Origin of the sequence: Paenibacillus turicensis (genome assembly GCF_050461185.1) — a bacterium.
GTDB lineage: Bacteria > Bacillota > Bacilli > Paenibacillales > Paenibacillaceae > Fontibacillus > Fontibacillus turicensis_A.
The window spans coordinates 57,672-115,342 of record NZ_JBCMOR010000012.1 but is presented as its reverse complement, the minus strand read 5'-3'; the positions used below and the strand labels follow the sequence as shown (position 1 = coordinate 115,342).

Here is a 57,671-nt window from a genome sequence, read left to right as displayed (position 1 = left end):
AGGTATAATCAGTTCCTGGTATAAGATCCTTTACGATATAAAAGTTTTTATCCCCAGAAACACTTACTAATAATTTTTTATCTGTATAAATTTCGTATGTTTCTACGTGTTCATTATCCTTTGCCTTATCCCATTGCAAATTAATAGCTGTATCCGATTGAATTACAGAATTAAGGTTCATAGGAGCAGAGGGCAATGAAGTTTTTTGTGAACGAGTTAAATAAAATGCATCTAAACCAAGTGCATATCCAGTACTTTCAGCATTTTTATCAACTACATTTAACCGAAGTGTATGGTTTACATCCCCATCTAAAGTAAATCGACCTAATGCTATTTTTGTTACCTCTTCATCGCTACTATAAAGATCTATAGTGCTTTCAACAGGATGATCATCAATTAAAACCTGAGCAATCCCCATATTTGGCCCCTTCAGCACTTGCAAATCAATCTGATAGTTTCCTTGTTCAGCATCAAAAGGAATCGCATACCAATCCCCTACTTCATCACTACTGTATTTCATATATGTGCCAGCACTTGAACTCGAATTTTCAATTAAATCAATCTTTTTTCCAGAGTGAGTTTCATTTCCAGAGTTAGTAAATTCAATTACCTTAACCCCAGATGTGGTTGTCATCTGGATCGTGTTACTATTCTCTGAGGAATCATCCTCATTTACAGCTCTAACTTTAATAGAATATGTAGTCGCAGGAGATAGCTTAGTTAAGGTATAAGCTGTGGTTGTGTTTGGAACAGTATCGATGATGGTATCGTTTACATATATCTCGTAAACCTTTAGTTTAATATCAGAAGACTTATCAGGATGGGACCATGAAATTGTAGCAGTGGTGTCAGAAGTAGTTTCAGGCTTGATCTTAAAATTAGATTGTGAAGTATCTTTATCTAATTTTGTGGTCACTGTTAAAACTTCACTAAAGCTAGAATAGGTACCATCCGATTCCTTTGCTCTAATTTTAAAACGGTATGTTGCATCTGCATCTAACGAAGTGGCAATGTATGAATCTTTCCCTCCTTCAATAGTTGCATATATTGAATCATTCATGTAAATTTCATAAGAAGTAGCAACATAATCAACTGGTGTTGTCCATCCCAATTGAACTGTAGAATTAGTGTACTCAGTTGAATGAAATCCTGAAGGAGCAGGTAACAGAACAACTTGATCTTGATTGTTCCCAGTTAAAGAAATCTCTTCATCGTTAGTCTGAGTTTTAATAACAGTTTGTGGTTCTTCTTTCTTAGTACTGTTTTCATCAGGTTTTGCAAATGTTGCTGTTGATGGAGTAGTTTGAAACAAGGTTAATACTAAAATCATTAAAAATATCAATCTCTTATTAAATGATTGCATAATAATCACCCTTTCTACATAATGTTTCCATACTATCAGCATATATAAAAAAGGGAAGAGGGATATTTTGTAATTAAATGTATTATTCTGTCGAATATTGAATTGTTTTTATTATTGTCACATTATAATTATCTTCATTTTAGATTTTATGTATATTAATGGATAACCACTAAATAAAAGGGAGCCTGTGTATGAGTTCATATTGGGAAAACAGATTCACAAATGAAGGAATGATCTGGGGAGAAAGCCCAAGTAACACCGTTTACCATGCTACAGAAATTTTCAAAAATAACGACGTTAAGCAAGTGCTGGTGCCCGGTTCTGGTTATGGGCGAAATACAAAAGCTTTGTCTTCCTCGTTCTCAGTAGAAGGGATTGATATTTCACAAAGTGCTATTGATTTAGCTGCACAATGGGACCCTAAAAGTACCTTTATCCAAGGTTCAGTATTAGATGAAGCACCTCTTCAAAACAAAAAATATGATGCGATCTTTTGCTTTGATGTATTGCATTTATTTCTAGAGCAAGATAGGGCTAAATTAATTCAAAACTGTTATAACCATCTAAGCTTTTCTGGAATAATGTATTTCACTTGCTTTTCTAATGAAGATCAGCACAATGGGGTTGGGAAAAGAATTGAAGAGGGTACATATGAATATGTAGCGGGGAAATATGCGCATTTTTTTACTGAAGAAGATTTATTGTCTCATTTCAGTAAATTTATAGTGATTGAGCTTGGCGCTACCACAGAAGTTTTGAGTTATAACGACCAACAATTTAAAGAGTATATTTTGAGATATATTGTAGTTCAAAAAACAGACAATGATCTATCATCAATCTAAAAAACGAGATTTTAATTCTTGAGTTGGCATAAAGCATACATCATCCTTACCAAACCAACGGTAACGGTTTTTTGCAATATAATTATATATAGGTTCTCGTATAAACCTTGGCACAATTATAAATCCATACAGTAATCGCCATGGAAAAGTTAACTGCTTAGCAATACGCAAGGCTGCCGTAGAACTTGTGTAAATACGTCCATTTTCGATAAGTATAACACTGCTAACATAGTTTTCACTCAGACCATTACTTTTTAGCAACTCCTTACCGATCTCTGATTGAAGGGAAGCAAAGTGAAAATCCCCCTGTGGGTCATGGGAAATAATAAATTGTATAGACCATTGACATAAATGACAAACCCCATCAAATAAAACAATTTTATTTTCCACTGTCTTCACCCTTCCCTATTATTTAAGCTCTATTTAAAAAAATACTTATTTAGAGGCTAACACACTCCCTGCTACTTAGCCCCTTACTTTATAGATTGTTAAGAACCGATTTCTGTGTTGAGCCTATTTAGATTGTTTAGATTGTCACTATCCCATAAAATAACCCAGCAACTTGTGTGCTGAAGTCTTTTTAATGCCTCATGTCTGCCATTTCCGTCATTAATAATAAGCTTCCCTTCAGTATGTTGAGCAATTAACGGTGGGTATTGCCATCCCTCTTGTAGCAGTCCAGATAGCTTTCCTACACGTAATTCCCACTCTTCTAAAGGATTATGGTACGTCATGCCTTCTTCAGGGCCACAGCATCTTTGGAGCATACCTAAAGGTAACTGGATTGGACCACGCCAATACCTTTTTTGTAGCTTTAATCCATCGGAAAAAGAAATATTATTACCTGACGTTTTCAAAAAAAGATGTACCCATTCCTCAATGCAACCTGCTTCAGAAAATGTTTTAGCTTCTTGTAATGTAAAATTCAAAGGTAACACACTTCCCACTTCCCTTCTAGTACGAATACAACTATGTTCGATTATAAATATGTCCTCTTTAGAATAGTTCTACAAATGGAGTGCATTACCTTTATTAGAAAATAGAAAAAGAGACATCCAAACTAAAGTTAGTTTGAAGGTCTCTTTATAGTCAATACGCTTAGCTAAGCGCTTTGTCAAACCATTGATTTTCTTCCAGCTGGTTGTGAATGACACTAGCAAAACTGTCCATACATTGGCAGATAAAATCTTTGCGGCAGACCGGACAAGGTTTCTTTTGCAAGCGGCTGATACTAGTAATTTTCCAATTCGGATAACGATCATAAAACATACGGCACTCTGTACCATCCACCATTTTTACAATAAATTCGTACAATCCGTCTTTTTCGTTGCTTCCGGCCATGGTTACATTCTCAACACTCGGTCTGTAAGACATCTCATCACCCATATCATCAAATTTCGTTCCTTTTAGTACTTAGACATATTAAATAATTTTTGTACTCATGTCAACTTGGATCAATTCACCATTTATTGTATATATTTAACATTAATCTTTAGGTTTAATCATATGAAAGAAATTTTCCAACTAATATAATATAATTGACAATAGTCTAATTAGACTATAGAATGTTTTTATTCTAATTGGACCACTTTGTTGATGTAAAGGAATGAGGATTAAATGATAAAATCTTTTTTAATGTTAGGTCAATCTAATATGGCAGGCCGTGGGTTCTTGCATGAAGTCGATCCTATTTATAATGAAAAAATAAAAATGCTCCGGAATGGACAGTGGCAGATGATGACTGAGCCGATTAATTATGATCGTCCAGTTTCTGGTATAAGCCTTGCGGCGTCTTTTGCCGATGCTTGGTCGAAAGCCAATCCTGATGAAGAAATTGGTTTGATTCCTTGTGCAGAAGGGGGCAGTTCATTGAATGACTGGCATCCCGAAGGTATCCTTTTTCAGCATGCTTTGTCCGAAGCCCGTTTTGCCATGCGGTCGAGTCAAATCTGCGGAATCTTATGGCATCAGGGTGAGAGCGACAGTTATCATTCGCTACATGAAACTTATTACGAGAAGTTAACCCTTATCATCGAGACCCTAAGAAACGAATTAAATCTTAATGAGGCGCCATTGATTATTGGCGGACTTGGTGATTTCCTTGGGAAAAGCGGTTTTGGACAACACGCAATAGAGTATCGACAGGTCAATGAACAATTGTTGCACTTCGCTTACGAACAGCAAAATTGTTATTTTGTAACGGCTATGGACTTGACACCGAATCCTGATGGCATTCATTTAGATGCAGCTTCTCAACGCAAATTTGGCTACCGCTATTTCGAGGCTTTCTCGAGAAAGTGTCATGTCCTTAATCCCATCCCAGGGGAGAAGCAGTCGCTTAAAGTGAGACTTGACTATTCAAAAACAGAACAAATATACCTTCATAGCATGGATTTGGCTTTGGGTAAAATCACGTACGCGGAATTCGAGGCGCAGATGGTGAAGGTGATGCAGCCTTGATCCCCTTACTCATCCTTGGCTTACTTATCCAAAACCCCGGTGCTCACGGCTATGAACTATTGGCCTTAATGGAAAAACGCCATTACAAATACATTGTAAACTTCACGAAAGGCTCGTTTTATTACAATCTGCAGCAACTTGAAGAAAAAGGTTGGATTGAACAAATTCAGCAGAATCCTTCATCAACCACTGGGCGTGAGATTCGGAATTTTAAAATTACCGGATCAGGTATGGCTGAATTCGAAAAATTAATGGTCAAATACGGCACCAAATCGGAATATGTGAACCTTCAATTTTACGGGGCACTGCTCTTTGCCAATGAATACGACAAAAACAAATTGCTGGAACTGATCCAATCGCAAATAGACCAGACTAAAGCTCGAATCGCCCTCCTTGATGAGTACCTGTCCAACACACAAAAACTTCCCGGCACAATTGATTACTACCGCCGGATGAACGAAAATTCCCGTTCTCATCACATCGTTAACTTAGAGTGGTTTGAACAATTGAAAGCAGAAATAGCGGGACCTATTGCATAAAGTCTCTTCTCTTGAAATAACAAAAAACACCTTCCTCGTTTGATATCATGGAAGTGACTAGCAACGATATAAACAAAGAAAGGTGTTTCAATCTAAGGTAAACCATGATTCCCTGTCTGACTATTCTCATTTTTCATCTGTTTTTCAAGCTTTGAAAATCGAGAATCTGCCAAGCAGGGGTCTCTATTTAATGCAATGTATGAACATGACCCCTACCTTTAAATAGCAAGAAAATCTATGAATTGGAAATGTCGTAACCCTCTGCTTCAAGACATACAATCGCCTTCTCAAAATTATGCTTTTTCACTAAAATATAATCAGTATTAAACGTTGATATTGCAAAAATACTTATTTCATTCTCTGCTAAAAGAATCAATCATTTTAATTTCCATAATAATCCCCCCAAAATCCCTAATTTTTATATAAATTTTTATGTTGTTGTGACAAGTAGCTGAAATAATATAAAAAAGTGCCCTCGCAGGCACTTAATTTAATTCCATACAATAAACGTTTACCGCAAACGATTCATTTCCAGGCATTACGCCTGATATTGTCTTTATAAACTTAAAGCCTAATGATTCATATAATCTAACAGCTGGTTCATTTCCAACTAAAACTTCCAATTCAATAGGACGATGTGCAATATGCTGCCTTATAAGGTCTAATTAAGATGTCCCCCATGTCTTTCCTCCCTAAACCTTATTAAATAATACAAGCATATTCTAACATAAAATAAAAGATATAAATCATGCTTATTTAGGCGTAATTTATTTAAATAGTTTAAAATAATTCAAAACAAATATTAACGTACATACGATACCTAGAATTAAAACTGCAATCGCTGAAAGCCGTTTATCTCTCCATATCCTAACTCCATTAGCAATATTAAAGATTCCCAATGCAAGCATATTAAGCATTAAATCCATATAAAAGAGGCCAGAAAGAACTGTAATAAGAGCAACAACCCATATGATACAAAACCAAAGTGGCATTTCTTTGAACAAACTTTTTAACATGATACACCCCTTATACTAAATGAAATGATCCTCACTTATATTAGCCAAGGAGGTAATTTACCTATGTTTTCGAATTTGTTCCAATATATCACAGTATAAATAGATTATGAACTAATAATTAAAGTCAGTTTGTCCCCACAACAAAAAAGCCCTTGATACACAAGGACTTTGCTCTTATGCGGTCGAGAGGACTCGAACCTCCACGGGTATACACCCACTACCCCCTCAAGATAGCGTGTCTGCCATTCCACCACGACCGCAGCTTATAAACTTAACTAACAATCACATTATATATGTGTGTTCAGCAAAAGTAAAGATAAGCATTCAGTAGCTTGTATAGCGTGACATCGACCCAAAATATCATTAATTAATCTAGGGGGATAGCTTGTTAACTGGGACTGCTGTTTATTGTTTGCCTTCTCTTTTGATTATAAATAAAACCACTAGTTGCACCAAGCACAGCCCCTAAAATTAAGCCAATACTGCCCAACCCAATTTTGTTCATTAGAATTGCTACCACAGCACCAACACCTGCGGACAGTAAATAGGCTATCGTTTTTTCTCCCATAAATAATAAAGCTAAAAATAAAGCTGGCAAAGTAAAGCTTAATATGTTGGTTAACTCAGTTGGCACAAAGCTTCCGATCAATACGCCCGCCATCGTCCCTAAAATCCATGAGCCATAACATGACATGGCAAAGAAAATATAATATGAAAACTGAAGCTTCCCTTCTTGTCTGACCTTACTTGCAATTAAAGCAAAAACCTCATCCGTCAAGCCCAACGCCGCAATAAGCTTCCCCTTCACACTCCATTCCTTCATATAAGGACCTAATGTCGTACCATATAATACATGACGTAAATTAACTAATAAAATCGTCACGATCATCGTAATTGGAGCTACAAGCGCGCTCGCCATACTCACCAGCATAAATTGACCCCCACCCGAGTAAATCCATATGCTACTGAAAATGGTCAAAATAGATGACAATCCACTTGCAACAGCAAGCACACCAAAGGTCATCGCCAGTGGAAAGTAAGCAACAATGACAGGAATCGCGTCTTTCAAACCTGCTAAGCCTGATAAACCTTCTACAACTTTTGAGCTTTTCAAATCACTCACCATCCTAACCAATTAAACAAATACTGCACACAACTATAGCTAATGATTCCTGCAAGGATCGTCAGCCATAAATTACGAAAATACCATGCCACAACAATTGTGGGAATAGCTCCCCATAAAATTGCATTATGCATAATTGGTATAAATTCATTTCCATTCATAAATAAAAGTGGTCCTAATAAAGCGCCAAGCACCGCAGGAGTGACATAATATAACCATTCCTTTGTTTTGGCTGACCACTGCATCTGACTTCCTAGCAAAATAGAACCTGCTCGCATCAGATAGGTTCCGATTCCAATGACAATTACGATCCAAAAATTAGACACCGTTAAACTCATCCATTCCTCTATGTTTTACGTTCCAATTATACCTATGTATATAATATGAATTATAACATAATGTGACTTGGGAAGTTAGTTTATATATGTAACTAGAAAGTGTTACATTTAAGAGCATAAATTAAGCACCCTATGCGGGTGCCAGACCAAATTGTTAAGACTTCAACAAAATTCCTTTTACAAACAATGAGACACTATGCTTGTAAAACTCCTCCTCGGTGACGAGTTGGGATTGATATTGTTGGTGAATCAGCTCGCTCATCTGAAATCCGTAGCACATCGAGAGAAAAGACATAGCAACAAGACGCTCATCCTGTATGGCTATAACTTTTTTCTCCTGCAAGCGTTTAAAGTATTCAGCCAGTAAGGAGTGCAACTTTACCGGCGGATCAGCTAACACTCTATCCAATTCCGGAAGCATTCCTTTGTCACGGATACCAATCAAAATAATGTCTGCATGTTTATGAAAAAACAAACGGTACTGATGGCTTACATTCAGCAGATCGACTTCCGGATTATCGGTCGCGTCCTCTTTTAACAGCTTCTCAAATTGCGGGATATCTGAATGTCTCTCTACAATGGCTTCCAATATGCCTTGCTTGCTTCCAAATTGCCGAAAAATCGTAGATTCATTCACTTTAGCTTCCGTTGCAATGGCTTTGGTGCTCACTCCCCGATAGCCCTTCTCTTTGATCAGCCTTGTTGCGGCTTCAATGATTCTGTCTGAAGTCTGCATTGTATTTCTCCTTTTGAATATGTTAATCCTATTCTACTACAAGTTTTATCGAATGTAATCTGGACTCGTCAGAGGGCAATAGCCATTGTTCGGTCTCGATTGCGTATATAGCACATAAGCATTGCGTGCAAGTACACGCTTGCATTTCTGTTTTTATTCTCTATAATAAAGACATAGTCAGTATGACTTACTCAAAATAACAGACATGCAAAGGAGTATTTTTATGAAGTATGGACGTATTATTCAAAAACCTCGCGTTAAATTTTTTGAAGTCGCAGATGATGTCTTTGCCGGTATTTCCCCATATCGCGGGATCAGTTGGGCCAATGCTGGGTTCATTAACAAGGGAGATGGGCTTGTGTATGACACATTCTTTGATTTGTTCCATGCAAGGGAAATGCGGGAAGCTTTTAAGGAAATAAGCAACGGCGGCTCTCCAGCATATGTCGTGAACTCGCACTATAACAGCGATCATGCTTGGGGGAACAAAGTGTTTGAAGATGCTTGCATTATTATGCACAAGGAAGCGGACAGAGAGCGTCAGACCGAAAATATCGCCTGGATGGACAGCGTTATTAGAAGAGGGAAGGATTCTACAGAATCAACTTCCGGCGAGCGTTTTTTTGCTGCTGAATTTGAAGGTTTTGACCTGGAAGGAGTAGAATGGGTGCTCCCCAATATTGAGATAAAGGACGATATTAATATCCGTCTTGGTGATACAGAAGTAATGATTTACAACGTAGCCCCAGCTCATTCTGACAGTGACTTACTGCTGTGGATGCCCAAAGAAAAAGTGCTGTTTGCAGGCGATGTCGTGTTTAATGGTTGTACAGCATATAGCGAAGAGGGAACCCTCAATTGGATTAAAGTGCTTGATCGCATTATTGATGAAATTAAACCTGAAATCGTTGTTCCAGGACATGGTGCCATCTGCGGCCTAGACTTCGTGAAGGAGCAAAGAGACTACCTCCTGAACCTAATCAGCGAGTTCAATAAGCATTACAATGATGGAATTGATTCCTTGTCCCTAACCAAGCAAATTGATATTTCTCATTTCCTTCATTGGATTCAGCCAGAACGCTTGTATGTTACAGTAGACATCCTGTTAAAAAGTAAACGAGGATTGCCACCCCTTCCAATTTGGAACGAGGTGCCTGCTAAGTTAGAAGACATGAAAGCTTTTTTGACCGGAAAATATGGTAATCAAATCAAGCCATGGGACCCTATGAGTGTTTGGAAAGAATAGCTATCTTATAAAACAATAAGCATTCGGGCAATACTTTCACATCTTAATTTAACTTCTTCTTTTAACACCATCCAAGTCTATCGGCAAAAATAGAAAACACAAAAAAAGCAAAGAACCTAAATAATTAAGTTCTTTGCTTTAATATCGTATTCTTATGCGGTCGAGAGGACTCGAACCTCCACGGGTATACACCCACTACCCCCTCAAGATAGCGTGTCTGCCATTCCACCACGACCGCGTATATAAGATGACCCGTAGGGGAATCGAACCCCTGTTACCTCCGTGAAAGGGAGGTGTCTTAACCGCTTGACCAACGGGCCACAACTTTGTCGACTTTTTGAGCCGACAACAAAATTGATTATATCAAAATAATATAATAGTAGCAATACCTTTTTTTATTTTATTCAATAACACGTCATACGCGCCTCTTATAATCTTAAATTGCCTTTATAATCATTAGAATCCTACAATCCCTATAAAAGCTTCGCCATATAATATTCATCCACATATTTTCGATCTACGAGCATGGCTTTTTCTCTAATCCCCTCTTGCTTAAAACCAAATTTCTCATAAAGGGAAATCGCAGCTTTGTTGTGCGTCATCACAGTCAATTCGAGTCTAGTAATTTTACTGCTTTTTGCCCATTTCAATAAATACTCCATTAAACCAGCACCAACCCCTTGCCTTTGATGCTTGTCCAACACTCCGATCACGACATAAGCGGTATGGCTTATACGATTTGCGTTTCCACGTTCTGCACTAATATATCCGGCTAACCCCTTACGAGTGCGAGCTGCTAATAACAATGATCCCGTATTATGAAAATGCTCAATCATTTCTTTCACGATAGACATTTGTTTGGGTCTTTCCCCATACTCATACAGCATAAAGCTATTTTCTTTGTCCAGCTGTAATTGGAGATTGAGCAGGGCGGGAGCATCTTGCACTTCGATTCCAGTAATTAGCATGGGTATACCCCTCTTCATAGATGACTTCTTATTACATGTATACCACATCTTCACATAAATAAAAACTGCTACATTATCCACAGATAACATAACAGTTTATAATAACGATGTATTCAACGGAGAGAGAGGGATTCGAACCCTCGCACCGCTCACGCAGTCTAACCCCTTAGCAGAGGGTCCCCTTATAGCCACTTGGGTATCTCTCCAAAAGAAATGGCTCCCCGAACAGGACTCGAACCTGTGACAACTCGATTAACAGTCGAGTGCTCTACCAACTGAGCTATCAGGGAACAATAAAAAATATTATCAAGTTGAATATTAATTTATCACGATTGTGCACTAAAGTCAAGATAGATCTGCACCTAAAATTTAACTAATTTTCACTAGTCTACAATTAAGCTTGAATTACACTTATCCATCATAAATTTTGCCGCGAAATAAGCAAAACAAAAAGAACCATCATCCTTGTAAAAGTGATTTTGGTTCTTATGTTTATTTTTATTTAATTGCTGTTGCTTTGTTTTTGTTACCTTACTTCTTAGATCTACAAATGCAAACGGGCTACGGCTTAGCTCAGGATTTCGATATCCTTCTCGCTCTCGTTTTTGCCGTTGCTTTTTGGCTTTTGACACCGCCATAGGAACAACTCCTTTAATATTATATTCTTATTTAAATCATAGTTGATTTCGTATTCAATTAGCTTGTGAATTAAATCAGACTACAGCTTTATTATATCAAATTTCCTCATAGTATGTGCAAGCCTTCCCCCCCAATTATTAGCAACCTCCAACAATTGGGGGAAATAAGGTCAAAACAACTTTATCTTAACGGAACAAACGCAAACACCAGCTTCGTCTCCATACATAAATCAAGCGATATTAGCTTAAAATCTAGCGTATAAAAGATTTGCTTTTTACCAAAATGATCCATGTGCTCAAGCTCATTTATAACGGGTTTGAGGGTATCCTTTGCATAAGTCACTTGAATACTTAAATCATCCCTCCTCAGCACCACATTACCATCAACCAATTGCGGCTTAACTGCACAAATAAATCGTTCTGTGACTTGCTCTGGCATAGCAGTAAAGCAGTATTTATCTGTTAGCTCTAAGTATGGTTTTTCTGTTTTAAGCGTTTTATGCCACTTGAAGCAGCGTCGCAAGCTTTGCAAATGAACATCGTCATAAGCACAAGCGAGCTCTAATTCTAATTCATTTGTTCTCTCTCCTAGCTGCAGATGCGTAACGGTTGCGCGGTGCTTGGCTCCTGCTGATTGATAACGACCATTTATAATCGGAACCGAATGCCCAAAGCTTCCATTACAAGGAATTTGATAACGCTGCTCGCCAAAGTAATCTGCCGTATACAAGCCGCTTCCTAAATCCGCTAGCCATGTCTGCCCTTCTCCATAAAGGATAAAATGCCCAACATCATTATGGTTATGGGGTTCGTTATTATGCCCTCCTTTTGCCGCAAATACATAGCTTTCTTGGGAGTTTACGTGTCTTGAAATGAGCCACTGCGCATCTGGAAGCCAATAGTCTTTTGCAGACCATTTACTCTCCTTAACCTGATTGTGAGCCCGAAACTGCGACTGAGCATTCGTATCGACATCCAACTCAAACCAGACTAAATTACGGATAGCAGGTCCCCATCTCCCACAATGATCATCTGTAAAAGGCTTCATTAGCTCTAAAGGCGCTAATTCTACTCCTTCCACATTGGAATATAAATAATGTCCTAGACCCATAAATACCCCACTAGTTGCTAATGCATCAGAGAAATTCACAACATTTCTCCCGTCTAAAAACGCCTTTTGCTGAAAAGAAGCAATTTGCTTCACCTTATCACATTTTAATAAATCGATTTCTCCTAATGTCCGTTGCTTTAACAAGTCAGCAAAATACACATAATAACCAAAGCCATATTCCCAGTATCCATAACCCTCCATGCAAACCCCATCATCATGATACCCTGACAAAAAGCATTCTAATGCCGGTAATACTCTTTCCAATACTGCCGTAAGCTTAGCTGGTTCATTTTCTAGCATGTATAAAGCTGCAATCCCAACTGATCCCCCACATACACTAGACCAATTATGCGTAGCCTGCTCCCAACCAAAATAACGACTCCCATCTATAAAGCTATTTAGCACACGAGTGAACACCTCGCCTTGTATCCGCTTACAAATTAATCTAGGCAACCAGCTTTCATGTAGACGTAAAATCTCCGTTAACGCAAACGCTGTCTCAGCCGCAAACAAATCAATCGTTGGCATTGGTTTCTCAGGTTGGTTCGTTAGATGTGCAGGTAAACACCATGTATACTCATTGCAAATGGAAAAAATAATATCACATAATCTAGCTTTATAATCCTCTTGTTCTGGAAATAACCAAGCTGCAATCGCTAATGTCGTCAGTCTTTTTCTACGTTCAAAATAAATCTTATCATAACCTTGCCTGTCACCCGTCTCAGCAAATAAAGTAAATAAGGAATACGTAAGCTCTGGAATGGACTGATTTGTGCAAAAGTATTCTGCTTGTGCCTGTATGTCCTTTATCATTGGCTTAAGAGCCGCAGACGCTAACACACGTTGTCTAGATTGCTCTGGATCTCCCCCTGGAAACAACGATTCTTGAGTACTCAAGGTACTCTCTTGCTCTAGGATCTGCCTCAATTGCCTACTTTCCATTAGAATCCGCCTCCATCGTATCTACACCTTTATTCTCTTATTACTCAAATGTGCTCTCATCTCTCATCTCTCATCTCTCATCTCTCATCTATATTCTATGTGTAGCTAAAGCCCCTCTATATAAGCTAATTCCCCTCTACATTTGCCACAGCGATAGCGGTTAATATCGACACGTCGTTTGCGCAAATAAGTCATCCCACATGACTTACATCTTAATTGATATCGAAAAGGTAGCGATTGCTTACGTTTTACAAGTGGCAAAGCTTTGCAATACCGACTTCCTTGTACACGCTCTAACAGTGACTTAAATTCTGCATCTCTGTGCTGATATCCTCTTCCGGCTAGATGCAAATGATAGTGACACAATTCATGCTTAATAATTTTTTCAACCTCTTCAAGGCCAAAGTTAGTAAGCTGATGGGGATTAATTTCAATATGATGACTTTTTAAAAAATACCGCCCACCTGTAGATCTTAAACGGGAATTGAATGTAGCTTGATGTTTAAATGGTAGACCAAAAAAGCTTAAAGATATTTCTTCTACCCACTGCTGTAGCTGCTCATTATTCAAATCTCATCACCACCATGACCTTTCATTATTCCTTTTCATCATTCTCTTCATCCTTCCTTTTAATCTTATCCTTCATCGTTCTTCCACATCTATTATCATCATCTTCTTGTGATCATCTTCCTATAAATGTTTTGCAATCATATCTATCTTCTCTGCTTAATTTTCTTTCATTGTCTGTGCTATTCTATTGCATTGTAACTTGCTCGTAGGCTACACTGTCAAGTAAAGTACTCTAGCCCAATTGCTAAAGGAGAAAAACAATGTCTAAAATGAGATATGTTGTATTACAAAAAAAAGCAGACGTCCTATTCGTTGAAATCCCTACAGAATATGCTTATCAATTAAGTGCACTTCATCTACGTTTGGGGAAAGAAATCAGTAAATTAACAGCGGACAACATCCCTGTCTTGCCGCAGGCAATTGCAGAATGTAATGACCTTGAGATTTTAAATAAAGAGTTAAGTGCCATAAGCTCACTCCACTATATTAACGAATTAGAGTCTGCCTTTTCCGCGATAAAAGAAGAAAACTACCCATTGATCTCTTTATTAACGGAAATTAGAGCTTTACAAGCACAATTAGAGCAATACTATGAGGAAGAAGCTATTTCCTAACGGTTGAAATATGTTTAAAAAGGACTTGCACGCTTCCCCTTCTGCGCCCATAAGTTAAATTAATTACTTTCTAGAGGGGGAACCGTACAGTGCCATCTTGGTTCAGTAAACAAATCATGAACGCTTTTCAGAAAAGAGACCTTAAAAAAGTAAGACTTCTGAATGATTGTTGGTTTTTTTATTGTAATGGCAATCGTCGTCCTTAAACCAAAAAACCAAGCCTACATGAGAACCATCACTAGTTCTGGCTAGTTGTGCTAGCCTGCTAGTCTTGTCCCATACGCTTGGTCTTTTGTGTAGCTTTTTAATCTAAATTACTCTCTAGCTGTTCATCTCTGGCTTACGCATCGTTAGACCCACTCTACCCTTTTTCAGGTCAACATTTAATACCCACACCGTCACGTTATCTCCGACAGAGACCACATCCATTGGATGTTTTACAAAACGATCACTAAGCTGAGAAATATGGACTAAACCATCATTTTTAATGCCGATATCTACAAATGCCCCAAAGTCAATAACGTTACGTACCGTTCCTTGAAGCTCCATTCCAGGTACTAAGTCTTCAATTTTCAATACATCTGTTCTAAAAATCGGCAATGGCAGTTCCTCACGGGGATCACGTCCAGGACGCTGCAAACTGTCTACAATATCGCGCAACGTAGGAACACCTACATTTAATTCAGTTGCAAGGGGCTCTAACTCTACGGTCGCAAGTGAACTTACTAGCTCCTTTGAGCCAATACTTGATAATTCGAACTGTAGCTGGTCAAACAAAGCATGAACAGATGAATACGACTCAGGGTGAATTGGTGTACGATCTAGTGGGTTTTCACCCTCTGGAATACGTAAAAATCCGATACATTGCTCATACGTTTTCGCTCCTAATCTTGGAACCTTTGCAAGCTGCTTGCGATTTAGAAATTTTCCATTTTCCTCACGATATTTCACTATATTTTTGGCAATCGTTGCATTTACACCTGATACATAGGATAGCAACGAAGGAGAAGCCGTGTTCACATCCACGCCTACATGGTTTACGGCTGATTCTACGACCGTCTTCAAGCTTTCATCCAAATGCTTTTGCGATACATCATGCTGATATTGACCAACACCAATCGCTTTAGGTTCAATTTTCACAAGCTCTGCAAGAGGATCCTGTAAACGACGGGCGATGGAGACAGCACTACGCTCCGCTACATCTAAATCCGGAAACTCCTCCTGTGCTAGCTTGGAAGCAGAATATACACTTGCTCCAGCCTCATTGACAATCAGATACGCTAAGTCTTTATCTCGTCTGTTGTTAATGATTTCAGCAATAAATTGCTCAGTTTCACGGGAAGCTGTACCATTCCCAATCACAATCAACTGCACATCATATTTTTCGATTAAAGCATTTATTTTTGTAGTCGCCTCTTCAATTTTATTGTTAGGTGGGGTTGGGTATGTAACAGCAACCTCTAATAGTTTCCCAGTATCATCTACCACTGCTAGCTTACAGCCTGTCCGATAAGCAGGGTCAACACCAAGTACATTTTTTCCTTTTACAGGAGGCTGTAGCAACAAGCTTCTAAGATTTTCTGCAAAAATGGTAATGGCGCCTTGCTCCGCTTTTTCCGTTAATTCCCCACGAACCTCACGTTCGATGGAAGGCGCAATCAACCTTTTGTATGCATCCTCTACGACAAGACGTAAAACCTCTGTTGTACTAGACTGACCTTTGATATACATATTTGCAATATACTGATGAATACGATCTGTCTCTACTTGAAGTGATACTTTTAAAATATTTTCACGCTCTCCGCGGTTCATTGCAAGAATACGGTGTGATGGCATCTTTTTTGCTGCCTCTTGGTAGTTGTAGTACATTTCATATACAGACTCCTCTTCAGGTGTCTTTGCTTCAGAAACCATTAGCCCATGATCCATCGTAAATTGGCGTACCCAAGCACGAACTTTCGCATCGTCAGCTATTTGCTCTGCTACAATATCCATTGCACCCGCAAGTGCTTCTTCTGCTGTTTCTACTTTAAGCTCTACATTAATATACTTAGCAGACTCTTCATGGACATCACCTTGCTTTGGCTGTGACATTAGCCACTGTGCAAGTGGCTCTAGCCCTTTTTCTTTCGCTACACTTGCTCTTGTTTTCCGTTTTTGACGATATGGACGATATAAATCTTCTACTACCTGTAGCTTTACAGCCGCTTCGATCGCTTGCTGAAGCTCAGGAGTTAGCTTTTCCTGTTCAGCGATAATGCGAAGCACTTCACGTTTTCGCTCTTCTAAATTTCTTAAATATTGTACTCGTTCCTCAATACTACGGAGTTGATTTTCATCCAACTCTCCCGTCATTTCTTTACGGTAACGAGCAATAAAAGGAATCGTGTTGCCTTCATCCAATAAATTAACCGTTGTTCTCACTTGTTTAGGAGAAATACCTAATTCCTTAGAAGCTGTAATAATGATTTTTTCCTTATTTTCTTGATTTTCTTGATTTTGATCTATAGTATCCTGCGACAAAGATATCCCTCTTTCCTAATTCTCGATCTATAATCCCTTATGCTGTTCACTCTTATGACTTGAATGACCTGAATGACTTGAATAACTTTAATGACTTTGATAATTTAGCTTCAATCACTTCTTCAATATTCCTATTATCACAAACTTTGCTCAGTAATTCCAGTCATGCAAAAAAACCATTGAAACCTATACCAAAATAGGTCGCAATGGTTTTTTTGCAGCTATATTAAAAATCAATCAAACCAAGACTGATCAGCAGCGAGTCATTCACTTTTTTCATCGTCTCATCATCCAAGTGTGTAATCTTATCAATTAGTCTCTGTTTGTCAATGGTGCGAATCTGTTCCAACAAAATGACCGAATCTCGGTCAAAACCATGTGTTGCTGCATCAATCTCAACATGCGTAGGAAGCTTTGCCTTCTGAATCTGAGCTGTAATAGCAGCAACAATTACCGTTGGGCTAAATCGATTCCCAATGTCATTCTGGATGACAAGCACTGGTCTTACCCCACCCTGCTCAGAACCAACAACAGGTGATAGGTCTGCAAAAAATACATCGCCGCGTTTTACAATCAATATTTACACCCCGCTCACTAAGCGGTCCAGAGTGATGTCTGCATCTTCCTCCGCATGGAATGCCTCAGATGCCATCGTTAAGTTAATCTTTGCCATCTCCATGTAACCGCGTTGCATAGAATCACGAATGAAACGCTTTTTGCGCTCATTTAAATAGAGCTTCATGGCTTGCCTGATTAACTCACTACGGTTAGAGTTTTCCTTTTCTACAATTCCATCCACTTCTTGCAAAAGTTGATCTGGCAAACTAATCATAATCCTTTTAGTGTTATGCATATTAGCCATCCTTACTCCCACCCCCAAAACCTTGTCGAACCCTGCCCCTTGTCTCCAGTATATCATGAATCAACCCAATTTATACTAAGAGAAGTATATGTCGTCAGTATATCAAGTATGCTACATAATATTATAAGCAAAGTAAACACACTCGTATATATCCGAAGATTTCCATATGTGTTTAACAGTTCGATAGTAGTCCCTCGAATTCCTTCCAGCAGGGAAAAATTTTGTTGATTTTTGTCTGGTATTGTAATTTTTTTGTATAATTACAACAAAGGATTTACTAAAAGGTCGGGTACGCCAGTACGTTTGTATAGTCTGGGTACACGATGAGCAAGCATACAGGTCAACTCATAATGAATGGTTCCAAGTGCGGATGCCAGTTCATCTGCGGTAATCTCGCCGCCAGATTGCTGGCCAATGAGTACAACCTCTTCGCCAACTTTGATTTCTTTGGCTTCCTCAGCCAAGTTTTTCAGTGATATCATACATTGGTCCATACAAATCGTCCCAACGACAGGAACTAGATGGCCTCTAACTAAAGCTTGAGCTTTGCCACCAAGCATACGTGAGTACCCATCGGCATATCCTATCGGCAATGTTGCGATATATTCATCTTGTTCTGTTACATATTTTGCTCCGTAACTTACTACAGATCCTGCTGGTAATTTCCGTACACGTGAAATTTCTGTCTTTAAAGATAATATAGGTATTAATTTTACCTTATCCTTACACACTTCATTTGACGGATATAAACCATACATCGCGATGCCAACTCGAACCATCTGACAAGAAAATTCCGATAGGTCAATTGCAATGGCGCTGTTGCCAGTATGTATTATTGGAATTGAGATCCCATGTTTCTTCAGCGCATGTACTACTCCCTGGAACCGTTGGTATTGCTCCATTGTATACTCTTTGTTTTCTTCATCTGCCGTCGCAAAGTGAGTAAATAGACCTTCCACCTCAAGCTGCGGAATACTGCTAGCTGTCTTAAGAAAATCAACAGCTTCTTCTTCACTTAATAAACCAAGTCTGCCCATTCCTGAATCAATTTTAATATGAATTTTTAACTTGCGTGCAAATTGTGTGTGATCAAGTGCAGCAATCGCCTCTAATACATCATAGGTAAACACATTTAATGTAATATCATGCTCCCAAGCGGGTTTAACACCATGGGGAGGCGTATAGCCTAATACGAGAATTGGCAAAGTTATACCAGCATGACGCAATTCCAGAGCTTCCTCTAAAAATGCCACACTTAAATAATCTGCACCTAAAGACTCCATCTCTTTAGCTATATGTACAGCACCATGTCCATATGCATTTGCCTTTACACAAGCCAAAAACTTCATGCCAGCAGGCAAATTTCTTCGTAACGCATTGTAGTTTGCCCCAAGCGCATCTAAATTGATTTCCGCATGTGTTGATCTATACTTCACTTGCACTTCTTAGGTCACCTTCTTTAAATCATTGAGAGTCTTTTCTATTATGATACAACTATCGTAATGTTATGAGAGCAGGCTGTCAAATTAAAGAATTAAGAAAAATATGACCTGAATAAGTAAAAAAAAGACGGACTGTATTTCCAATCCGCCGCTTTTGCTTATTTACCTGACTGATCCTGCATTGAAGCAGCAATATTTACCATTTCATGTGTAGGTAAATCTTCACTAATAATTGCGAACTCTAACCCATCTGCTGTCCATGTTAATGTACGAAGCTGATCTCCACTCAAAAAGCCTACCGTGAAACCTAAGTCAATAGCTGTGCCTTGCGCTAAAGATGCAGTACGGTCTGGTGAACGTGACTCAGTAATCGTATACTGGTATGTACCACCATATTTAAGTAAAGCGGTACTACGATCAGTGCCATCTACAACTTTATCATCCACATACTCTACACCTTCAGGCATATAGGTTGGAATAAGCACCCCAAACGATTCAGATAATGCAGGCGCAGCAGGTTCACTTTCTATATCTCCACTTGCTGGTGTATCCCCTTGCTTCTTCTCAACGAGCATTCCATTCTCATCTACTTCAAGCAAAGTACCCTTTGATTGCTCTTTACCTGCATCCAAATTGCGTTGCATATCAAATGCATCTTTGCCAAAATCATCATTAAAGGTAAACGAGTCAAACTTCACTTCCACTACAACCTTTGCACTCGAATCGCTAACTTGAACTTGCTTTGGTGCATAATTATCTTTAGAGAGCCAAATTTTTTGACGAACTAATGCGCTTGTATTATAATTTGCTGCAACCTCAAACACATAGCTGTCTTTGTCGTTTACAAATTGACGACTGTTATCACTCAAAATGCTACGTGCTAACGTTTGATATAAGTAAACTTGTCCTTGATTTTCTGGCCAATCACTTTGGAAACGGAAACTTTTGTTGAGACTTGGCGTTAATACATATACCCCTTGATCATTACGCAATACAATTTGAGTTACATCTTTTTTAGCGTTTGTTAATGAAATACGATAGTAACTTGGGTTTTGATACCATACTTCTACCTTATACTCTTGCGGATTATCGCTAGTATATAGCGTCATTGTCCCTGTGCCCTTGTAGCTAGTAAGCTTAGTTACAGCCTTGTCTAGCTCTTTTACTACGCCCGCAGCATCTTTTTTACCACAACCAGCTAGTACAACGCTAAAAGCTAATAAAATACATAATGTCCATGTTAAACTTCGGCGCATTTATTCTCCATCCCCTCTACATTTAATTTCCTAAACTGTTACATGTTTATGAGGGAACAAGTCCAAATATGCAGACAGGCATGACAAGCTAATAAAATAAATGAACTTTTAAGATTTAAAGGAAATAATATCAATAGATAAACTATGTTATATATCAAAAATGCTCATAAGAAATAGGCGTCACCATAGTGGTAAACGCCTTTTTATGATAAATTGTAGTTACGTTAACGTCTTCATTTATACTATTAAATCTGCTCCATTAGTTTCAATCACTTTTTTGTACCAATGGAAGCTATCCTTGCGATATCGAGCCAGTGAGCCTCGACCATAATCATCTTGATCCACATAAATAAAGCCGTATCGTTTACGCATTTCAGAGGTAGAAGCAGAGATAAGATCAATACAACCCCAGCTTGTGTAACCCATTAGCTTCACGCCATCTGCAATCGCTTCACGCATCTGCTCAATATGCTTAGCTAAATATTGAATGCGATAGTGATCGTGAATTGCTCCATCCTCTTCCAAAACATCTGCCGCACCAAGGCCATTCTCAACCACAAATAATGGAATTTGATAACGGTCATACATTTCTCTAAGTGCTACGCGTAAACCAACTGGATCAATCTGCCAACCCCATTCAGAAGCCTCTAAATTGGGATTTTTTAAGCCTGTGGATAGATTCCCTTCTGCTTTGCTTGTATGTGCTGGGTCAGTGCTTGTTGTCATCGACATATAGTAGCTAAAGGATAAGAAGTCTACAACATTTTCCCTCAGAATTATCTCATCCTCTGGCTCTATAAAGAGGTTAACCTGCTGTTCTCGCCATTGACGCTGAATAAAGCTAGGATAATATCCTCTCACTTGAACATCTGTGCAAAATTGTGCCATCTGATTTTCAGTTTGGGCTTGTAATACATCCTCAGGTCTACACGAATAGGGGTAGACAAGTCTTCTTGCTAGCATACAGCCCACTTTTGCTACTGGATCTATCTCTCTAGCTGCTTTAATCGCTAGGCTACTCGCTACAAACTGATGGTGTAACGCTTGGAAAGCAATTTGCTTCAGATTGTCTCTACCTTCAGTGATGATACCTGCTCCTAGAAAAGGTGCTTTTAAGGTGCAATTAATTTCGTTAAAGGTTAACCAATACTTTACTTTCCCTTTATATCGGTTAAATAGTACTTCAGCATATCTTACGAACATCGACACAAGCTCACGTGATTCCCATCCGTTATATTTCTGCACAAGATGAACTGGCATCTCATAATGCGAAATGGTCACTAGTGGCTCAATATTGTACCTTAATAACTCTTCAATGAGAGCGTCATAAAAACGCAACCCCTCTTCGTTAGGAGTGAGCTCATCCCCGTTAGGAAATATTCTTGGCCATGAAATGGAGAATCTGAATACCTTAAAGCCCATCTCCGCAAACAAAGCAATGTCCTCCTTGTAACGATGATAAAAATCGATCCCTCTACGTTTAGGATAATTACCTTCTTCATCTTGAAGCGCTTGCGTAAGCTCCCCTTGTGTCACGGACAGCAACTCCTCCAAGCTGCCACGCCGATCTGGTGGGCAATACTTAACGATATCTGCCGTTGACAAGCCTTTGCCACCAACATTATACGCACCTTCGACCTGATTAGCCGCAACTGCGCCACCCCACAAAAATCCGTCAGGAAAGCCACCATTTATACTGATACTATTACTGATATTGCTAGTGTTATTGCTAGTCATATTGCTTCAAGCCTCCCCTTGCTGTTATTCACATTAAGCTTTGGCTGCTTCCGCCATCTCTGCAGCACGCTCCTGCTCGTATGCTTCTGCATCTGCTTTTTTGAAAAATGGATAGTACATCAAGAAGCTTATGACGATTAGAACTACTTGGAATAAAGCAACACGCCAGCCTCCAGTCATCCAACCATTAAACAAAATCGGAATCCCAAGTGGCACCTGAACGCCATTTAATACAGGTAAAATCCCCATACTTGTAAACAAAATTGCTAATCCGCTCGTAATAATTGGAGTCACGATAAAAGGAATCATAAGACGAATATTTAATACTAGCGGCATCCCAAAAATCACAGGCTCATTTACGCCAATTAAGCTTGGTACAATCGCCAATTTCCCTAACGTTTTATATCTAGCAGATCTAGCAGATAACATAGCGATAATAAGACCTAATGTCGCACCTGCTCCCCCAACTAACACATACACTGGAAAAAATGGAGATCCGATAATATTTGTGCCTTCCAGACCTTTTTGATACGCTTCCAAGTTTTCTAGACCAAGCGCTACCCAAATTGGACCCACAACAGAATACACAACTAACGTACCATGCACTCCAAAGAACCATAGCAAGTGAATGATGAACACACAAATTAGCATTGCCCACCAAGTACCACCAAGACTTGTTAAAGGAACCTGAATGATCGAGAATACAAATTCATGCATGTTGCCATAAGAGGTTGCACTAAAGATAGCTGCTAAAATCAACATAATAATAGCGGTAATAAAGCCTGGTGTTAATGCTGCAAATGATTTCTCAACGGTTGGCGGAACACCTTTAGGCATTTTAATATAAAACTTTTTCTCAAGTACAAGTGTATAGATTGTCCCAACAATTAGAGCTACGATAATGGCAACAAATAGCCCCTTTGCACCTAACCATGAGTAACCAATTGCTTTAGTAGCTCCGTCCTCAAGCAAGCCTTTAGGCGTCACAAGTAAAAAGCTCATTAACGCAATAATACCCGCAGAAAAACCTTGCTGTTTGTGTTGTGTTGCAAAGTTATAAGCGATAGAAAATACTGCATAAAGTGCAATTAGATCGGTTGTCACCGTCGCTGGGATTGAAGTATAATCCTTTAAGCCCGTGTTGATTAAGAAGTTTTGATAGGGCTCTAATTTTAAAGCATTAATTAAGGAGAAAATTGCACCCAAAATCAAGATCGGCATCAATGCCATAAGTCCATTGGAGATTGCACTGATATAAGTATTTTTTTGAATTTTTGTACTTACTTTCTGTATTTTACTTCTCCACTCCGCCCCACTCGCCATGAATTAAACCCCCTTCTCAAGCAGTTCTAATGCTGTATTCAACACTTTTTCACCATTCATCATGCCATAATCCATCATGTCGATCGTCGTTACTGGAATGCTTGGATAAGCCGCTGCCAGTTCCCCTTCTGCATGTCCCATTTGTGGCCCTAACATAATAATGTCAAATGGCTTTTGGCTTTCTATATCACTTTCTGCTGCAGCATCAATCACGACTTCAATCCCTTTACTTCTAGCCGCCTCTTTCATTCTTTCTACTAACATACTTGTTGAAAATCCACCTGCACACGCTAATAAAATCTTTTTCATCTTAGTTCACCAAACCTTTCAATTGTTCTTCTAATTGCTTACGTGCTTTTGCTTCTTCTACTAATTCCACCACGAGTTCACGCACAGTTAACGCATTCATCAGATGGTCTTGTGCATGGATCATTAATATCGAAATTTCCGTCTTTTCTCCACGGCCTTCTGCCTGAATTAATTGAGTTTGTACTTTATGTGCTGCCGTTAAATTATCTTTGGCTTGCTTCAAAAAGTCTGCAGCCTGCTCAAATTCCCCTTCACGAGCAATACGAGCCGCCTTGAGACTTTTACTTCTTGCTTCACCACTATTGGCAATAATTTGCATTATAATTTGTTCGTAATTCATACTTTTCACTCCTACAGTAGGTTTTCTATCTCTTTCATAAACTGCTCAAAGCTCGTTACTTGAGCTAAAGCTTTACGAATTTCATCCTTTTCCATCATTAATAGCAACAGCTTACTGATTTCTTTATGCAAAAAAAGTTGTCCCCCACGTAAATTAATAACAAAAATAAATTGTGCAGATTTCCCTTCATTTACAATGGGCTTTGGTAAAATGGTAACGTTAATACAATCCTTAATCGCACTCATCCGCATTGGATGCGGGCCAGCTACACCATGGGTATAAATCGTCGTAAACTTCTCTTCACGCACTAATACCTGCTCAATAAACTCAGCCTCTGCAAAACCATATTGAACAATTTCCTCGCAGCGTTCAGTAAGCAAATTCATGTATTGATCCGGTCCATTTAAATGGAACAACTCTGGTCTAAACAGCTCCCTAAAATCAATAAATTTATAAGAAGGTTGTGTATGATTGATTTGGATTGCAATAATCTCTTTAATTCTATGAACCTCGGAGTCATCCAATAGGTGCTTAATATGAATTACGGGTTTATCTGTAATGTCCATTTCAAGCGGAACCGTAGTTAAAATCAAATCAATCGGTTTCTTTGCAATTTCATCCATCTCATTTTCAGACGCGGTAATTACGGAAGCATTAGGGAACACAGATTCAAGTTTTAGCCTAATCAACTGCGCACTACCTCCACCCGTGGAGCAAATGACCGCAATACGCTTGAACTGCTCCAGCTTTCGTTGTTTCATCCGTTCTAGATGTGTTGCAAAATGAAGGGCAACGTAACCTGCCTCATCCCTTGACATCCAAAATCCGTATTCTTCCTCAATAATCTCTGCGAATCGAAACGAAATCACAAACACATTTGCGTATTGACTATACACATCTTCTACTAACGGATTATTAAGCTGTAGATTGTAATAAAGTCGATTAAGCAGCGGGAACATGTGTAGTAACAATGCTTCTCTTAAATGCTCATCCTCATTAAAGCTTGTAAGAAATTCTTCATCAAGCCGCTGTAAAATAGAGCTTATCCCTTCTTTAAGCTGTTTTTTCTTATCTACACTTATATGCTCCATGATCGTTTTACCTGAAATATGCAGTGCCAAATAATCAATTTCATCACTTGGGAGCGAAATTTCGTAAAACTTATAAATCCATGCTGCAATCTTTTGTGCAATATCCCGATATAAGGGCTCTGGTGTTTTAGGCAATTTTTGTCCAGTGACGATAAAATTATTTTTTGTTACACGGAAAAGCAAAATAAATATATGCGTCACAATATTATTCAGGAATACATCAGAAATTTTCAGTTCTTTCTCTCTTAACACCTGCAAAAGATAGGACCTTAGCTCATCACTATTAAACTCACGCTGAAACTGTTCAAATTCCTCCGCAGGCTTAATAAACTCACTATTGTTAAGAACAAAATGTGAGAAGGCCTTCCGGTAATTTTGTTCATCCCCCTCAATTCTCATCCCATAATGGGCACGTCGATTTAAGGTTAGTGAGAAATGGGCTAAGCGTTGCTCCACCTCTTTGAGATCAGAAACGACCGTTGAACGACTAATGCCCATCTCATCCGCTAACTTCTCCATGGAGGTAAAGCTATTGTTTTGAAGAAGGTAAAATAAAAGATAGCGCTGACGGTCTTCTTTATTATCTAGATCAATCATGCTAGATTTAAAATGTCCCTGCTCCTGATAACGTTCAAAGCTAGCTTCATCTTCAATTTGCAGTAAATAACCTTGACCCCGAATCATTTTAATGCGGAACCCATACTGCTCCCCGCTTTTTTCAAGAGATCGAATAATATCACGAACCGTTCTTTCCGATAGTCCTATTTCCGCAATTAGCTCACTCATTTTGACAGGGTAAGGATAGGCGGATAGTAGGATATTAATAACTCTTAGTTCCCTCATTACATTCCCTCATTTTTTGATACTAGTATCACGTACAACAACATGCTGGCCACATGTCCATAGTACAAGTACGCGTTTAATAAGAACAGTTTGTATTCTGCAATCTATAACGGCAGAAAATAACGGATACATCACATCACTTTAATTTGACCTATGCTAAAATACTTCTACATTTCATTAGCAAGGGGATAAACTTACATGAATATAGACTTTGCTACAGTTGTTGCCAAACTTCAAACTTACCAGTCACAGGTACATTTAAACCATTTGGACCAGCTACCACTGTACCAATGCATACATGTTACTCAAAATAGCACCACACCTAGTACATGGGATGATGAGACTTTTGATATGGAGATAACATTTGATGCAAATACGATATATATTACCGATTGTCTGCAATTGCTTGAACTTATGCTAAAAAAGCAATGTCCACACATTGTTTATGTGAATAGCACTTCTATCCCGGTCTCAACCAACTTTCAGGGGAATATTATACAAATTTTAAATAGCACCCTTCCCCTCATTTATAATCAAATCCAGCTCATGCTAAAAACAACCCAATCGCTTACCTCGGATTGTGAAAAATTATACAATCTTCTATTAGATGATGCGGGCTTACAGGAAATCATTGATGCGGCTTATATCATGTTAAATAACCCTATTGCATTATGTGACTTGTCCTTTGTATTAATTGCAGCACCAAAGCAATTGAGTAAAGATACTATCGTAGCAGAGTACATTGACACCTACAATACAGCAAGTGATTTTAATAAATTTTATAACGTATATCGAGATAAAGGTTTTTTTGAAAAGGTTTCGTTACAGCAAGGGCCTATGATTGTGAAGGATGCGGATGTGGATGATCTTACTTATCTGATTAGTCATGTGAACGTGCAGCAAAAACCAGCGGCTTTCATATCTGTACTCGAATATAATCATCCTTTTAACGACTACGATGTTGAGTTGCTAGCTGTATTAAGCAAGGTCGTCGCCTTAGAAATACAAAAAAGTGGTTATACCCAACATATTAAGCAATCTCAAAATGAATATTGGATGTATCATTTATTAGAGGAGCATCCTTTGCCGAATTTAATGGAGCAAAGCAAGTCCTTTTTACAGGCTACGGGTTATGCAAATAAGTTTTGTGTAATGGCGATCGAAATTGAAAAGCATGCAAAGCAGAATACAATGTTACCATTTATTCAAAAAAATATAACAGCAAGCTTTGGACATACGATTACATTGCTTTACAACAATCATATTACTGTCTTACTGCCTATTCATCATGAGCAGAGATTTAAAGAAGAGGTCGAGGAAAAGCTATTCCATTTTTTAAAACAAAACGCATTATTATGTGGGATTAGTCAGCCCTTTGAGCAAATAAAGGAATTGAAGCATCATTATTTACAAGCGGCTAAAAGTATTGAGCTAGCAATACAGCTTCACGAGGAAAAAAAACGATTATTTTTATATGAAAATTATGTACTTTATGATTTGCTAAATATATATTCGAGTCCTAATCAACTCAAGCATTTTTGCCATCCAGGGTTATTAAAGTTAATGCATTACGATAACACCTACAATACTTTATTTATGATGACGTTATATCAATATTTAATTCAAAACTGCAACCAATCCAAAACAGCAAGTGTATTACATATCCAGCGTAGCACCTTACTTTATCGTCTTAAAAAAATTGAGGAGATCATGGGTATTATGTTAGATCAAGCGGAGTCTCTGCTACAACTGAATATCTCATTTAAAATTTTGAAATTTATTGGAGAATTTTAAAACGAAGGGGCAAGGAGATGGTGGAGACTGCCTTTAAAAGCGGTTGAAGCCACTCTCTGCACCATTTCCTCTTCCTTCATATGTCGTCGTCAACCACTAATTATTATTTAAAGTCGCATAAGCTGCGGCACTTTCACCAGCAATACGTCCAGAATTATAGGCGAAACCTAATGTACCCCCTTCGAACATGACATAGCTATTGCCATACATGCCCCCTGCATCACTACCTACTGCCCATAAACCAGGGATAACCTTTTCATTGTCATCTACAGCTTGCGTATGTTGATTTACCTTTACGCCACCAAGTGTCGTTAATGTTCTTGTGACTACTTTAACTGCATAAAATGGTCCTTGATTTAACTTACTCAAATACTTGCTATCCTTAAAGAAATCTGTATCTTTATTTTGTCCTGCCATGTCTGCATAACGCTTAGCAGTAGCTTCAAAGCTTTGCTTGTCCATCCCTGCTTTTTCACCAAGCTCAGCTAAGGTTGATGCGCTGACTACAACGCCTGTCTGCTCTCCTTCTTTTAAGAAAGGGGCTAGATCATAAGGTGTTTCCTGTTGTTTATTTAAAGCAACGGTATCTACGGGCTCATTAAATTCCATAAAGCTTTGTGGCTTGTTCTTCCAACGACTATACACATCTACAATGCCAATCGTTCCTTTTTGTTTGATTGTATTTACAGTATCTTGATCAAACACAATCCAAGTCATCGCATCAGGTTGTTCATAGATTGCATTACCCATTGCGGCATATTCAAACACAACTTCTTCATTTGTAAACCGTTCGCCATTTTTATTTACCCATAATAAAGGCAAGCTACCAATTGTCCATATATCGCCTGCTGTTTTCATGCCTACACTTTCCTTAGCACCATTGAGATAAAAAAATTGGCCTACATCTTCACCATAATGGGCAGCTCCACTATCCCATGCCATTTTCAAGCCATCACCTGTAGCAGAGGAGATTGAACCTAACGGTGCCTTTTTACCAAAGTGCTCAGCCATCATTTCCGCATTTGCAGCATAACCCCCTGTTGCAAGAATAACGGATTTAGCCTTAATCACATATTTACTGCCATCCTTCTTCTCTGCATTAATGCCGATTACTTCGCCTTTTTCATTCGTAATCAACGATTTACCAGCCGTATCGAAATAAATCTCCCCACCCTTTTTCTTAATCGAATCATGCAAGGCAGTAATTGCTTTAAACCCACCATCTGCATAACCTAAAAATGCATGAGGATCATTAACATGATCAGGTTGTCCACCTACACCTGGATCAATTAATTTAAAACGAGCGCCATTTTCCATAAGCCAATCCACTGTTGAGCCTGATTTTTCAATAACATTACGAACAAGCCTTGCATTTGCTGTATTGTTACTTGCTGTCATATATTCATGGTATAACCACTGCGATGCATCTGGAACCTTAGCCTCCTTCTGAAGCTTACTTCCAGTAGCAAATAGTCCGCCTGCCATCGTTCCTGCTCCTGCTGGAATTGAAGTTTTTTCTAGTAAAATAACTTTACTTCCTGCATCCACCGCAGCGAGAGCAGCTGCTGTTCCAGAAGCACCAGCACCAACGACAACCACATCTGTAGTTAGGTTTACCGTTTTAATTTCCTTACCCGTATTTGTAGATTTCACAGCTAATTGTTTTGGATCAGCACCCGCTTGCTTCACACAATCCGTTACAGCTTCCAATATTGCATTACTTGCCATCGTTGCACCTGAAACTGCATCTACTGCAAGACTTTGTGACTCTACAATGAGTCCTGGCATTTTATCAATTGCGGCCTCACCAACACCGCCTGTTTCTGAGTTTTTAAGTACTTTTACAGCCACAATTGCATGTTCACTAAACTCGGTCTCTACTTTTATTTCTCCATTATGACCTTTTGCGGTTGCAGTATATTTCCCTGCCTTAAAGTTTATTACGTTATCTGACGCTTTTTCTCCACTTGTGATTTTTTTCACTTTATTGACCGCTTGATTAGACTTATTAGCCGAATCAGAAGTACAGCCTACCACACTAACAACTAACAATAAACATAAAATACAAGCCATCGTTCTTTTAAAACTTTTCATCGTTTTTCCCTCTTTCTATGCCTTATCTGTCTCATGCTTATATGCTAGCATAGCAAGAGGGAATTCCGATTCGTCAGATTGCATCAAAAATACTATTGCTTTTACTACGATTTGTACAGTTGTTCAAAGATTTAATTATTAGAAAATGAAGCGTCTACGTCTCTCGATCAAAAGAATCGCTAATAGGTCAAATAAAACTAGTGGTAATATAAACGGTACCAATGTGGCATGAGCTTTGCTGCCTTTGTTATGAACCCCACTAACTTTCAAATAAAGCTTCCCATCTGCTACCTTCTCAATCGTGCCATATAACGTTGCCCCTGTTTTTGTTTTAATTTTTACTTGTTTGTGAAGATAACGCTTTGCTTTTTGATATTGCCAATTTTTTTTGTTCATGAAAAAAATCACCTCCGTTGAATATAGCAATATATGCTTTATTTAACGAAGGTGTATAGGCTTTTGATCTATAAAGTTGCGTGTCCATTTACATTTAGATACCTGGCCAAAGCATTATTCTTCCAAAAACCATAAGCATAATAATAAATGGCTGTGCAAAACCAAATATAGCGCACAAAATAGATGGACGATATAACGTAGATTTTCCCCTTGTGAAATAAGAGATGACGAGTGCGAACATCCCTAGTGTCACAGATGTCAATGAACCCATAATAAACAAATACGAAAATGTATTCCCTAGTGGTGAGCCCGTAGTTAAATCTAATGACCCCTTGATCGAGTCCGTATACCAGAAAAATAATAAGTAAACTACAAAGGGAAGATTGGCTACAATCCCTGTTACTAAGGTCAACATCCCCGTTGCCTTTGGCGATAAAAAACGAATACGCATGGACTGATACACCTGTACAGCTTCTTGAAAATGATCAGGCTTCACTGCTTTGTAAACTTCTCTCACTAATATAATCATCCGAACGATAAAGTAAATGGAGACAGAGAACAAAATCCATTGCGTATGGCTAAAATAATCTCCGAAGCCAAAATTAATGACGCGCACAAGTATTGCTACTAGGGTATAGACTCCATAGGCTTTGCCAATTCGAGTCAGCTTACTAGCTAACTCCTCAGTTACCTCATTAAATTGAATAAATGCTTTAAAGGCGATTCCAACAATGATCAGCAATAAAATTAAAGTAATACTATCTAAGACTGGAGCAATCCATAGCTCATTTGAGATCGATATGCCACGCTTGAGAAACCATGCGACACTTAATACATATTTGGCAAATACCCAGAGGAGCATAATATTTGCGACTAATGAAGCTTTTTTGAAATGAATATACTCTTTCTTTAAATCAGATAAACCATGGCACAATAAAGCAATCCCGATTAAATCAGGAAAAAAATCACTACCAAATAACTTGAATTCAAACAAAAAGGGAATTGACCATAAAATACTGCTCAAACTAAAACTCACCCTTCCTCTCATTTCACTTCATTTTAGTAGCTTATCACACAATTCCCTTGTTGTCAGATAAATTGAAAGCGCTTATTACGATAATTAAAAGTTAAAGTTTTATATCCCTGCCCATAAGAGAAATCTGCCTGGGATTGACATCGCAAACAGGATAAGCAATGGATGGGCCATAGCAAAAAGTGCTATCAGGGATGCTGAGCGGGAAAGTGTTGTTTTTACTCTAGCTGAATTCGTCACAAGCAATGCAACAATTCCCACAATCACCGAAATAATCCCACCTAGAACAAATAAATAGGCGAAGGCAAAACCAATTCCTGCACCCGCAGTCGGATCACTTTTATCTATTGAAGAATCCATATACCAGAAAAACAATGCATATCCTGCGATCGGTAAAGCTGAAATAATTGCAAGAATGAATCCGATAATCGTTGGTGAATCAGCAACTGCCCCTGCTTGTACTGAATTCACAAAATTTTTAGAAATGTAAGTCTTAAATACTTGGCTAACTATAATAATGAAGCGAACAATTAATAAAACAGAGAACGCAAATGCTATCCATTGAAATTGGTCAAAGTATTCACCATAAAATAAACTCATCCCTCGAATTGCAATAGCTCCGATCGTATATACAGCATAGACATTTGCTAATGTAGTCAGTTTACTTTTTAGCTCTATAGGAAGTTGTTCAAGTTGCAGCAATGCTTTCCGACCCTCAAATACAATCATTGCAAGCAATACAAGTGTAACGATGTCTACAATCGGCGCAATCCACAGCTCGCTAGACAATAGAGCACCTTCGTTTGTTAATAGCCATGTCACGCTCAAAAAATATTTAAATGTAACCCAGCCTACCATTATTTTTACGAAAAGCATTAATCGATTGAATTGATTAAATTGAATAGACTGTTTTTTCAAGCTCAATAGGCCACGACATAACAAAATGATCCCCAAGAGATCTGGAATAAAGTCAATACCAAATAATTTAAATTCAAATAAAAAAGGAATCGACCACAAAATACTACTCAAGTTAAAACTCCCCCATCCTCTCAATCGCTGTCATTTTAGTAGCTTATCACAGACACTACCTAGTTGTCAGATTTTACGAAAACGCTTCGGCAGATAAGCTTATTCAAACTATCTTTAACCTATTTGAAACGGAATTCAAACGTATTTTTACTTTGATCTTTCACACATTTGTCACAAAAATACAAAAGAGGGTGATTTTATTTTTGTCCCACTTGAGGTGAAATCCGTTATAATGAAAAATTATATGTATTTGTTGTATTTCATATTAGGGGGATTTATTTTGGAATCAAATCAAGCTCCATTACAAAAAAAGCTTCGTCCTAGACATATTACCTTTATGGCAATGGGAGGGGTTATCGGAACAGGAATTTTTAAAGGTAGCGCAGAGACAGTTGGGGTTGCAGGACCTGGTGTTGTGGTATCGTATATTGTCGCTGGTTTATTGCTCCTTGTTGTTATGGGTGCCATCGCTGAAATGGCAACCGTATATCCTAATATGAACATGAAGGATTTTATTAGTAAGGCTTTTGGCCAACGTGTGTCTTTTATTGTCGGTTGGCTTTACTGCTTTCTATGGTTAACGGTTTGCATCATTGAAGTGATAGCGGCGGGTAGCTTCCTACAATTTTGGTTACCTAATGTCCCTTTATGGGTGTTAAGCCTAGCTTGTGCTGTCATCATTATTTTAATGAATTCATTTAGTGTTAAGAGTTATGGGGAATTTGAGTTTTGGTTAGCCGGTATTAAAATCGCGATGATTATTATTTTTATCATCTTAGGCGCAAGCATTCTCTTTGGAATTTTGCCTGGATTTGACCATTCCTTTTCCTATAACTTTACAGAGTATGGTGGGTTTTTCCCAAATGGATGGACAGCGATCATTCCAGCACTCATTGTTGTTATGTTCTCGTACGGCGGTTCTGAGCTCATCGGATTGACACTGACCGAAGCAGAAAACGCTGAAAAGGTTGTTCCTCGTGTCGTTAAAAGCTTTATTTTACGTGTTATTTTATTTTACACCTTGCCTATTCTTATTATTTGTGGATTAATTCCATGGAACCAGATCAGTGAACAATCGAGTCCGTTTGTTCAGGTATTATCAACCTCGGGCTTACAAGGTGCTACACATATTATGAACTTTATTCTCATTACCGCTGTATTGTCTGCAGGCAATTCTGGCATTTATGGCGCAACACGGATGCTGCATTCCCTTGCTAAGGATGGAGAAGCTCCACCTGCATTAGGCAAACTTTCAAAAAAAGGGGTTCCTGTAAATAGTCTTAAATTATGTGCCATTATTTTATTATCAGGTAGTGTAATTGCATACTTCGTTCAAGATCAGCTATTTCCTTTACTTATGGCTGTTCCGGGGTTTGTCGTATCCACCGTGTGGCTTGTCATTTGTATCACTCAACTGAAGTTACGTAAAAATTACCCCGTTGAGCCTAGCTTTAAAATATGGGGTTTCCCTTGGTTAACGATTTTCACCATTGTTTCACTTTCAGTCATTGGGGTTCTCTTCTTATTAGATAGCAGTAAACGAATTAGTATTGGCATCTGTATACTTGTAATGATCTTACTTGTCATCTGGTCTTTTGTGAAATTCAGACCTGTTCGTGGCAAAAAGTAGGCATTGACCTTGAAGCGGATAGACTGAATGAAGTAAAACTCAGCCTATCCGTTTTTTTCATTCTCTCTTCCGTTCCCCCTGTTCGTTGACCATGCTACAATATAATATAAATTACATTTCTATAATCAAACATAAACATGGAGGAAGCGATGTCCGCCACACTTGAACCAAGTCACTTACAATCACAAAATACGAAAGTAAAGCGTTCTTTGGCTTCGATATTAATGGGGCGTATAAAGCAAACCTTTCAATTTGACACTCTCTTTTGGCGTACTGCTACGATCGGTTCGTGGAGTGTCACGATATTAACCTGCCTTTTTTTAGCCTTGAGTCTACCTACTGGCTTTGGTCGCACCTTTGATTTAATGCTATTTTCTATCCTAGGTACGGCGATTTTTTGGATTGTGTCACATCTACTTGCTGTTATCATTGCCCTTACTGGTGTAAAGGTACCACGATTATATGTAGCCACCGTATTATGTAACGCGGTAAGCATATTTTTTATTTTTTATGAGGATGATAGCTCACTATTGATTTCCATTTTATTTGCCTTTCTATTAAGTATAGGTGGAATGATTATTGGCTTACTCAGTGCTACCTTATTATGTAAAAATGTATCAAGCTTTTGGAAGCTTACGATATTAGCATGCTTTCTTATTATTTTAATCGGAAATTTTATTCCTGACTTGATTTCAACCACAACGCAATCTGCTAACAATCAGGCAGCAGATAAGGCTTCAAATTCAGTTGCAGATGGAGCTACAGACTCAGCTTCTGATTTAGATTCAAATTCAGATTTAGATTCGATTTCAGACTTAACTTCATTCTCTGATTTCGATGTAAATCCAGCAGAAGAGGTAACAGATCCCGCTTTAGCCAATCCAGCTCTAACTGGCAATCATGCTGTAAGTTATTTTACTTATGGAAGTGGAAGTAATCGACGTCTTGATGAGTTTGGGGCAAATGTAGATGTATATTCCAATCCAGTGGATGCGTCACAATTTATTACGAATTGGTCTTGGTATCGGACATTTTTTTGGGGATTTGATGAAACCACCTTGCCCTTAAATGGACGGGTTTGGATGCCCGAAGAGGATGGAAAATACCCGCTTGTACTCCTTGTCCATGGCAATCATATTATGGAGGAATTTTCAGATGAGGGCTACAATTATTTAGGACAATTACTTGCAAGTCGTGGTTTTGTGGCGATCTCGATTGATGAAAACTTTCTTAATTATTCTAATTATTCAGGTATTCCAACAAATGATATGAAGGTTCGTGCATGGATTTTGCTACAACATCTAATGCAAATTGAACAGTTTAATCAAGCTAAGGAAGTACCTTTATACAATAAAATCGATATGCAAAACATAGCGATTATGGGACATTCTCGCGGTGGACAAGCAGCCGCTATGGCAGCGGACGGAGCTAGTTGGTTTAAGGATGAGCAACTACAACGATTTAATCAGCAATATCCAATTAAAACTGTAATTGCAATTGCACCTACAGACAAACAGGTGGATAAAAAATATACAGACCTAACAAACATAAATTACTTAACGATCCAAGGGGCTATGGATGGAGATGTCAGTGATTTTGATGGAGAACGTCAATACGCTCGAACAACCTTTAATAACGAAAAGGAGAAATCAACGGAAAATCCATGGATCAAATCCACACTTTATGTAGAGGCTGCAAATCATAGTCAATTTAATAGTGAATGGGGCTCAAGGGATATCAGCTTACCTCAAGGATTATTTCTTCGCCGTTCAGATATTATTGATACAGCTAGTCAGCAAGAAATCGCTAAAGTATATGTGACTGCATTTTTAGAAGTAACATTAAAGAACAAACATGCATATGTGCCTTTATTTCAGGATTATCGGAACGGGGAAGCTTGGCTACCAGCAAGCACATATTTTAATCGGTATGAGGATAGCTCCTTCGTAGTATGGTCTACATTCGAGGAAAATATGAGTGAAACGTCATTGCCATCCAATGGAAAAATTATCATTAATAGAGTCACCACACACAAGGAAACTTATAAAAACCGAAGCCAATCTAGTAAAAATTCGAAGGGGCTTAAGGTGGAATGGGGAAACTCTGATTTATATTCACCTAACGAAGTGGCTAGTTTAAGCTTGCACTGGAAGCAAGGCGCACCCACTACAGCAACAAAAAATACAACCCGTGTTTCCTTTTCACTAGCTAACCTTAACTATTTACTAGAAAACACAAGCGAAGCAATGGAGATCGACGTTGAAGTTCATGATGTACATGGGAATAATGCAATTCTTCCCTTATCTCAGTTTCAAAATATTCTTGAACCACCTGAAAGCACTTTTACATGGTACAAATGGATGGAGGATTACATTAATGATGGAAAATATGAAGAAGATACCGAGGCAATTATGCAAACCTTTATTTTGCCACTAAAGGTGTACACACAAAATAATCCTAAGCTCGATACAACTTCATTAGAAGGCATCACCTTCCATATGAAGAGTAGCTCAGGATTAATTATGCTAGACGATATTGGTGTGTATTAAGGCTTAGGAACAAGCTTATATATTTCCCCGCTTTCCATTGCATCAATGAGTTTATCAAGCCATTCGTAATATTGGATGGCTTCTTTCATTTTTTGTTGATCTTGTACTAACACGTTACGAACGGCATCACTAAGGTCAGCTTCACTCTGAAGCTGTTTTTCCATCTCGGCAATGGATCTTCTTAACACAAGCATATTACTTTCCACAGCTTTTCTCCATTTAATAGCAAAAAAGTCCGTAAAAGTCTGATACCAGTCACTTTCCACTTCATAGAGATCCTTGCGTGATCCTTTTTCCCATACCTTATTTACCATTTTAAGATCAAGCAAGGTACGTACGCCAGTACTCATGCTCGTTTTGCTCATACTCATCTCTTGACCCATCTCGTCCAATGTCATTGGCTTATTTGCAAAAAATAATAAACCATATAAATGACCCGTCGAATGTGGAACACCATACAAGTCCATGTTTCTTCCGATAACTTCTATAACACGCTTTCTTATTTTTAATAATGTAGTGTGTTGTTCTGGTGTAAGTTGATCTAAGCTCATATTACCGAGCCTCCTTCATAATGTCTATTCTATATTAAAAAAGTACCTGTGAATTGTAAAGGACTCATTCGGGTAGCATTTGGGAGCATACGGGAGCATTCCTTAAATTCTATTCGTACAGTTTTTTCTGTACGTACTTTACGAACAGTTATTACGGTTGTGCTAAAAAAATCTTTTTGTTACACTAGTAGGCACGAGAACAACAGAAATTAGATTTAAGAGGGGTGAATAGTTTGAAGAATTCTATTTTAGAAGTCCAAAACGTCACCAAATTGTTTGGTCCCAATCTTGAAACGGGTCTTCAACTTTTGGAACAAGGGCATACCAAGGAAAGTCTAGCTAGCAGAGGAATTACTGTTGGCGTGAACAAGGTTAGCTTCGACATTAAAGAAGGCGAGATCTTTGTCATAATGGGGTTATCCGGAAGTGGAAAATCCACTTTGGTTCGGATGTTTAATCGTCTTATTGAGCCTACATCAGGTAAAATTTTGATTCATGGTAAGGATTTACGCAAAATGAACAAAGCTCAATTGCGTGAAGTTAGACGTAAAAGTATTAGTATGGTTTTTCAGAAGTTTGGATTGTTTCCACACCGTACCGTACTGCAAAACGTGGAATATGGACTAGAGGTCCAAAACATAAACAAGGAAGAAGCACGACAAAAGGCGTTACAATCTTTGGAGCTCGTTGGCCTAAAAGGCTGGGGAGATAAAATGCCAGATGAGCTAAGTGGTGGGATGCAGCAGCGTGTTGGACTTGCAAGAGCACTTGCCAATGATCCAGAAGTACTGCTGATGGACGAAGCATTTAGTGCGCTTGATCCACTTATGCGTAGAGATATGCAAGATGAGTTATTAGAATTACAAGAAAAAATGCGCAAAACGATTATATTCATTACGCATGATTTAGATGAAGCACTTCGGATAGGTGATCGCATCGCTTTAATGAAAGATGGTGTGCTTGTACAGGTTGGTACCCCAGAAGAAATGTTAACTCAACCGGCGAATAGCTATGTTGAACGCTTTATTGAGGATGTGGATTTATCCAAAGTACTAACAGCTTCTCATGTGATGAATCGTCCTGAGACGATAACGCTGGATCGCGGACCACGTGTTGCACTTGAATTAATGCGCAAATTAAAGATTTCTAATCTATTTGTTATTGATCGGGCTAAAAAGTTGCTGGGTGTTATTACAGCAGAAGATGCGTCTCGTGCAGCAAAGCAAGGAGAAACATTGTCTCAGATTTTAATTACGGATGGTCCAGCTGTTTCACCTGACACGTTATTAGGCGATATGTTTGAGCTTACTAGCTCTGCCAAAGTGCCTGTTTCCGTCGTAGACGAAAATGGTAAATTGCTTGGCGTGATTATTCGTGGTGCTTTACTTGGTGCCTTAGCAGGCGATGTAAATGTAAAGGAGGGAAATGCCAATGACACCGAAAATTCCACTCGCTAATTGGATTGATATACTTATTCGCTGGATGGAGGATCATTTAGGTTCACTCTTTGGCGCAATCTCTTCTGTCATTGAGTTTATTGTAACTTGCTTTACTTGGGTTTTTATGTTGCCACATCCATTATTGTTTATTGCTATTTTAGGTATTATTGCATATGGAATTGGGCGCATACCATTAACACTATTTACAGTTATCGGGTTTTTACTCGTTGATAATTTAGGTTACTGGACACACACAATGAATACGTTAGGACTCGTTGTTACGTCCGCATTATTATCCGTCATTATCGGTATTCCGATCGGGATTTTGTGTGCGTATAGTAAAACACTTCATCGGATTGTTTCACCAATCCTTGACTTTATGCAAACGATGCCCGCATTCGTATACCTCTTGCCTGCTGTTTCCTTTTTCAGCATCGGTGTCGTTCCAGGGGTTATTGCATCCGTTATTTTTGCAATTCCACCTACGATTCGTTTAACGTATCTAGGAATTAAGCAGGTTTCTGCAGAGCTTGAAGAAGCGGCAGATGCCTTTGGTTCTACCTCATGGCAAAAGCTTATTAAAGTAGAGCTACCACTTGCAAAATCCACCATGATGGCTGGGGTTAACCAGACGATTATGTTATCCTTATCGATGGTTGTTATTTCCTCAATGATTGGTGCTGAGGGTGTTGGTGCTGAAGTTTATCGTGCAGTTACACAGCTTAAAATAGGTCAAGGTTTTGAGGCTGGTTTAGCTGTTGTTGTCCTTGCCATTGTATTAGATCGTTTTACACAAAATTTATTTAAAGCAGGTCATAAAAAATCTGTTGCTCCAGCTTCTGCGGGAGCTAAAAAGATTCGATTTTCTCGTAAATCTATCCTAACAGCTAGTTGCTTCGCAGTTATTTTAGTTGGTGGTATTATTCAAGCTGTAGCACAAAGTGGTGGGTCAGCTAATGTCAATGCTCAGATTCAAGGCACTGGCGAGGAAGGTTCCAAATATAATTATCAGATTATCGGGATTGATCCAGGTTCAGGAATTATGAAATCAGCTAACCAAGCTTTAACGGATTATGATCTAAAAGGCTGGAAACTAGTTGAAAGCTCTAGTGCAGCGATGACTGCCACTTTAGATAAAGCGATTCGCAACCAAGATCCAGTTATTATTACTGGCTGGACACCACACTGGATGTTCACTAAATATGATTTAAAATATTTAGATGATCCTAAGAAAACATTTGGTGAGGCGGAAGAAATTCATACCATCGCTCGTCTTGGACTAAAGGAGGATCAGCCAGAAGCTTATCAATTCCTGCAAAACTTCAAATGGACCTCTGACGAAATGGGCGAAATTATGATTGATATTCAAGATGGTAAAAATGCATCAGATGCTGCCGCAGATTGGGCAAAAGCGCATCCTGAACGTGTACAGGAATGGATCAAAGGCATAAAGCCTGTACAAGGTAAAAGCTTAAAACTTAGTTATGTTGCTTGGGACTCTGAAATCGCAAGTACACATTTAATCTCTTATATTTTAGAACATGAATTAGGCTTTAAAGTTACTGCATTACAGGTTGAGGCTGGACCAATGTGGACAGGAGTCGCTAACGGTGACGTTGATGCCAGCATCGCAGCATGGCTACCACTTACACATGGTGACTATTGGGAGAAATTTAAAGATCAGCTTGACGACATTGGCGCGAACATGACTGGCGTACGAACTGGATTTGTAGTTCCTGCTTATGTGGATATTGATTCGATTGAGGATTTAAATAAGTAAATGGGGACGTCAAGAGGGTTGTTTCACTCGCTGTTAAAATTAGATTCCCTTTATTGTAATAAATTAAGGTAGGAATCTAATTTTAAAGGCGACCATTTCATTGTTCCACAATCCCTCTTTCCTACGCTGGTAGGACTGAAGGGTAAAAAAAATATATACACACTAAGAAACCATCCCGGGGCGGGATGGTTTCTTCATATATAAATTAAGAAGAGGGAGTACTATTAATATAAAGCTACTTCCTTAAAATCACCTTACCGTAACCTGAAAATAGCATTAAAATTTAAATTTTGTTGTTCTTTTTAATAGAGTGATACTAAAAGGTGATAGTTTTAGCTCATTTAGCTCCTTCTCCACTCCTTCATCAGCTAATACATACGTATATTTTTCTTTATCTAATTGAAGTAGCTTCTGTTCAGCGGTATAGTTTTGTAAAAAAATATAATCCTGCTCCCCATCTGTACGGACATGAGCAGTAACCCCGTCTGGAAAGTTAGTATCTATTGCACGTGTAAGATTGAGCTTGTTCATCAATATGCTATAAAAATCGTCATAAAAAGGTGCTTCAAATCGTGCTGCCAAATAATACGCCTCACCTTGACCTAGATAATTAACCGTTAAAGCAGGTCTCCCTGCGTAAAAGTCAGACGCATAGGTTCCAAGTGCCTTTGCACCCTCCAAATGGATTAAGTCACACAATTCAACGGCATCATAATGAGAAGTAAGGCCAAGTTTATTATTAGTTAAAGGAATCAAGCCATTATATTGCTCATCATGTAAGCCATCAATTTCCTCTGACCATATTCCTAACGTTTGACGCAGTGGTCCTGGGAAGCCACCCAAAAAACACAAATCATTTTCATTAACAATCCCCGACCAATAGGTGGTTACAAATGTCCCTCCCTGCTCTACGAACTGCTGTATCCGCTCTCCAACGCCTTCCCCTACTAAATAAAGCATCGGTGCAATCACAAGCTTGTATTTAGATAAGTCTTCATTCATATCAATCACATCTACGGCTATCCCTTGCTTCCAAAATGCCTCGTAATGCTGTTCCACTGTTTCTTCATATTTAATTCCTATATTACGTGGTCCTTGCGCATCCTTCACTGCCCAACGGTTTTCCCAGTCAAATATAATGGCAACTTCCACAGGTACAGTTGTCCCCACAATTTGTCCCATCTTGGATAAAGCGTTGCCTACGTCAGTTACCTCTTCAAAGACACGTGTGAACTCATGTCCAACATGGTCAACAACTGCACCATGCAGCTTTTCACTAGAGCCACGGCTTTTTCTCCATTGGAAATATTGAACACTATCTGATCCATGTGCAACAGCCTGCAACGAAGATAATAGATGCATACCTGGACGTTTAAGCTTGCTTACATCTTGCCAGTTTGTAGCACTTGGAGAGCTTTCCATAAGTAAAAATGGTTGTCCTCCCTTCATCGCACGCATGATATCATGCATCATTGCAGTATGTCTCGCCTGTACTATGTCATGCTCTGCATCATGCCATGTCGGATAGCTATCCCAAGACAACACATCTAACAGAGGTGCAATTTTGTGATAATTTAAACCTTCATAAAAACCCATAAAATTAGTTGTCACAGGTAAGTCAGCATTACATTGCTTTAAAGGCTTGATCTCATGCTTAATAAAGTCAGCGGTCTGATCCGTAACAAAACGACGCCAATCCAAATTCATACCATGAACTTGTGTTTCACCATGTGGAGCTGGTGATTCAACCTGATTCCAGTCCGTAATCGTATGGCTCCAAAACGTTGTCCACCAAGCCTCATTAAGCTCATCCAATGTATCATATTTATTTTTTATCCAGTCGCGAAAAGCCGCCTGACAGTAGTCACAATGGCATTCTCCACCAAATTCATTGGAGATATGCCAACCAATTACTGCGGGATGTTCAGCATAACGCTTTGCTAACCGCGTATTTATAGCTAACACCTTTTCCCGATAAACCGGTGAGGTATAGCAATGGTTATGACGAAAACCATGTAAATTACGAACCCGATTAGCTTCCACGCGGAGCACCTCAGGATACTTGGCAGACATCCATGCAGGTCTAGCGCCACTTGGCGTCGCTAAAAAAGCATAAATCCCATTTTCCGCAAACGTATTTAAAATTAGATCTAACCAGTCAAACGTATATTTGCCTTCCTCTGGCTCTAATGAAACCCATGAAAAGATACCGATAGACATCACGTTACATTTTGCTAGCTTCATTAAGCGAATGTCCTCCTGCAAAATTTCAGGATACCTCAGCCACTGCTCTGGATTATAATCCGCACCATGAAGCATGTGCGGTAGTTTGTTACTAATCGGTTGGTATTTATGTGCCATAAATGAGCAACTCCTTTTTAGTTTGAATCTTAATTTAGGCTCTATTTATAAATCAGTACTTGCCAACGACGCTAGAAGCTACGCTCCAGAGAGTTCTTACGATTGTTATTAAAACCATATTCCTTTTTATTGAAGTCTATTATGGATGGAATTTGATTTTAAGAGACAATTCCAGAATCTCTCTGTCTCTTCGCTAGTTTGGAATGTCTATAAAGTACTGTTTTCAAGTTTGAGCCTTAATTAAATTTGTTTACTTAAATGAAGGACTTAACCCTTCACAGAACCTAAAGTCATTCCTTTAACAAAATACTTTTGCAGGAATGGATAAACGATTAAAATTGGAGCACTTCCGATAAAAATCTGGGCGGCGCGCACTGTCGTTTGCGAGATCATTTCCATCTCTTTTGGATTCATGCTCATCGTGCTCATATCTCGTTTTATGATGACCGTCTGCATAAAGGTCGCGAGCGGATAATCCTTTGCTTCATTTAGATATAACAAGCCATCAAACCAAGAATTCCAGTGAAACACCATGCTGAACAAGGCAATCGTAGCGATCGAAGGCATAGAGATTGGGAGAAAAATGCGAAATAACGTTTTAAAATGATTTGCACCATCAATCATTGCCGCTTCCTCTAGCTCTTTTGGAATGCCTCTAAAAAAGTTAAGCATTAATATTATGAGAAACGTATTTACTACGCCTGGAAGCACAAGCACCCAAAAGTTATTCATTAATCCGATTTTTTGAATGACCATATAAAACGGGACAAGTCCACCATTAAAAATCATACTGAACACAAATAACCACGAATAAATGTTACGCCCCTTAAACTCACTATTTTCCTTTGATAACGGATACGCCGCCAAAAAAGTCACCAATAATATAATTGAGGTTCCAATGACCGTTCGTAATACAGACGTCCATAATGAGCTTACAAATATGGGATTATTCATTGTTTTCTTATACGCTTCAAAGGAAAATCCAACAGGCCACAGGCTAACAAGGTTAGCATCGGCGGCGGCCTTTGTACTAAACGATACGGCTAACACGTGGATCATCGGGACGATACATAAAATAGCGATCAAGCATAACAGACACGTATTAAAAATGTTAAAGATGCGATACGATCGTGATTTGTAGTACATGGCAAATCCCTTCTTTCTCTCTATTAAAAAATACGATACCCACCATACTTTTTAGCTAGCTTATAGGAGCACATTATGAGCACCATACTAATCACCGATTTAAATAGTCCAACAGCAGTGGCAAAGCCCATCTCTCCATGCTCCAAGGCTGAACGATAGACGAACGTATCAATAATATCCCCTGTCTGGTAGACAAGTGCATTATATAAATTGAAGATTTGATCAAAGCCCGCGTTCAGGACGTTACCTAACGCTAACGTTCCTACTACCATTAGCATCGGAACAAGCGAGGGAACTGTAATGTTTAAGGTCTGCTTCCATCTCCCTGCACCATCTATTTCTGCAGCCTCATATAGTGCTGGATTAATCCCCGCAAGTGCCGCTAGAAACACAATCGTGTTATAGCCAAATTCCTTCCAAACGTCAGTCACAATGACCGTGGAGCGAAACCAAGCGTTATCACCTAGAAAAAAATAGGGACCTAAGCCGAAGGTGCCCAACACACGGTTAACAAGTCCAGTAGTAGATAATAGATCAATTAGAATTCCGCCCAAAATAACCCAAGACAAGAAGTGTGGTAAATAAACAAGGGTCTGAATCGTTCGCTGGAGTGCCACCTTTCGTATTTCATTTAGCAAAATCGCAAATACAAATGGAATAAATAAATTAAAGATAAGCTTCAGCACAGCGATAACTAATGTGTTCCAAATTACCTGCAAACTATCATTACGTTCAAACAAAAAGCGGAAGTTATCAAATCCTACCCACTCGGAGCCACTGATCCCGAGCCACGGCTTAAAGTTTTGAAAAGCCATGACGATCCCGCCCATAGGTATGTAGCTAAAAACAATTAAGAAGATTACCGCAGGCAACAGCATGACATGAAATGGCCATGTCTTTTTTAAAGTTTTCACCCTTTTCCCCCCTTTACTTATACTGCGTTTTATATGCATATCACAGACAAAATGACCTGCAAAATCACATATAAATTAGGTGCTGAAGCGCTTTATACTGCGATTATATCAATGTCTCTTCTTACTCAAACAGTACAGAAAAGCAATATAAATGGTACAAAAACAACCACTTTCACAAATCAAAAATAAATAAACAAAAAGCATACGGAATCGGCTTCCATATGCTTAGTTAACTGAACTTACAGCTTAATTTCAGCGTAAAATATTTACTTATTTACACCACTTTACTTATTTACACCACGATACCAAGTGTTGACCTCTTCTGTAATTTGATCACCACCGCCTGCCTTCCACGTCTCTACAAACTTATCAAAGGAATCCACAGGACTTTTGCTATATATAATTTCGTTAAACGCTTGATTTTCCATTTTATTCAAGTAATCCAAATTAGATTTCATCGTTTGCGTTGTTGGGCCAGTAAACATATTTTTAAAGGAAATCTCCTCTTGTGAAAGCAATACTTTAGCCGCCGCAGGAGTCTCAGCTCCATAATTAACTGCGACATCCTTTTCTAGCTTACTTTCTGGCGCCTTTCCTTCTGCCAAATTAAGCAATGCCTTCATCTGAGCATCTGGAATACGTGCGCCATCTCGAACTAACAAATAACGAACAACATTGACATAGCCACCTTCAATTTCCTCTATCGGCATCTGCTTACCATTGGCATCTAGCTGGTAGTCATAACCTTCAAATAGTCCATTATCATAAGGACTTCCCGGTGCTGGGTTCGCATAATTATCGAACAAATAGTTTTGATACGTAAAAAACGCTTCTGGATGTGCCATATCCTTTTTAATTAATACAACACCATTTACAAATTGTGTGCCATGACGCATCGCTTTTCCTTCAGGGCCATAGGGAATCGTAATGGGCTTCCAGACTGCATCCTTGGCATTTTTTACTGTATCCTTCAGTGGCCATCCACTCATCCAATACGGACCAGGTATTATTCCCGCTGTACCCGCAACGGCAGGCTCCGCTGTTTTGTTTTCATCCCATAAAGCAGCCTCCTGCGGAATATAGCCCTTTTTCAGCCATTCGCTTAGCTTCGCTAAGCCTTGCTTCATACTAGGATGAATCGAGCCATATTCTAGCTTGCCATCACTACTTAAATTCCATTGCTGTGGCAATGTGCCATACGCACCAAACACCCAAGAAGGATCCCCCATCCATGTATTCATCGATGTTTTGAAGCCGAGGCTAAGTGGGATCACCTTATCTGGGGCTAATCCATCTGGATTTTGATTTTTAAACGCTTCCATCACCTTTTCAAGCTCATCTATGCTTTTAGGTGCCTCTAGCTTCAATTTGTCTAGCCAATCCTGGCGAATCCATAACAAGTAGTCATTGTTATAGGCATAATCCAGCACTGGAATCCCCATTCTTTTCCCGTCACGACTATATTGATTCCAAATGTTAGGGTCTTGCTCCATTGCTTTTTTCCATGTCTCTGATGCATATTTATCAAATAGCGGACCAACCTCTTGATACATTCCTGAATCAATTAAGTCTTGCGCTAAAAGGTTGTCTCCCACCGTTACAATTTCCGGCATCTCTTGTCCTGAGGACATGGCTAATCTCAGCTTTGTTGCAAATGCATTATTTGTATCCGTAACCGACCATAACGATTTAATGTTAATCCCGAATTTTTCCTTTGCCCATTTGGTAGCAACATTGTTTTCCATTGATTCGCCATTTTTAAATCTAAGCTCTGGATCAATTCCCCATGCTGTTGTAATCGTAACCTCTGGTTCATATTTTTCTTTGTATTGATTTTCAACTGTGGGTTTACTTGCCTCTGATTTTCCATCATTACTATTGCTTTTACCGCCACCACAGCCTGTAAGCATCAGTGCTAAAGAAGTAGTTACAGCAAGGAGCGTTAGCCATCTTTTTGAAGCTTGGCTTCCTTTCATATCTAGGTTCCCCCTTTATCATATTGGTTACCTCTTCATTATAGGTGTGGCAAGGGAATCCAGACTATGTCATAAAATCAAGATTTCTGCACCTTTAGAAACTACTTCATCTCTAATCTCTAAATTCATTTGGGGTCATTCCATAATGCTTTTTAAACATTTTGCTAAAATATTGTGGGTTTTGGTACCCAAGCTCACTCGTGATTTCATATATCTTTTTATTCGTATGCTTAAGTAAATAAAGTGCACGCTCCATCCTCATCCGAATCATATAATCACCCAAGCCTTCACCTGTCTCAGCCTTATAAATTTTAGATAAATATACAGGGTGCATATAGACTTGATCTGCGATTGCTTTGACCGATAATGCTTGTCCATGACTTGCGGTCACGAGCTCTTGCACCTGAGCAATTATATGTCTGCGATTTTGTATCCCTACTTGGTCACTTAATTCAGCTTGGAGCTTACTTAACATTTCTGTAGCCCATGTTTTTAACTTACTTGGTGCTTGAATGAGTTGGTTAGCAAACAAAAAATCAAAGCCTGTCGGATCCATTTCGTGAATCAGACTGCCTTGTTTATGTGCGATATACATAAAGGCATTTGTAACATATAAATAAAGCTCATACATGTGATTGCGAGATAGGGGCACCTGTTCTAAAGCATCAAAAACAAAGTTTAGCTTACTCTCTGCCGCCTCCCATTGTCTTGTTTCTAATAGTTGAGTCAGCATTGGTGGCTTGTATAACTCATCTAGCACCTGTGAGGCAGATTGTTCTGCCCATTTGTCTCTTTTTTGATCCATAAAAATAATGGCATGATCCTCAGGACCAGACAACACAAGCGAACCCAAGCTACGCCAATACACCTGTGGTAACTCACTGAACGTAAACGAGGAGGAAACGACAATAGACATGACTCCCTGCAAAAAGCGCTGGACATGCATTTGAAACAATTCAATTTGCGTCTTCATATTTTCATTCACATTGCTTGGTATAGTTGCATTCATAGATTGTGTCATGATTTGTGTCATAGGTTGTGACATGGACTGTTCCCCTATTTTATGTCTAAATTGTTGTCCCATTGATCTCTCCTGTAGAAACATCACTAAGCATTCATGTGGTCCCCTGCCGAACCATACATGATACGCTGTACCAAATACTTCTTCGGCGATATTACCAACGGCAAAATCCATCAAATCTAATGACTGCTGATCCAAGCTGGCAGGTCTGCCGCTAAGACGTATAAGTAACATCATCATCGACTGATGAGGATCAATCTCAATCTCGTAGGCTTCAAGCTGCTCTGCTAATGCTTTTACCGTCATTTCTCGTCCTAACAACAAATCATGCATTACATTTTCACGCAAAATTTTATAGTCTGATTTTCGGCTGTATAATAAACGATGGTATTGATCAAATTCATCCCACTGTGTACGGATGATTCCAATCGCTGATGATAATGCAGTCATAAATTCCTCATCATTCACAGGCTTAAGTATGTAGTCAATTGCTTTGAGCTGAATCGCTTTTTTGGTGTATTCAAAATCACTATGACCTGTAAGTAAAATACAACGAATATGTGCCCAGCGTTGATTGATCTCATCAATAAGCTCAAGCCCACTCATCCCAGGCATACGTATATCTGTTACAACAATATCAATGTCGTTATTTTCAACGATATGTAAGGCTTCCTTAGCAGAGGCAGCCCTGTAGACTGACGTAATCCCCAGCTCTGCCCAAGGAATCGTTACTTCTAGGCTCTCCGTCACATACGTTTCATCATCAACTAATAAAATATCAATCAAAACCATTCACATCCTTGATCATATTGGAATCCACAATTACATCAACACCAACAGGCCAGCACAGCGTAACACACAATCCCCCAAGCGAAGACAGCCCCATACTTATCCCTGCCTGTTCGTTGTATTTAAGCTGGAGGCGCTGATTCACATTCCATAGTCCACACCCCATTTCCTTATCCATCGTTCCTTTAAGCTTACTCATTAAATTAATAATCGCTTGCTGATCCATACCCGCTCCATCGTCCTCTACACTTAAATACATCCAGCCATCACGTTTTTCACCCGTTATTTTAATCTCACCAGCCTCCCCATCCTGCTCAATGCCATGGATCACTGCATTTTCAACTAAAGGCTGTACGATTAATGGGGGAACATACTGTCGTTTCATTTCCTCTGGCAAATCAATTGTAAAACAAATACGTTGCATTCTCATTTGCTGAATTTCTAAATAGCAGGTCACAAAGTCAATTTCCTCTTGAAGTGGGACCTGATCTCGCTCCTGCCTCGTCGTATAGCGATAGTAGCGTGATAAATTGTGAGACATTGCCACAACCGCATCCGTACGTCCTAACTTTGCCATACTTGTAATAAAGGAGAAGCAATTATAAAAAAAGTGAGGGTTAATTTGAGACTGTAGCTGCTTTAATCTTGCCTCACGCACATGAATTTGCTCCAAGTATACATGCTCAAACAATTGCTGAATTTGCTCAACCATCATATTAAATCTACCCGCAAGAAAGCTAAATTCATTTTTTCCCTTCACTTGAATACGAACAGCATAATCTCCTTTCTTTAAACGTTGAAAGCCCCAAATTAACTGCTTCATCGGAACCTGTACCTGCACGTATAGCCAATATGCAACTAGTGAGCTTGTCAGCAATATAAAAATCATGGAGCAATAAAAAAATAGATTAGATTGATGAATGGGATGTAAAATGCTACTCAAAGGCATATAATCAACCAAATACCAGCCGATCGTTTTTGATTTCACCGTATTTACCATATAGGGCTCGCCATCCACCACCACAGTATGATGATCCCCCTCTCTTAGCTTAGACTCATCTAACTGCTTCATGATTTGCTTTATAAGCTCCTGATTCGAGCTTCGATTATAAATAATGCCTGTCCCGTCAAGGAAATAAAAAGGATCATGTCTTCCATCGTCCTTAAACTTATCTAGCATATCGGAAATATTATTACTACTAAATTCCAGCTTAATTAACGTATCTGCATTTGTTGCAGGATCATCGATCCAGTAAGGAAAAGAGGTGATCCAGCTAAAAATAAAGCTTTCATTTTTTTCATTCACTTCTCCAGTTATTTCCCCAAATGTTCCTGTCTCTTTCTGTTTATGTACATTCCATCCTCGTTTCATCTCTCCACGTAGTGAAGCAGGATCATAAAAGTTAGCTCCTCGTTCTGTGACACTACGACCTAATGATGGAGAGTATAAATATAGCTTTGTAGTCCAATGTGAAGAGCTTTCTTGGATACTTAGTTTATTTTGAATTCGTTTGACTAAGTTAATGGTATCTAAATTAAAATATTTACTGTCCATATAAATACGCCGGAAGCTAGCAATATCAGGATCATGAATAAGTAAATTAGGCCATGAAGATAACAATTCAATGTTTGTATTGACTTGATTTTGAAAAAACTCAAGTTGTGTACTATTAGAGCGATTTAATTCCGCTTGGAGCACAGCCGTTGTTTTGTAATTCGAATACCAATATAAAATTAATACTGGAATAAGCATAATTAAAATTAAAATCATCATTTTAGAAAATAGGTTTGTTCGATACGACATTGTTTTCATCTCGCTTTATATAGAAGTAATAGTAATAATCATATTTTAGTACGCGATTTAGTTCATATTTTAAACGTTTTCTTCTTTGCTTAAAGGGGAAAATACCAATATTTCTGCACTTAATGCAACTTAATTTCTTGTGAAATTTGATGAATATGATGCGATTAGAGAAATGCCCTCTGCTAATAAACTGGAACCTATCATCAATATTATCGTAGTAAATAGGTAAATAAATCGAAGGAGGAGGTTATGCTTTGAATTTACTTCATAGATTAATAGCTCAAGCTAAAAACCCAAGCGGCTTTGTAGGCTCGCTAATGTTAAAAATAATGAATACCGCTCACTACGAAATGAACAAATGGGCGTTAGCGAAAATTAACATACCAGAGTCTGCTGTCATGTTAGATGTGGGTTGTGGCGGAGGAAAAACACTACAATTACTTTCGAATCTAAATACATACGGAAAAATATATGGAATTGATTATGCTGAGCAAGCAGTGAAGGATTCTATTCAAGCTAATAAACCAGACATTGAGATGGGTAAAATGTTTATTCAGCAAGCATGTGTCACAAAAATGCCTTTCTCAACCGGTACCTTTGATGTTATAACTGCCTTTCAAACCCATTACTTTTGGTCAGATATAGTAGGAAGTATTACAGAAATCTACCGCGTGTTAGCATCACAAGGTTGCTTTCTTCTCGTTGCAGAGAGTTACAAGGTGAATTACCATATGACTACTTATAAGACAAAGGAGGAAATGGAGCAGCTATTTCATGATATCGGGTTTAATACTGTAAATTATGCTCTTAGTCCCAATCAAAAATGGATATGTATCAAAGGAATTAAATAACGCCCACTTCACTAAGTCAATCGCTTAGTAAGAAGTGAGCGTTCACATGTAAAGTTTATTACACTTAGTTTATTACAACTTAGTTTACCACCATAGTGGTTTGTCTTGATTTTTCCAAGCAAGGATCCGCTTAATTTCACGAACAGCACCTGTACCAATTTCATACTCACTTCGCTCAGAAGCATGAAGCGCTAGAAAATGAAGCATTCCTCCATAAGTACCTACGGCTAATGTCTTCTCTTCGTTATCAACAGTTAGTGCTGAAATGGTACTGCCAACAAAATGACGCCAAATCTCCTGCCCTTGTGTATCGATCAGCTTCAAATAGCCATAAGCATCTCCAATCACAATACCTTGCTCAAGCGCAACCGCTGCATACACTCTTGCATCTTCATTCATGCTTGGCCACTCCTGATCCTTGTTCATCTCGCCTGCTACTACTTGTTCCAAAGATACTGCAATTGTATCTCCATTGTAAAAATGGCAGGCATTATACCATATGTGCTGTTGGTCCTTTGTAAAAATACTATAATGAGGGTAACTTGAATTAGGATAGAAGTTATAAGTTTGCTCTGTTACGACATCATACAATAGATGATCACTACTCTGACTTCCAAATGCAATCCACCTGCCATCACTAGAAACTGCACCATGTGCCATATCGATATCAGCTTGGTCTAAATCATATTTTTTAAGCTCTGCGAGATCAGGATGAAGCATCGTTACTTTCATCTGCTGTGCTAATTGAACATAAAAAATCCCATGACCCGTAACTAATAATAAAGCTTTTCCTTCTTGAAATGGAATTGCTTCTTCCAAAGGTAACTCTTCATGTGGTTCAATTTCTCCTAAAATTGAAATCTCAGAGCTTAACGCTTGAATTTGTGTGTTCAGCTCTGTCCATGAAAACTGGGCTATAAGTTCCCCCTGCAACTGACAATCCATTGATTTTATAATCTTAATCCCTTTTTTACTAGAAAGTGCATAAAATTGCTTGTCAGGTGACGCCCCAACAAAGCTGTATTCATTAAATACGGAGACGTTATCATTTTTTACGGTAATTACTTTATTTTCTTCCCAAGAAGTGCCTGTACTAAATACAACCTCATCTTGACCTAAAAAATGAATACTACGTATTGCTTGCATCTCCTTCTCAAAGTGCTTGGCTAACGGCCATGTCGCCGCAGGAATTAAAGCCCTGAGTGCTGCTATTTCATTTCGTTCATTCGCTGCTCTAATCATCTTAAAAATTTTATTAGCTAGAGCTGAGCGATCATCCTCAGCAGGCTCTTCCCCTACACTATCCCAGCCTTCCGTCATTCCTTTGTTAACATATACATTAATCTCACTCGCATAACGTTTTCCTTCTGTCCGCCACTTTTCCGCGATATCTTCCTGTAGCCACTCCATCTCTATTCCTCCAGTTCATATTATGTATTATGAATTATGAATCATGCATTCATTTACTTTTAAACTAACGTGGATAATTGTAATCAATGATTTCACTCCATCATTTTAAATTGTGAAAATTTGACTCATTACAATAATCAGAACTAGACAATTTAAGAGGTAAGTAGCTACGTAGTAGAGAGTGGTTACAACCGCTGTTAAGTAACTTAAAAAACTCGCTTAAGCCATATCGACTTAAGCGAGCTTCCTTGTTACTAGATTTGTAATTTATAGATTGTAGATCCGATATTATCTTACTAGCTATTATTGAGGCAAACCAACCAATTTAACATTATCAATAATGATTTTTCCTCCGTTAGAGCCATTTTGTAAGATTTGCATATTTTTTAGCTTGTTTAGGTTCAATATATCATTTCCATCTTCAGTTGAAGGCTGGTGATCCACACGCTTCGTAAATTTGTTAAAAGGAATTACAATCGTTGTCCATCCACTTGAGTTTGGACGAATCGTATATTTCCAGTTTTCCCCGTCTTCTGAATTTGCTGCTTTCTCAGTCAAAACAAGATTAAAAATACTTCTCTGTTCAGACTTCACATCAATAGATAAACCAATCCATGAAGACCAGTCCTCATTAATATCCTTCACGACACCCCAATATCCGCCGTCTTTACCTTGGAACTGAACTTCCATCCCTTTACCGTTTCTTCCGTTCACAATCGAATGTGAAACTGTCGCCCCATTACCTTCATATTTACTCCACAGTAGGCCCCCTTCAAAATTATCTACTAATTTTGTTCCTACTGAATATACAGGTGGCTGCGGGTTAGGCTCCTGATTGTCTGGTAACGGTGCAGGCCAATTATAAGTGCTCTGTTGCATAATTGCTTGCAAAACCTGATGGTTAAATGTCCGCTGGTTACGATCATACAGCTTAAACCAACCCTCATCATCCCATACTGCTAATGCAAAACCGTTGTGAATTGCTACATCAGAAACATAATCATACCATTTTATACGGGAGTTATAGTCATTTTCTACTTTTGCACCATACTCACCTAAATAAACAGGAATATTGTTATTTTTTTGAGACCACTTCTTTACCTTTTCGAATGCTCTGAAAATTGTAGTCTTATCTGCTTCCGTACCCCAAGTACCAATTGAATTATGCGTGAAATCATAAGGATCATAATAATGGAATGTTGCAATCAAATTAGGATCGTTAGGAATTTCTAAATTGTAAATTGTAGCACGCCAGCTATTCCAATGCCCTGCCCCGATAATGATTTGCCGCGTTGGATTAGTTGGACGAATGATTGAGATAATTCTTTTATTCATATCATTAATTTCTTCATCTAAAATGTTGCCGTGTGGCTCATTTAACACTTCAAACACTAAATTTTCGGATTTATTTTTAAAACGTTCAGCTACTTGCTTCCAAATCATTTCTAATCGCTGAATATTCCCACTATAATCATCCATTACCCATTCATCATGATGGGTATTAATTACGGTTACAAGCCCACGGGAGAGCGACCAATCTACCACTTGCTCCACACGATTTAAAAAAGCCGGGTCAATCGTATATGGATATTGCTTACTCGTATGGTTATCCCAACGGATTGGAATACGAACATGCTTAAAGCCCGCTGCTTTGTAATCATCAAAATAATATTCTCTAGCTGCGGTAGCCCATTCACCCTCATACGGTGGTTCAAGCGTATTTCCCATGTTAATGCCATTTCCCATTCTTTGAATCATGCTTTGCGCACTTATTGCAGTTAAATTATTTTGAAGGACTGGGTCATTTGTAGTATCAGAAGATGCCGCAGATGCTGGAATGCAAGCAATTAACATACAAAGAATAATACTATAACACATTAAATGCTTCTTCATTCTACTCGCTCCTTTAATAATAATATAATGAGAAAATAGCAATACTTTTAATAACTCATTTTAATAAAACCCTATACAATCTACTAATATCATCCCCCCTTAACTATCCTTTTCTGTTTAGCCGATGAAGCTAACCTAATCATCAAAGCGCTTTCATCATGGTCTAAAACAAGCTTTTCAACTTTCCTATTTTTAGCATAAATAGATTTATCTATGTCATCAATTACATATTGTGCATATATACTTACCTATTGTGCAATTGAAACAAAATAAACTTTCTATAGTCTATCATTATATTTTCTGCATATATACTTACTCATTGTGCAAGTATACGTTTACAAAAAAAGGGATCAGATTTAAAATAGAGACATTACTGAAATAGGGATCAATCTTAAAATTAGTGCTTGACAGCTTTAACAAAAATCGCAAGAGCTCTCTGTATTGTAGCTACCAGCCTTCCGTCGTTGGCAAGTACAAATTTTTAAATAGAGCCGAAAATAGAGTATGAGCGTACTAGGGAGGTTTATATGAATATCAGAAATATCGGCTACAACCATATCCATGATGCTGATTTTATGATTGATCGACCTAATGGCTCTGGTGATTATTTGCTGTTACTGCTGAAATCACCTGCTATTTTTACTTTCAACCAGCTTGATCTATTTACACAGCCCGACTCCTTTATTTTATTTAATAAGCACTCCCCACAGCTTTATCGAGCTTATGGCGCTCAATTCGCAAATGATTGGTTCCACTTCCAAATGGATAGTCCAGATGATGAAGCCATGCTTACACGTTTAGCCATCCCAAGAGACAAAGTCATTCACATTGGGGACTTAAATGAGTTATCGATCATTATTAACAATTTGTGTTATGAAACTTATTCCTCTAATCGGCTTAAACACGAAACGATCAATTTATATTTACAGCTATTTTTTATTAAGCTAAGCAACCGAATTTACTCTGTAAATAATGAAATGAACAATTCACATTTTAATAAAATGTCCATCATTCGTGCCAAAATTTACAACCAACCTTTTTTAAATTGGAGTATCGATTGGTTATCTCATGAGCTTGCCATGAGTAGATCATCATTTCAACATATGTATAAGGACTTTTTTGGTGTAAGCCCGATGGCAGATGTCATTATGAGCAGGCTAGAGCATGCCAAATATCTTTTATCCACAACAGATATTTCAGTAAAGAAAATTGCGGAGAAATGCGGCTATAGTAATGAAATTCATTTTATGAGACAATTCAAACGGCAAAATCAAATTACGCCAACAGAGTATAGAAATCAGAAAAGGAAGCCGAATTGATAAATGACCCATGAGCCTTATCATTTAAAGCGTAACGTCACACTTCCTTTTCCTTCACTTACTTCAACATCACCCCAAGCTCCATTAACAAGCGTAATCTGGGGAGGCATATGCCCACAATCAATGTCATATACAATAGGGATTTGCAGTTCTTCATGTAATTCTGTATATACATCCTCTATGGAATATCCATTTATGGGGTGGTTCGCTGCACTTCTTCCAAACATAATCCCGTTACAATGCTCAAACCAACCAGCTAGTTTCATTTGTATTAGGGATCTTCGTAAATCAACAGTAGATAATTCACAATTCTCCAAATACCAAATTAAAGGATCCGAATCAATAAATTTTTGTCTAAACTGCTTCACATCCCCATAAGGTGTGCCGATTAAGTGCCGAATGACATCAATACAACCTCCAAGCAAACGACCTTGCATCAATACACTTGTACCACCTACTACCTTCCAATAGGTTGGCTCCATAAGCTTAAAGATAGAAGCGTCCGCTTCCTCTGTTCCCCACTCCATTTGATATTTTTCAGAAGAAACCTGAGTGATATTCTCATTTACTTTAGTAGATAATACCGCTTCCCACTTTGCTGTTGTCTCATCACTTTGTTCACTTCGCAAATCAATTAAATTTGTCCCATGTGCTGTTGCTATTCCTGTTGTTAACGTTGTAGACAGTAATAACGAGCTTACGTCCGAGTAACCTAATATCCACTTAGGTTTAAACCGTTCAAATTCCAAATGCTCAATAATTTCAAGCAACAATTCCCCACCCCAAGGCGGAATAATAACATCAATAATGTCATCCTGCAGCATCTGGTTTAACTCTTCCGCACGAACTCGTGAAGAGGCGGACTTGGCTTTGTATTGCGTCCAGACGGTATCCCCACACTCTATGTTGTAGCCCTTTCGCTCCATGCGTGAGAAGGACTGTTTCATTAAATGATGAAAATTAGGTTGTACGCCTGAAGAGGGTGCGGTAACCCCAATTGTTGCTCCGGATTGTAAAAAGGGATACGTAATCATCGAGCTATACCTCCTTCTATAAGTAATCATGCAATAAGTACTCATACAATAAAAAAGCTAGATGTGAGTATAACACACCTAGCGTTATAATATATCAATGTTACATATAATAAATCAATTCATCCGCGTTATAGAAAAACACAGGCCGCTTATTTCAATTTCAAACGAATGACGTTCCAAGATGCTTTTGGAAGATTTGCATTTACGATGCTATCAGAAACTGTCGCATTGCCGTTGCGATGTGGAGCTACTCTATTTGGTGTAGCAGAAGTATTATAAGCCTTTAAATCATCACTTTCTAATACAATATGCTCCAGTAAAGTAAAACCTTCAAAGCTACGAAGATCAACCTCTAGTGGTAATGCTTCCTCCAAATGACGGTTCACTGCAAATACAGTAACTTCTCCCTTTTCCTCGTTATGCACGGCAATACTTTCTAAATAAGGAACATCTGTTATTTCCTTTGTATCGTATTTTGGTGATTGAATAAGCGGCACAAGTGCAGTACCTCGTCCATAAATAGAGGCATGCATAAACGGATAAAAAATAGTTTGTCGCCAAGCCGCACCACCATTTTCAGTCATAATTGGAGCAATAACATTGACAAGCTGTGCTAAGCAAGCTAC

The 57,671-nt window shown here is 38.5% G+C and carries 51 protein-coding genes and 5 tRNA genes (2 of these 56 cut by a window edge); 13 read left to right on the top strand and 43 right to left on the bottom strand.

Translation table 11 applies throughout. From position 1 onward, the window contains the following. Nucleotides 1-1,363, bottom strand: partial view of a fibronectin type III domain-containing protein gene (locus ABE099_RS16700; RefSeq protein WP_430032213.1) — the 5' portion only. It extends 992 nt beyond the left edge of the window; 1,363 of the gene's 2,355 nt are visible here — the first part of the coding sequence; its start codon is at nt 1,361-1,363; its stop codon lies off the left edge, out of view. Nucleotides 1,364-1,554: 191 nt separating this feature from the next. On the opposite strand from ABE099_RS16700, the gene ABE099_RS16695 reads away from it, so the two are divergent. Continuing rightward, nucleotides 1,555-2,205 (top strand): class I SAM-dependent methyltransferase, encoded by a 651-nt coding sequence (locus ABE099_RS16695; protein ID WP_430032212.1) that lies wholly within the window; start codon nt 1,555-1,557, stop codon nt 2,203-2,205. Here ABE099_RS16695 and ABE099_RS16690 read toward each other — a convergent pair. The 3 genes from ABE099_RS16690 to ABE099_RS16680 form a co-directional block, all read right to left on the bottom strand. Further along, on the bottom strand, nt 2,197-2,595 hold the full coding sequence (locus ABE099_RS16690; RefSeq protein ID WP_430032211.1) for a thiol-disulfide oxidoreductase DCC family protein: 399 nt from the start codon (nt 2,593-2,595) through the stop codon (nt 2,197-2,199). The genes ABE099_RS16695 and ABE099_RS16690 overlap by 9 nt on opposite strands. Before the next feature lie 98 nt (nt 2,596-2,693). Continuing rightward, nucleotides 2,694-3,134: a hypothetical protein gene (locus tag ABE099_RS16685; protein ID WP_430032210.1), complete on the bottom strand. Its 441-nt coding sequence runs from the start codon at nt 3,132-3,134 to the stop codon at nt 2,694-2,696. Between the two features lie 169 nt (nt 3,135-3,303). Further along, on the bottom strand, nt 3,304-3,579 hold the full coding sequence (locus tag ABE099_RS16680; protein WP_210087525.1) for a hypothetical protein: 276 nt from the start codon (nt 3,577-3,579) through the stop codon (nt 3,304-3,306). 243 nt (nt 3,580-3,822) lie between these two features. Between ABE099_RS16680 and ABE099_RS16675 the strand changes: the two genes are divergently transcribed. Together ABE099_RS16675 and ABE099_RS16670 are read left to right on the top strand one after the other, a co-directional pair. After that, nucleotides 3,823-4,665 carry a sialate O-acetylesterase gene (locus tag ABE099_RS16675; protein WP_430032209.1) on the top strand — a complete coding sequence of 281 codons (843 nt, stop codon included), beginning with the start codon at nt 3,823-3,825 and terminating at the stop codon, nt 4,663-4,665. Beyond that, complete coding sequence (locus ABE099_RS16670; protein ID WP_430032208.1) at nt 4,662-5,204, top strand: PadR family transcriptional regulator; 543 nt, start codon at nt 4,662-4,664, stop codon at nt 5,202-5,204. The genes ABE099_RS16675 and ABE099_RS16670 overlap by 4 nt, the downstream gene beginning before the upstream one ends. A gap of 235 nt (nt 5,205-5,439) precedes the next feature. On the opposite strand, the gene ABE099_RS16665 is transcribed toward ABE099_RS16670, so the two are convergent. The 6 genes from ABE099_RS16665 to ABE099_RS16640 form a co-directional block, all read right to left on the bottom strand. Then, on the bottom strand, nt 5,440-5,580 hold the full coding sequence (locus ABE099_RS16665) for an ACT domain-containing protein (RefSeq protein WP_430032207.1): 141 nt from the start codon (nt 5,578-5,580) through the stop codon (nt 5,440-5,442). Between the two features lie 391 nt (nt 5,581-5,971). Then, on the bottom strand, nt 5,972-6,220 hold the full coding sequence (locus tag ABE099_RS16660; RefSeq protein ID WP_430032206.1) for a hypothetical protein: 249 nt from the start codon (nt 6,218-6,220) through the stop codon (nt 5,972-5,974). A 177-nt stretch (nt 6,221-6,397) separates the two neighbouring features. Next, a tRNA-Leu gene (locus tag ABE099_RS16655) sits at nt 6,398-6,480 on the bottom strand. Nucleotides 6,481-6,608: 128 nt separating this feature from the next. Further along, the gene (locus ABE099_RS16650; RefSeq protein ID WP_430032205.1) at nt 6,609-7,334 is read right to left on the bottom strand and encodes an AzlC family ABC transporter permease; all 726 of its coding nucleotides are present in this window, start codon (nt 7,332-7,334) and stop codon (nt 6,609-6,611) included. A 5-nt stretch (nt 7,335-7,339) separates the two neighbouring features. Then, nucleotides 7,340-7,669 carry an AzlD domain-containing protein gene (locus tag ABE099_RS16645; RefSeq protein ID WP_430032204.1) on the bottom strand — a complete coding sequence of 110 codons (330 nt, stop codon included), beginning with the start codon at nt 7,667-7,669 and terminating at the stop codon, nt 7,340-7,342. A gap of 166 nt (nt 7,670-7,835) precedes the next feature. Continuing rightward, entirely contained in the window at nt 7,836-8,417 is a 582-nt protein-coding gene (locus ABE099_RS16640) for a TetR/AcrR family transcriptional regulator (protein ID WP_430032203.1), read from the bottom strand. A gap of 223 nt (nt 8,418-8,640) precedes the next feature. Between ABE099_RS16640 and ABE099_RS16635 the strand changes: the two genes are divergently transcribed. Further along, the gene (locus tag ABE099_RS16635) at nt 8,641-9,663 is read left to right on the top strand and encodes an MBL fold metallo-hydrolase (protein WP_430032202.1); all 1,023 of its coding nucleotides are present in this window, start codon (nt 8,641-8,643) and stop codon (nt 9,661-9,663) included. A gap of 155 nt (nt 9,664-9,818) precedes the next feature. On the opposite strand, the gene ABE099_RS16630 is transcribed toward ABE099_RS16635, so the two are convergent. From ABE099_RS16630 to ABE099_RS16595, 8 genes are all read right to left on the bottom strand, one after another. Further along, nucleotides 9,819-9,901: transfer RNA gene (locus tag ABE099_RS16630), tRNA-Leu, on the bottom strand. 10 nt (nt 9,902-9,911) lie between these two features. Then, a tRNA-Glu gene (locus tag ABE099_RS16625) sits at nt 9,912-9,983 on the bottom strand. Nucleotides 9,984-10,136: 153 nt separating this feature from the next. Continuing rightward, nucleotides 10,137-10,631 carry an N-acetyltransferase family protein gene (locus ABE099_RS16620; protein WP_430032201.1) on the bottom strand — a complete coding sequence of 165 codons (495 nt, stop codon included), beginning with the start codon at nt 10,629-10,631 and terminating at the stop codon, nt 10,137-10,139. Between the two features lie 117 nt (nt 10,632-10,748). Continuing rightward, nucleotides 10,749-10,837: transfer RNA gene (locus ABE099_RS16615), tRNA-Ser, on the bottom strand. Between the two features lie 8 nt (nt 10,838-10,845). Then, nucleotides 10,846-10,921: transfer RNA gene (locus ABE099_RS16610), tRNA-Asn, on the bottom strand. 93 nt (nt 10,922-11,014) lie between these two features. Then, a complete protein-coding gene (locus ABE099_RS16605) occupies nt 11,015-11,269 on the bottom strand; it encodes a hypothetical protein (RefSeq protein ID WP_430032200.1) in 255 nt (84 codons plus the stop codon). A gap of 181 nt (nt 11,270-11,450) precedes the next feature. Continuing rightward, complete coding sequence (locus ABE099_RS16600) at nt 11,451-13,322, bottom strand: hypothetical protein (RefSeq protein ID WP_430032199.1); 1,872 nt, start codon at nt 13,320-13,322, stop codon at nt 11,451-11,453. 105 nt (nt 13,323-13,427) lie between these two features. After that, nucleotides 13,428-13,892 carry a SprT family protein gene (locus ABE099_RS16595; RefSeq protein WP_430032198.1) on the bottom strand — a complete coding sequence of 155 codons (465 nt, stop codon included), beginning with the start codon at nt 13,890-13,892 and terminating at the stop codon, nt 13,428-13,430. A 260-nt stretch (nt 13,893-14,152) separates the two neighbouring features. Here ABE099_RS16595 and ABE099_RS16590 point away from each other — a divergent pair, with 260 nt between their 5' ends. Continuing rightward, nucleotides 14,153-14,506 carry a hydrolase/acyltransferase gene (locus ABE099_RS16590; RefSeq protein ID WP_430032197.1) on the top strand — a complete coding sequence of 118 codons (354 nt, stop codon included), beginning with the start codon at nt 14,153-14,155 and terminating at the stop codon, nt 14,504-14,506. 89 nt (nt 14,507-14,595) lie between these two features. Beyond that, nucleotides 14,596-14,712, top strand: coding sequence for a cortex morphogenetic protein CmpA (gene cmpA, locus ABE099_RS16585; RefSeq protein ID WP_210087189.1), 117 nt, complete (start codon nt 14,596-14,598; stop codon nt 14,710-14,712). A gap of 115 nt (nt 14,713-14,827) precedes the next feature. Here cmpA and ABE099_RS16580 read toward each other — a convergent pair whose 3' ends face one another. The 10 genes from ABE099_RS16580 to ABE099_RS16535 form a co-directional block, all read right to left on the bottom strand. Further along, nucleotides 14,828-17,014 (bottom strand): Tex family protein, encoded by a 2,187-nt coding sequence (locus tag ABE099_RS16580; protein ID WP_430032219.1) that lies wholly within the window; start codon nt 17,012-17,014, stop codon nt 14,828-14,830. A 241-nt stretch (nt 17,015-17,255) separates the two neighbouring features. Further along, nucleotides 17,256-17,606 (bottom strand): type II toxin-antitoxin system PemK/MazF family toxin, encoded by a 351-nt coding sequence (locus tag ABE099_RS16575; RefSeq protein ID WP_210087190.1) that lies wholly within the window; start codon nt 17,604-17,606, stop codon nt 17,256-17,258. A 3-nt stretch (nt 17,607-17,609) separates the two neighbouring features. Next, nucleotides 17,610-17,891, bottom strand: a complete 282-nt coding sequence (locus ABE099_RS16570; protein ID WP_210087191.1) for a CopG family ribbon-helix-helix protein — start codon at nt 17,889-17,891, stop codon at nt 17,610-17,612. Between the two features lie 260 nt (nt 17,892-18,151). Continuing rightward, complete coding sequence (gene alr, locus ABE099_RS16565) at nt 18,152-19,333, bottom strand: alanine racemase (protein ID WP_430032196.1); 1,182 nt, start codon at nt 19,331-19,333, stop codon at nt 18,152-18,154. Nucleotides 19,334-19,491: 158 nt separating this feature from the next. Further along, entirely contained in the window at nt 19,492-20,589 is a 1,098-nt protein-coding gene (locus ABE099_RS16560) for a LolA family protein (protein ID WP_430032195.1), read from the bottom strand. 237 nt (nt 20,590-20,826) lie between these two features. Continuing rightward, nucleotides 20,827-22,326: a 6-phospho-beta-glucosidase gene (locus ABE099_RS16555; protein WP_430032194.1), complete on the bottom strand. Its 1,500-nt coding sequence runs from the start codon at nt 22,324-22,326 to the stop codon at nt 20,827-20,829. 33 nt (nt 22,327-22,359) lie between these two features. Next, nucleotides 22,360-23,649: a PTS sugar transporter subunit IIC gene (locus ABE099_RS16550; RefSeq protein ID WP_430032193.1), complete on the bottom strand. Its 1,290-nt coding sequence runs from the start codon at nt 23,647-23,649 to the stop codon at nt 22,360-22,362. 3 nt (nt 23,650-23,652) lie between these two features. Further along, nucleotides 23,653-23,958, bottom strand: coding sequence for a PTS sugar transporter subunit IIB (locus tag ABE099_RS16545; protein ID WP_430032192.1), 306 nt, complete (start codon nt 23,956-23,958; stop codon nt 23,653-23,655). A gap of 1 nt (nt 23,959) precedes the next feature. Continuing rightward, the gene (locus ABE099_RS16540; protein ID WP_430032191.1) at nt 23,960-24,298 is read right to left on the bottom strand and encodes a PTS lactose/cellobiose transporter subunit IIA; all 339 of its coding nucleotides are present in this window, start codon (nt 24,296-24,298) and stop codon (nt 23,960-23,962) included. 11 nt (nt 24,299-24,309) lie between these two features. Next, entirely contained in the window at nt 24,310-26,232 is a 1,923-nt protein-coding gene (locus tag ABE099_RS16535) for a BglG family transcription antiterminator (protein ID WP_430032190.1), read from the bottom strand. Between the two features lie 198 nt (nt 26,233-26,430). Between ABE099_RS16535 and ABE099_RS16530 the strand changes: the two genes are divergently transcribed. Continuing rightward, nucleotides 26,431-28,026, top strand: coding sequence for a PucR family transcriptional regulator (locus ABE099_RS16530; RefSeq protein ID WP_430032189.1), 1,596 nt, complete (start codon nt 26,431-26,433; stop codon nt 28,024-28,026). Between the two features lie 96 nt (nt 28,027-28,122). Here ABE099_RS16530 and ABE099_RS16525 read toward each other — a convergent pair whose 3' ends face one another. From ABE099_RS16525 to ABE099_RS16510, 4 genes are all read right to left on the bottom strand, one after another. Continuing rightward, nucleotides 28,123-30,120 (bottom strand): FAD-dependent oxidoreductase, encoded by a 1,998-nt coding sequence (locus ABE099_RS16525; protein ID WP_430032188.1) that lies wholly within the window; start codon nt 30,118-30,120, stop codon nt 28,123-28,125. Nucleotides 30,121-30,258: 138 nt separating this feature from the next. Continuing rightward, the gene (locus tag ABE099_RS16520) at nt 30,259-30,516 is read right to left on the bottom strand and encodes a hypothetical protein (RefSeq protein ID WP_430032187.1); all 258 of its coding nucleotides are present in this window, start codon (nt 30,514-30,516) and stop codon (nt 30,259-30,261) included. A gap of 94 nt (nt 30,517-30,610) precedes the next feature. Continuing rightward, a complete protein-coding gene (locus ABE099_RS16515) occupies nt 30,611-31,540 on the bottom strand; it encodes a hypothetical protein (RefSeq protein WP_430032186.1) in 930 nt (309 codons plus the stop codon). Between the two features lie 111 nt (nt 31,541-31,651). Next, on the bottom strand, nt 31,652-32,578 hold the full coding sequence (locus tag ABE099_RS16510; protein ID WP_430032185.1) for a hypothetical protein: 927 nt from the start codon (nt 32,576-32,578) through the stop codon (nt 31,652-31,654). Between the two features lie 280 nt (nt 32,579-32,858). Here ABE099_RS16510 and ABE099_RS16505 point away from each other — a divergent pair, with 280 nt between their 5' ends. Next, nucleotides 32,859-34,208 carry an amino acid permease gene (locus ABE099_RS16505; RefSeq protein WP_430032184.1) on the top strand — a complete coding sequence of 450 codons (1,350 nt, stop codon included), beginning with the start codon at nt 32,859-32,861 and terminating at the stop codon, nt 34,206-34,208. A gap of 149 nt (nt 34,209-34,357) precedes the next feature. After that, nucleotides 34,358-36,757, top strand: a complete 2,400-nt coding sequence (locus ABE099_RS16500) for a chlorophyllase/cutinase-like alpha/beta fold protein (RefSeq protein ID WP_430032183.1) — start codon at nt 34,358-34,360, stop codon at nt 36,755-36,757. Here the strand turns inward: ABE099_RS16500 and ABE099_RS16495 are convergent. Further along, a complete protein-coding gene (locus ABE099_RS16495) occupies nt 36,754-37,308 on the bottom strand; it encodes a GbsR/MarR family transcriptional regulator (RefSeq protein WP_430032182.1) in 555 nt (184 codons plus the stop codon). The genes ABE099_RS16500 and ABE099_RS16495 overlap by 4 nt on opposite strands. Before the next feature lie 233 nt (nt 37,309-37,541). Between ABE099_RS16495 and ABE099_RS16490 the strand changes: the two genes are divergently transcribed. Continuing rightward, the gene (locus tag ABE099_RS16490) at nt 37,542-38,765 is read left to right on the top strand and encodes a quaternary amine ABC transporter ATP-binding protein (protein WP_430032181.1); all 1,224 of its coding nucleotides are present in this window, start codon (nt 37,542-37,544) and stop codon (nt 38,763-38,765) included. Next, entirely contained in the window at nt 38,740-40,527 is a 1,788-nt protein-coding gene (locus ABE099_RS16485; protein ID WP_430032180.1) for a glycine betaine ABC transporter substrate-binding protein, read from the top strand. Before ABE099_RS16490 ends, ABE099_RS16485 begins: the two co-directional genes overlap by 26 nt. Before the next feature lie 276 nt (nt 40,528-40,803). Here ABE099_RS16485 and ABE099_RS16480 read toward each other — a convergent pair whose 3' ends face one another. The 6 genes from ABE099_RS16480 to ABE099_RS16455 all read right to left on the bottom strand — a co-directional run bounded on the left by ABE099_RS16480 (nt 40,804) and on the right by ABE099_RS16455 (nt 50,538). Further along, entirely contained in the window at nt 40,804-42,888 is a 2,085-nt protein-coding gene (locus ABE099_RS16480) for a beta-galactosidase (RefSeq protein ID WP_430032179.1), read from the bottom strand. 267 nt (nt 42,889-43,155) lie between these two features. Then, nucleotides 43,156-44,034 (bottom strand): carbohydrate ABC transporter permease, encoded by an 879-nt coding sequence (locus tag ABE099_RS16475; protein ID WP_430032178.1) that lies wholly within the window; start codon nt 44,032-44,034, stop codon nt 43,156-43,158. A gap of 23 nt (nt 44,035-44,057) precedes the next feature. Then, nucleotides 44,058-44,987, bottom strand: coding sequence for an ABC transporter permease (locus ABE099_RS16470; protein ID WP_430032177.1), 930 nt, complete (start codon nt 44,985-44,987; stop codon nt 44,058-44,060). A 245-nt stretch (nt 44,988-45,232) separates the two neighbouring features. Then, nucleotides 45,233-46,924: a sugar ABC transporter gene (locus ABE099_RS16465; protein ID WP_430032176.1), complete on the bottom strand. Its 1,692-nt coding sequence runs from the start codon at nt 46,922-46,924 to the stop codon at nt 45,233-45,235. Between the two features lie 112 nt (nt 46,925-47,036). Beyond that, a complete protein-coding gene (locus ABE099_RS16460; RefSeq protein WP_430032175.1) occupies nt 47,037-48,731 on the bottom strand; it encodes a response regulator transcription factor in 1,695 nt (564 codons plus the stop codon). Then, nucleotides 48,724-50,538 (bottom strand): sensor histidine kinase, encoded by a 1,815-nt coding sequence (locus ABE099_RS16455; RefSeq protein WP_430032174.1) that lies wholly within the window; start codon nt 50,536-50,538, stop codon nt 48,724-48,726. Before ABE099_RS16455 ends, ABE099_RS16460 begins: the two co-directional genes overlap by 8 nt. 254 nt (nt 50,539-50,792) lie before the next feature. Here ABE099_RS16455 and ABE099_RS16450 point away from each other — a divergent pair, with 254 nt between their 5' ends. Beyond that, entirely contained in the window at nt 50,793-51,389 is a 597-nt protein-coding gene (locus tag ABE099_RS16450; protein WP_430032173.1) for a class I SAM-dependent methyltransferase, read from the top strand. Between the two features lie 84 nt (nt 51,390-51,473). Here ABE099_RS16450 and ABE099_RS16445 read toward each other — a convergent pair whose 3' ends face one another. Both ABE099_RS16445 and ABE099_RS16440 read right to left on the bottom strand, forming a co-directional pair. After that, on the bottom strand, nt 51,474-52,799 hold the full coding sequence (locus tag ABE099_RS16445; RefSeq protein ID WP_430032172.1) for a hypothetical protein: 1,326 nt from the start codon (nt 52,797-52,799) through the stop codon (nt 51,474-51,476). 303 nt (nt 52,800-53,102) lie between these two features. Next, nucleotides 53,103-54,692: a CIA30 family protein gene (locus tag ABE099_RS16440; RefSeq protein WP_430032171.1), complete on the bottom strand. Its 1,590-nt coding sequence runs from the start codon at nt 54,690-54,692 to the stop codon at nt 53,103-53,105. A 527-nt stretch (nt 54,693-55,219) separates the two neighbouring features. On the opposite strand from ABE099_RS16440, the gene ABE099_RS16435 reads away from it, so the two are divergent. Continuing rightward, a complete protein-coding gene (locus ABE099_RS16435) occupies nt 55,220-56,011 on the top strand; it encodes a helix-turn-helix transcriptional regulator (RefSeq protein WP_430032170.1) in 792 nt (263 codons plus the stop codon). Between the two features lie 20 nt (nt 56,012-56,031). Here the strand turns inward: ABE099_RS16435 and ABE099_RS16430 are convergent, their stop codons facing one another. Together ABE099_RS16430 and ABE099_RS16425 are read right to left on the bottom strand one after the other, a co-directional pair. Further along, complete coding sequence (locus ABE099_RS16430) at nt 56,032-57,045, bottom strand: S66 family peptidase (protein WP_430032169.1); 1,014 nt, start codon at nt 57,043-57,045, stop codon at nt 56,032-56,034. A 149-nt stretch (nt 57,046-57,194) separates the two neighbouring features. Then, nucleotides 57,195-57,671, bottom strand: partial view of an alpha-N-arabinofuranosidase gene (locus tag ABE099_RS16425; RefSeq protein WP_430032168.1) — the 3' portion only. The gene runs 1,032 nt beyond the window's last position; 477 of the gene's 1,509 nt are visible here — the last part of the coding sequence; the start codon falls outside the window, past its right edge; the stop codon is at nt 57,195-57,197.

What these genes read in the sequence shown, in the direction of transcription:
- ABE099_RS16695 (WP_430032212.1), top strand. Translation starts at nt 1,555, where the DNA reads ATGAGTTCATATTGGGAAAACAGATTCACAAATGAAGGAATGATCTGG.
- ABE099_RS16680 (WP_210087525.1), bottom strand. Translation starts at nt 3,579, where the DNA reads ATGTCTTACAGACCGAGTGTTGAGAATGTAACCATGGCCGGAAGCAAC.
- ABE099_RS16675 (WP_430032209.1), top strand. Translation starts at nt 3,823, where the DNA reads ATGATAAAATCTTTTTTAATGTTAGGTCAATCTAATATGGCAGGCCGT.
- ABE099_RS16660 (WP_430032206.1), bottom strand. Translation starts at nt 6,220, where the DNA reads ATGTTAAAAAGTTTGTTCAAAGAAATGCCACTTTGGTTTTGTATCATA.
- ABE099_RS16640 (WP_430032203.1), bottom strand. Translation starts at nt 8,417, where the DNA reads ATGCAGACTTCAGACAGAATCATTGAAGCCGCAACAAGGCTGATCAAA.
- ABE099_RS16635 (WP_430032202.1), top strand. Translation starts at nt 8,641, where the DNA reads ATGAAGTATGGACGTATTATTCAAAAACCTCGCGTTAAATTTTTTGAA.
- ABE099_RS16620 (WP_430032201.1), bottom strand. Translation starts at nt 10,631, where the DNA reads ATGCTAATTACTGGAATCGAAGTGCAAGATGCTCCCGCCCTGCTCAAT.
- ABE099_RS16605 (WP_430032200.1), bottom strand. Translation starts at nt 11,269, where the DNA reads ATGGCGGTGTCAAAAGCCAAAAAGCAACGGCAAAAACGAGAGCGAGAA.
- ABE099_RS16600 (WP_430032199.1), bottom strand. Translation starts at nt 13,322, where the DNA reads ATGGAAAGTAGGCAATTGAGGCAGATCCTAGAGCAAGAGAGTACCTTG.
- ABE099_RS16590 (WP_430032197.1), top strand. Translation starts at nt 14,153, where the DNA reads ATGTCTAAAATGAGATATGTTGTATTACAAAAAAAAGCAGACGTCCTA.
- ABE099_RS16570 (WP_210087191.1), bottom strand. Translation starts at nt 17,891, where the DNA reads ATGGCTAATATGCATAACACTAAAAGGATTATGATTAGTTTGCCAGAT.
- ABE099_RS16560 (WP_430032195.1), bottom strand. Translation starts at nt 20,589, where the DNA reads ATGCGCCGAAGTTTAACATGGACATTATGTATTTTATTAGCTTTTAGC.
- ABE099_RS16555 (WP_430032194.1), bottom strand. Translation starts at nt 22,326, where the DNA reads ATGACTAGCAATAACACTAGCAATATCAGTAATAGTATCAGTATAAAT.
- ABE099_RS16550 (WP_430032193.1), bottom strand. Translation starts at nt 23,649, where the DNA reads ATGGCGAGTGGGGCGGAGTGGAGAAGTAAAATACAGAAAGTAAGTACA.
- ABE099_RS16545 (WP_430032192.1), bottom strand. Translation starts at nt 23,958, where the DNA reads ATGAAAAAGATTTTATTAGCGTGTGCAGGTGGATTTTCAACAAGTATG.
- ABE099_RS16540 (WP_430032191.1), bottom strand. Translation starts at nt 24,298, where the DNA reads ATGAATTACGAACAAATTATAATGCAAATTATTGCCAATAGTGGTGAA.
- ABE099_RS16535 (WP_430032190.1), bottom strand. Translation starts at nt 26,232, where the DNA reads ATGAGGGAACTAAGAGTTATTAATATCCTACTATCCGCCTATCCTTAC.
- ABE099_RS16530 (WP_430032189.1), top strand. Translation starts at nt 26,431, where the DNA reads ATGAATATAGACTTTGCTACAGTTGTTGCCAAACTTCAAACTTACCAG.
- ABE099_RS16525 (WP_430032188.1), bottom strand. Translation starts at nt 30,120, where the DNA reads ATGAAAAGTTTTAAAAGAACGATGGCTTGTATTTTATGTTTATTGTTA.
- ABE099_RS16520 (WP_430032187.1), bottom strand. Translation starts at nt 30,516, where the DNA reads ATGAACAAAAAAAATTGGCAATATCAAAAAGCAAAGCGTTATCTTCAC.
- ABE099_RS16500 (WP_430032183.1), top strand. Translation starts at nt 34,358, where the DNA reads ATGTCCGCCACACTTGAACCAAGTCACTTACAATCACAAAATACGAAA.
- ABE099_RS16495 (WP_430032182.1), bottom strand. Translation starts at nt 37,308, where the DNA reads ATGAGCTTAGATCAACTTACACCAGAACAACACACTACATTATTAAAA.
- ABE099_RS16485 (WP_430032180.1), top strand. Translation starts at nt 38,740, where the DNA reads ATGACACCGAAAATTCCACTCGCTAATTGGATTGATATACTTATTCGC.
- ABE099_RS16480 (WP_430032179.1), bottom strand. Translation starts at nt 42,888, where the DNA reads ATGGCACATAAATACCAACCGATTAGTAACAAACTACCGCACATGCTT.
- ABE099_RS16475 (WP_430032178.1), bottom strand. Translation starts at nt 44,034, where the DNA reads ATGTACTACAAATCACGATCGTATCGCATCTTTAACATTTTTAATACG.
- ABE099_RS16470 (WP_430032177.1), bottom strand. Translation starts at nt 44,987, where the DNA reads ATGCATATAAAACGCAGTATAAGTAAAGGGGGGAAAAGGGTGAAAACT.
- ABE099_RS16465 (WP_430032176.1), bottom strand. Translation starts at nt 46,924, where the DNA reads ATGAAAGGAAGCCAAGCTTCAAAAAGATGGCTAACGCTCCTTGCTGTA.
- ABE099_RS16455 (WP_430032174.1), bottom strand. Translation starts at nt 50,538, where the DNA reads ATGTCGTATCGAACAAACCTATTTTCTAAAATGATGATTTTAATTTTA.
- ABE099_RS16445 (WP_430032172.1), bottom strand. Translation starts at nt 52,799, where the DNA reads ATGGAGTGGCTACAGGAAGATATCGCGGAAAAGTGGCGGACAGAAGGA.
- ABE099_RS16440 (WP_430032171.1), bottom strand. Translation starts at nt 54,692, where the DNA reads ATGAAGAAGCATTTAATGTGTTATAGTATTATTCTTTGTATGTTAATT.
- ABE099_RS16435 (WP_430032170.1), top strand. Translation starts at nt 55,220, where the DNA reads ATGAATATCAGAAATATCGGCTACAACCATATCCATGATGCTGATTTT.
- ABE099_RS16430 (WP_430032169.1), bottom strand. Translation starts at nt 57,045, where the DNA reads ATGATTACGTATCCCTTTTTACAATCCGGAGCAACAATTGGGGTTACC.